The sequence below is a fragment of the Rhizobium sp. 10N427 genome (genome assembly GCF_056394605.1).
The window spans coordinates 1-55,472 of sequence record NZ_JBFTID010000006.1 but is presented as its reverse complement, the minus strand read 5'-3'; the positions used below and the strand labels follow the sequence as shown (position 1 = coordinate 55,472).

Annotated in this window: 54 protein-coding genes and 5 pseudogenes (1 of these 59 running past the window's edge); 34 read left to right on the top strand and 25 right to left on the bottom strand. The window is 59.4% G+C overall.

Going from position 1 to position 55,472, the window contains the following annotated elements; translation table 11 throughout:
* Both arsK and chrA read left to right on the top strand, forming a co-directional pair.
* Window positions 1-745 carry the 3' portion of an arsenite efflux MFS transporter ArsK gene (gene arsK, locus AC1DIJ_RS14435; RefSeq protein ID WP_112389462.1) on the top strand. 497 nt of this gene lie to the left of the window's left edge, so only the last 745 of its 1,242 coding nucleotides appear in the window; its start codon lies beyond the left edge, outside the window; it ends in the stop codon at window positions 743-745.
* Window positions 742-1,959 carry a chromate efflux transporter gene (gene chrA / locus AC1DIJ_RS14430; protein WP_112389463.1) on the top strand — a complete coding sequence of 406 codons (1,218 nt, stop codon included), beginning with the start codon at window positions 742-744 and terminating at the stop codon, window positions 1,957-1,959. Before arsK ends, chrA begins: the two co-directional genes overlap by 4 nt.
* A gap of 58 nt (window positions 1,960-2,017) precedes the next feature.
* Here chrA and scpB read toward each other — a convergent pair.
* Window positions 2,018-2,679: pseudogene (gene scpB, locus AC1DIJ_RS14425) on the bottom strand (SMC-Scp complex subunit ScpB).
* Between the two features lie 1,201 nt (window positions 2,680-3,880).
* Between scpB and AC1DIJ_RS14420 the strand changes: the two are divergent.
* Window positions 3,881-4,234, top strand: coding sequence for a hypothetical protein (locus AC1DIJ_RS14420; RefSeq protein WP_148194294.1), 354 nt, complete (start codon window positions 3,881-3,883; stop codon window positions 4,232-4,234).
* Between the two features lie 199 nt (window positions 4,235-4,433).
* On the opposite strand, the gene AC1DIJ_RS14415 is transcribed toward AC1DIJ_RS14420, so the two are convergent.
* Window positions 4,434-4,763, bottom strand: a complete 330-nt coding sequence (locus AC1DIJ_RS14415; protein ID WP_112389465.1) for a hypothetical protein — start codon at window positions 4,761-4,763, stop codon at window positions 4,434-4,436.
* A gap of 297 nt (window positions 4,764-5,060) precedes the next feature.
* On the opposite strand from AC1DIJ_RS14415, the gene AC1DIJ_RS14410 reads away from it, so the two are divergent.
* The 4 genes from AC1DIJ_RS14410 (at window position 5,061) to AC1DIJ_RS14395 (ending at window position 8,356) form a co-directional block, all read left to right on the top strand.
* Window positions 5,061-5,255 (top strand): ribosome modulation factor, encoded by a 195-nt coding sequence (locus AC1DIJ_RS14410; RefSeq protein WP_477831467.1) that lies wholly within the window; start codon window positions 5,061-5,063, stop codon window positions 5,253-5,255.
* A 118-nt stretch (window positions 5,256-5,373) separates the two neighbouring features.
* On the top strand, window positions 5,374-5,517 hold the full coding sequence (locus AC1DIJ_RS14405; protein WP_162698809.1) for a hypothetical protein: 144 nt from the start codon (window positions 5,374-5,376) through the stop codon (window positions 5,515-5,517).
* Window positions 5,518-6,117: 600 nt separating this feature from the next.
* Window positions 6,118-6,447: a hypothetical protein gene (locus AC1DIJ_RS14400; RefSeq protein ID WP_112389467.1), complete on the top strand. Its 330-nt coding sequence runs from the start codon at window positions 6,118-6,120 to the stop codon at window positions 6,445-6,447.
* 1,117 nt (window positions 6,448-7,564) lie between these two features.
* The gene (locus tag AC1DIJ_RS14395; protein ID WP_162706051.1) at window positions 7,565-8,356 is read left to right on the top strand and encodes a GNAT family N-acetyltransferase; all 792 of its coding nucleotides are present in this window, start codon (window positions 7,565-7,567) and stop codon (window positions 8,354-8,356) included.
* A 238-nt stretch (window positions 8,357-8,594) separates the two neighbouring features.
* On the opposite strand, the pseudogene AC1DIJ_RS14390 reads toward AC1DIJ_RS14395, so the two are convergent.
* Window positions 8,595-8,819, bottom strand: a pseudogene (locus AC1DIJ_RS14390) (HNH endonuclease); the annotation flags it as partial.
* On the opposite strand from AC1DIJ_RS14390, the gene AC1DIJ_RS14385 reads away from it, so the two are divergent.
* Both AC1DIJ_RS14385 and AC1DIJ_RS14380 read left to right on the top strand, forming a co-directional pair.
* A complete protein-coding gene (locus AC1DIJ_RS14385; protein WP_477831440.1) occupies window positions 8,810-9,382 on the top strand; it encodes a hypothetical protein in 573 nt (190 codons plus the stop codon). The pseudogene AC1DIJ_RS14390 and the gene AC1DIJ_RS14385 overlap by 10 nt on opposite strands.
* A 228-nt stretch (window positions 9,383-9,610) precedes the next feature.
* Window positions 9,611-9,940: an HNH endonuclease gene (locus AC1DIJ_RS14380; RefSeq protein WP_112389470.1), complete on the top strand. Its 330-nt coding sequence runs from the start codon at window positions 9,611-9,613 to the stop codon at window positions 9,938-9,940.
* 237 nt (window positions 9,941-10,177) lie between these two features.
* Here the strand turns inward: AC1DIJ_RS14380 and AC1DIJ_RS14375 are convergent, their stop codons facing one another.
* Together AC1DIJ_RS14375 and AC1DIJ_RS14370 are read right to left on the bottom strand one after the other, a co-directional pair.
* Window positions 10,178-11,149, bottom strand: a complete 972-nt coding sequence (locus AC1DIJ_RS14375) for an alpha/beta fold hydrolase (protein WP_162706052.1) — start codon at window positions 11,147-11,149, stop codon at window positions 10,178-10,180.
* Between the two features lie 70 nt (window positions 11,150-11,219).
* A complete protein-coding gene (locus AC1DIJ_RS14370; RefSeq protein WP_112389472.1) occupies window positions 11,220-11,738 on the bottom strand; it encodes a Dps family protein in 519 nt (172 codons plus the stop codon).
* A 373-nt stretch (window positions 11,739-12,111) separates the two neighbouring features.
* Here AC1DIJ_RS14370 and AC1DIJ_RS14365 point away from each other — a divergent pair, with 373 nt between their 5' ends.
* The 5 genes from AC1DIJ_RS14365 to AC1DIJ_RS14345 all read left to right on the top strand — a co-directional run bounded on the left by AC1DIJ_RS14365 (window position 12,112) and on the right by AC1DIJ_RS14345 (window position 16,842).
* Complete coding sequence (locus AC1DIJ_RS14365) at window positions 12,112-13,686, top strand: ATP-binding protein (RefSeq protein ID WP_112389473.1); 1,575 nt, start codon at window positions 12,112-12,114, stop codon at window positions 13,684-13,686.
* Window positions 13,679-14,320 (top strand): response regulator transcription factor, encoded by a 642-nt coding sequence (locus tag AC1DIJ_RS14360; RefSeq protein WP_112389474.1) that lies wholly within the window; start codon window positions 13,679-13,681, stop codon window positions 14,318-14,320. Before AC1DIJ_RS14365 ends, AC1DIJ_RS14360 begins: the two co-directional genes overlap by 8 nt.
* 91 nt (window positions 14,321-14,411) lie before the next feature.
* Window positions 14,412-14,783, top strand: a complete 372-nt coding sequence (locus AC1DIJ_RS14355) for a response regulator transcription factor (protein ID WP_112389475.1) — start codon at window positions 14,412-14,414, stop codon at window positions 14,781-14,783.
* Between the two features lie 26 nt (window positions 14,784-14,809).
* On the top strand, window positions 14,810-15,115 hold the full coding sequence (locus AC1DIJ_RS14350) for a UBP-type zinc finger domain-containing protein (RefSeq protein WP_112389476.1): 306 nt from the start codon (window positions 14,810-14,812) through the stop codon (window positions 15,113-15,115).
* A 53-nt stretch (window positions 15,116-15,168) separates the two neighbouring features.
* Window positions 15,169-16,842, top strand: a complete 1,674-nt coding sequence (locus AC1DIJ_RS14345) for an FAD-dependent oxidoreductase (RefSeq protein WP_112389477.1) — start codon at window positions 15,169-15,171, stop codon at window positions 16,840-16,842.
* A 92-nt stretch (window positions 16,843-16,934) separates the two neighbouring features.
* Here AC1DIJ_RS14345 and AC1DIJ_RS14340 read toward each other — a convergent pair whose 3' ends face one another.
* Both AC1DIJ_RS14340 and AC1DIJ_RS14335 read right to left on the bottom strand, forming a co-directional pair.
* Window positions 16,935-18,050, bottom strand: coding sequence for an FAD binding domain-containing protein (locus AC1DIJ_RS14340; RefSeq protein WP_112389478.1), 1,116 nt, complete (start codon window positions 18,048-18,050; stop codon window positions 16,935-16,937).
* Between the two features lie 10 nt (window positions 18,051-18,060).
* A complete protein-coding gene (locus tag AC1DIJ_RS14335) occupies window positions 18,061-19,284 on the bottom strand; it encodes an MFS transporter (protein WP_112389479.1) in 1,224 nt (407 codons plus the stop codon).
* A 153-nt stretch (window positions 19,285-19,437) separates the two neighbouring features.
* On the opposite strand from AC1DIJ_RS14335, the gene AC1DIJ_RS14330 reads away from it, so the two are divergent.
* Window positions 19,438-21,732, top strand: a complete 2,295-nt coding sequence (locus tag AC1DIJ_RS14330) for an FdhF/YdeP family oxidoreductase (RefSeq protein WP_112389480.1) — start codon at window positions 19,438-19,440, stop codon at window positions 21,730-21,732.
* A 127-nt stretch (window positions 21,733-21,859) separates the two neighbouring features.
* Here the strand turns inward: AC1DIJ_RS14330 and AC1DIJ_RS14325 are convergent, their stop codons facing one another.
* The 3 genes and pseudogenes from AC1DIJ_RS14325 to AC1DIJ_RS14315 all read right to left on the bottom strand — a co-directional run.
* Window positions 21,860-22,153 carry a type II toxin-antitoxin system RelE/ParE family toxin gene (locus AC1DIJ_RS14325; RefSeq protein ID WP_112389481.1) on the bottom strand — a complete coding sequence of 98 codons (294 nt, stop codon included), beginning with the start codon at window positions 22,151-22,153 and terminating at the stop codon, window positions 21,860-21,862.
* Window positions 22,150-22,392, bottom strand: a complete 243-nt coding sequence (locus tag AC1DIJ_RS14320) for a type II toxin-antitoxin system ParD family antitoxin (protein WP_112389482.1) — start codon at window positions 22,390-22,392, stop codon at window positions 22,150-22,152. Before AC1DIJ_RS14320 ends, AC1DIJ_RS14325 begins: the two co-directional genes overlap by 4 nt.
* 420 nt (window positions 22,393-22,812) lie before the next feature.
* A pseudogene (locus tag AC1DIJ_RS14315) lies at window positions 22,813-23,410 on the bottom strand (ribonuclease activity regulator RraA); the annotation flags it as partial.
* A 152-nt stretch (window positions 23,411-23,562) separates the two neighbouring features.
* On the opposite strand from AC1DIJ_RS14315, the gene AC1DIJ_RS14310 reads away from it, so the two are divergent.
* Window positions 23,563-24,213: an HD domain-containing protein gene (locus tag AC1DIJ_RS14310; RefSeq protein ID WP_477831439.1), complete on the top strand. Its 651-nt coding sequence runs from the start codon at window positions 23,563-23,565 to the stop codon at window positions 24,211-24,213.
* A gap of 9 nt (window positions 24,214-24,222) precedes the next feature.
* On the opposite strand, the gene AC1DIJ_RS14305 is transcribed toward AC1DIJ_RS14310, so the two are convergent.
* Both AC1DIJ_RS14305 and AC1DIJ_RS14300 read right to left on the bottom strand, forming a co-directional pair.
* Complete coding sequence (locus AC1DIJ_RS14305; protein ID WP_112389549.1) at window positions 24,223-25,182, bottom strand: DJ-1/PfpI family protein; 960 nt, start codon at window positions 25,180-25,182, stop codon at window positions 24,223-24,225.
* 185 nt (window positions 25,183-25,367) lie between these two features.
* The gene (locus AC1DIJ_RS14300) at window positions 25,368-26,222 is read right to left on the bottom strand and encodes an alpha/beta fold hydrolase (RefSeq protein ID WP_112389484.1); all 855 of its coding nucleotides are present in this window, start codon (window positions 26,220-26,222) and stop codon (window positions 25,368-25,370) included.
* 125 nt (window positions 26,223-26,347) lie between these two features.
* Between AC1DIJ_RS14300 and AC1DIJ_RS14295 the strand changes: the two genes are divergently transcribed.
* Entirely contained in the window at window positions 26,348-27,235 is an 888-nt protein-coding gene (locus tag AC1DIJ_RS14295) for a LysR family transcriptional regulator (protein WP_112389485.1), read from the top strand.
* Between the two features lie 127 nt (window positions 27,236-27,362).
* On the opposite strand, the gene AC1DIJ_RS14290 is transcribed toward AC1DIJ_RS14295, so the two are convergent.
* Both AC1DIJ_RS14290 and AC1DIJ_RS14285 read right to left on the bottom strand, forming a co-directional pair.
* The gene (locus tag AC1DIJ_RS14290; RefSeq protein WP_112389486.1) at window positions 27,363-28,289 is read right to left on the bottom strand and encodes an aldo/keto reductase; all 927 of its coding nucleotides are present in this window, start codon (window positions 28,287-28,289) and stop codon (window positions 27,363-27,365) included.
* The gene (locus AC1DIJ_RS14285; protein WP_477831438.1) at window positions 28,286-28,564 is read right to left on the bottom strand and encodes a type II toxin-antitoxin system TacA family antitoxin; all 279 of its coding nucleotides are present in this window, start codon (window positions 28,562-28,564) and stop codon (window positions 28,286-28,288) included. Before AC1DIJ_RS14285 ends, AC1DIJ_RS14290 begins: the two co-directional genes overlap by 4 nt.
* A 333-nt stretch (window positions 28,565-28,897) precedes the next feature.
* On the opposite strand from AC1DIJ_RS14285, the gene AC1DIJ_RS14280 reads away from it, so the two are divergent.
* Together AC1DIJ_RS14280 and AC1DIJ_RS14275 are read left to right on the top strand one after the other, a co-directional pair.
* Complete coding sequence (locus AC1DIJ_RS14280) at window positions 28,898-29,041, top strand: hypothetical protein (protein ID WP_162706053.1); 144 nt, start codon at window positions 28,898-28,900, stop codon at window positions 29,039-29,041.
* Between the two features lie 16 nt (window positions 29,042-29,057).
* Window positions 29,058-29,660, top strand: coding sequence for a hypothetical protein (locus AC1DIJ_RS14275; protein ID WP_112389488.1), 603 nt, complete (start codon window positions 29,058-29,060; stop codon window positions 29,658-29,660).
* A gap of 653 nt (window positions 29,661-30,313) precedes the next feature.
* Here AC1DIJ_RS14275 and AC1DIJ_RS14270 read toward each other — a convergent pair.
* From AC1DIJ_RS14270 to AC1DIJ_RS14245, 6 genes are all read right to left on the bottom strand, one after another.
* A complete protein-coding gene (locus AC1DIJ_RS14270) occupies window positions 30,314-30,565 on the bottom strand; it encodes a LysR substrate-binding domain-containing protein (protein WP_162706054.1) in 252 nt (83 codons plus the stop codon).
* A gap of 177 nt (window positions 30,566-30,742) precedes the next feature.
* Window positions 30,743-32,122, bottom strand: a complete 1,380-nt coding sequence (locus AC1DIJ_RS14265) for a dipeptidase (protein WP_112389491.1) — start codon at window positions 32,120-32,122, stop codon at window positions 30,743-30,745.
* Entirely contained in the window at window positions 32,119-32,865 is a 747-nt protein-coding gene (locus AC1DIJ_RS14260; RefSeq protein WP_112389492.1) for an SDR family oxidoreductase, read from the bottom strand. The genes AC1DIJ_RS14265 and AC1DIJ_RS14260 overlap by 4 nt, the downstream gene beginning before the upstream one ends.
* Entirely contained in the window at window positions 32,862-33,878 is a 1,017-nt protein-coding gene (locus tag AC1DIJ_RS14255) for a 2-dehydropantoate 2-reductase (RefSeq protein WP_112389493.1), read from the bottom strand. The genes AC1DIJ_RS14260 and AC1DIJ_RS14255 overlap by 4 nt, the downstream gene beginning before the upstream one ends.
* Window positions 33,875-34,576 carry a creatininase family protein gene (locus AC1DIJ_RS14250; RefSeq protein WP_112389494.1) on the bottom strand — a complete coding sequence of 234 codons (702 nt, stop codon included), beginning with the start codon at window positions 34,574-34,576 and terminating at the stop codon, window positions 33,875-33,877. The genes AC1DIJ_RS14255 and AC1DIJ_RS14250 overlap by 4 nt, the downstream gene beginning before the upstream one ends.
* A gap of 14 nt (window positions 34,577-34,590) precedes the next feature.
* The gene (locus AC1DIJ_RS14245) at window positions 34,591-35,601 is read right to left on the bottom strand and encodes a GntR family transcriptional regulator (RefSeq protein WP_112389495.1); all 1,011 of its coding nucleotides are present in this window, start codon (window positions 35,599-35,601) and stop codon (window positions 34,591-34,593) included.
* 172 nt (window positions 35,602-35,773) lie between these two features.
* On the opposite strand from AC1DIJ_RS14245, the gene AC1DIJ_RS14240 reads away from it, so the two are divergent.
* The 6 genes from AC1DIJ_RS14240 to AC1DIJ_RS14215 all read left to right on the top strand — a co-directional run bounded on the left by AC1DIJ_RS14240 (window position 35,774) and on the right by AC1DIJ_RS14215 (window position 42,749).
* Window positions 35,774-37,351, top strand: coding sequence for an ABC transporter substrate-binding protein (locus tag AC1DIJ_RS14240; RefSeq protein ID WP_112389496.1), 1,578 nt, complete (start codon window positions 35,774-35,776; stop codon window positions 37,349-37,351).
* 79 nt (window positions 37,352-37,430) lie between these two features.
* The gene (locus AC1DIJ_RS14235; RefSeq protein ID WP_112389497.1) at window positions 37,431-38,369 is read left to right on the top strand and encodes an ABC transporter permease; all 939 of its coding nucleotides are present in this window, start codon (window positions 37,431-37,433) and stop codon (window positions 38,367-38,369) included.
* Window positions 38,366-39,214: an ABC transporter permease gene (locus AC1DIJ_RS14230; RefSeq protein ID WP_112389498.1), complete on the top strand. Its 849-nt coding sequence runs from the start codon at window positions 38,366-38,368 to the stop codon at window positions 39,212-39,214. The genes AC1DIJ_RS14235 and AC1DIJ_RS14230 overlap by 4 nt, the downstream gene beginning before the upstream one ends.
* Window positions 39,211-40,218 (top strand): ABC transporter ATP-binding protein, encoded by a 1,008-nt coding sequence (locus AC1DIJ_RS14225; protein ID WP_112389499.1) that lies wholly within the window; start codon window positions 39,211-39,213, stop codon window positions 40,216-40,218. Before AC1DIJ_RS14230 ends, AC1DIJ_RS14225 begins: the two co-directional genes overlap by 4 nt.
* Window positions 40,215-41,222: an oligopeptide/dipeptide ABC transporter ATP-binding protein gene (locus AC1DIJ_RS14220; protein ID WP_112389500.1), complete on the top strand. Its 1,008-nt coding sequence runs from the start codon at window positions 40,215-40,217 to the stop codon at window positions 41,220-41,222. Before AC1DIJ_RS14225 ends, AC1DIJ_RS14220 begins: the two co-directional genes overlap by 4 nt.
* 12 nt (window positions 41,223-41,234) lie before the next feature.
* Window positions 41,235-42,749 carry a carboxypeptidase M32 gene (locus AC1DIJ_RS14215; protein ID WP_112389501.1) on the top strand — a complete coding sequence of 505 codons (1,515 nt, stop codon included), beginning with the start codon at window positions 41,235-41,237 and terminating at the stop codon, window positions 42,747-42,749.
* A gap of 3 nt (window positions 42,750-42,752) precedes the next feature.
* Here the strand turns inward: AC1DIJ_RS14215 and AC1DIJ_RS14210 are convergent, their stop codons facing one another.
* Both AC1DIJ_RS14210 and AC1DIJ_RS14205 read right to left on the bottom strand, forming a co-directional pair.
* Window positions 42,753-43,667 (bottom strand): proline iminopeptidase-family hydrolase, encoded by a 915-nt coding sequence (locus tag AC1DIJ_RS14210; protein ID WP_162706056.1) that lies wholly within the window; start codon window positions 43,665-43,667, stop codon window positions 42,753-42,755.
* A gap of 53 nt (window positions 43,668-43,720) precedes the next feature.
* Window positions 43,721-44,503, bottom strand: coding sequence for a LuxR family transcriptional regulator (locus AC1DIJ_RS14205; RefSeq protein ID WP_112389550.1), 783 nt, complete (start codon window positions 44,501-44,503; stop codon window positions 43,721-43,723).
* Window positions 44,504-44,624: 121 nt separating this feature from the next.
* Here AC1DIJ_RS14205 and AC1DIJ_RS14200 point away from each other — a divergent pair, with 121 nt between their 5' ends.
* The 7 genes and pseudogenes from AC1DIJ_RS14200 (at window position 44,625) to AC1DIJ_RS14170 (ending at window position 52,776) form a co-directional block, all read left to right on the top strand.
* Window positions 44,625-45,515 (top strand): proline iminopeptidase-family hydrolase, encoded by an 891-nt coding sequence (locus tag AC1DIJ_RS14200; RefSeq protein ID WP_112389503.1) that lies wholly within the window; start codon window positions 44,625-44,627, stop codon window positions 45,513-45,515.
* Between the two features lie 51 nt (window positions 45,516-45,566).
* Window positions 45,567-46,505, top strand: a complete 939-nt coding sequence (locus AC1DIJ_RS14195; RefSeq protein WP_112389504.1) for an ABC transporter permease — start codon at window positions 45,567-45,569, stop codon at window positions 46,503-46,505.
* Entirely contained in the window at window positions 46,502-47,353 is an 852-nt protein-coding gene (locus AC1DIJ_RS14190; RefSeq protein WP_112389505.1) for an ABC transporter permease, read from the top strand. The genes AC1DIJ_RS14195 and AC1DIJ_RS14190 overlap by 4 nt, the downstream gene beginning before the upstream one ends.
* A complete protein-coding gene (locus tag AC1DIJ_RS14185; protein ID WP_112389506.1) occupies window positions 47,350-49,059 on the top strand; it encodes an ABC transporter ATP-binding protein in 1,710 nt (569 codons plus the stop codon). Before AC1DIJ_RS14190 ends, AC1DIJ_RS14185 begins: the two co-directional genes overlap by 4 nt.
* Before the next feature lie 19 nt (window positions 49,060-49,078).
* A complete protein-coding gene (locus AC1DIJ_RS14180) occupies window positions 49,079-50,593 on the top strand; it encodes an ABC transporter substrate-binding protein (RefSeq protein ID WP_112389507.1) in 1,515 nt (504 codons plus the stop codon).
* A gap of 65 nt (window positions 50,594-50,658) precedes the next feature.
* On the top strand, window positions 50,659-52,005 hold the full coding sequence (locus AC1DIJ_RS14175; RefSeq protein WP_112389508.1) for an amidase: 1,347 nt from the start codon (window positions 50,659-50,661) through the stop codon (window positions 52,003-52,005).
* Window positions 52,006-52,099: 94 nt separating this feature from the next.
* Window positions 52,100-52,776: pseudogene (locus AC1DIJ_RS14170) on the top strand (IS6 family transposase).
* On the opposite strand, the pseudogene AC1DIJ_RS14165 reads toward AC1DIJ_RS14170, so the two are convergent.
* Window positions 52,757-53,013: pseudogene (locus AC1DIJ_RS14165) on the bottom strand (non-homologous end-joining DNA ligase); the annotation flags it as partial. The pseudogenes AC1DIJ_RS14170 and AC1DIJ_RS14165 overlap by 20 nt on opposite strands.
* A gap of 207 nt (window positions 53,014-53,220) precedes the next feature.
* Here AC1DIJ_RS14165 and AC1DIJ_RS14160 point away from each other — a divergent pair.
* Window positions 53,221-53,532, top strand: coding sequence for a metalloregulator ArsR/SmtB family transcription factor (locus tag AC1DIJ_RS14160; RefSeq protein WP_112389509.1), 312 nt, complete (start codon window positions 53,221-53,223; stop codon window positions 53,530-53,532).
* A gap of 616 nt (window positions 53,533-54,148) precedes the next feature.
* On the opposite strand, the gene AC1DIJ_RS14155 is transcribed toward AC1DIJ_RS14160, so the two are convergent.
* Window positions 54,149-54,424, bottom strand: a complete 276-nt coding sequence (locus tag AC1DIJ_RS14155) for a hypothetical protein (protein ID WP_112389510.1) — start codon at window positions 54,422-54,424, stop codon at window positions 54,149-54,151.
* Between the two features lie 338 nt (window positions 54,425-54,762).
* On the opposite strand from AC1DIJ_RS14155, the gene AC1DIJ_RS14150 reads away from it, so the two are divergent.
* A complete protein-coding gene (locus AC1DIJ_RS14150; protein ID WP_112389512.1) occupies window positions 54,763-54,975 on the top strand; it encodes a transposase in 213 nt (70 codons plus the stop codon).
* 258 nt (window positions 54,976-55,233) lie between these two features.
* Here the strand turns inward: AC1DIJ_RS14150 and AC1DIJ_RS14145 are convergent.
* Window positions 55,234-55,472, bottom strand: a 239-nt coding sequence (locus AC1DIJ_RS14145; RefSeq protein ID WP_477831437.1) for an integrase core domain-containing protein, incomplete at its 5' end; no start/stop codon positions are given.

Here is a 55,472-nt window from a genome sequence, read left to right as displayed (position 1 = left end):
TCTCGTGTTCGCCGGACTCAATCTCCTGATCTGCCTGCCTCTCCATGCCTGGCTTTCCCATGGGCTTGCCAAGGGTCGCCGACAGGAACAGAGCGGATCGGTAAGCGTCGTTGACGGGGCTTTGCGTCCGGACGTCAGACGCCTTGGGTTTATTCTGATGGTCGCCGGTTTCTCGTTGCAGTCGCTCGTTAGCGCGGCAGTGTTGGTCCACATGGTGCCGCTATTGTCGGGCCTCGGTCTGGGCGCCACGGCTGCAACAGTCGGCACACTGTTCGGCCCGTCGCAGGTTTTGAGCCGGTTCACGAACATGGTGCTCGGCGGCAATCTGCCGCCACTGGCTTTGGCAACGATCGCCGCGGCGCTCATTCCGGGTGGCGTGCTGATCTTGATCCTCACGACGCCATCTGTGACCGGAGCGATGGCTTTTGCGATCGTCTTCGGTCTGGGCAACGGCCTGTTCAGCATCGTCACCGGCACCCTGCCGCTGACGCTGTTTGGCAGCGAGGGCTATGGCAGATTTCAGGGTAAGGTTATGGCGGCGAGGCTCATAGTCTCTGCGACCGCACCGTTCGCCCTGGCGTTTGCCATGGCCGATATAGGCGCAACCTCGTCGCTCGCGATCACAACGGGGCTCGGCGCACTTGCAATTCTGGCGTTTCTGACGATCGCGAGACTGGCAAATAAAGGCCCGGCGGTTGTCAGGATCCAACTGAGAGAACTCAAGGGCGAGGCAGGAGCAGAATGACAGACAGCACGAGCACGGCCCAGACTCAAACGCCTGCCGGCACGCCCGCAGAAGTCTTTCTCACGTTCCTGAAGCTCGGCCTCACATCATTCGGCGGACCGATTGCTCATCTCGGGTACTTCCGGGAAGAACTCGTGCACCGACGCGCTTGGCTTTCCGATCACGCCTATGCCGATCTGGTCGCCCTTTGCCAATTCTTGCCGGGTCCAGCATCCAGTCAGGCGGGTTTTGCTTTAGGCATGATGCGCGCGGGCTGGCTAGGGGCCCTGGCGGCCTTCACGGCCTTCACCTTGCCATCTGCGCTGATCCTGTTGGTGTTTGCCATGTCTGCTGCAAGCATTTCGGGGCCGGTCGGCACGGGCGCGCTGCATGGCCTGAAGATCGTCGCAGTCGCCATCGTGGCGCAGGCCGTCTGGGGCATGGCGAAGAACCTCTGTCCGGATAAAGAGCGAGCGGCAATTGCGGTCGCGGCCGTGGCGGTGCTCGCATTCATGCCGGGAGCCTTCGGCATGGTGAGTGCGATCCTGATTGGCGCAGGCGCGGGGCTGGCACTTAGCCGCGGCACTGGCACACCAGTGAGTGGCCATGTCACAATGCCGGTGTCCCGACGGGGTGCGGCTGCGGCACTCGTCGCTTTTTTCGGACTACTTGTGATTCTGCCTCTGCTCGCGAAATACGGCCAGGCATTCGCTGTCGCTGATAGCTTCTACCGCGCCGGTTCACTCGTGTTCGGCGGTGGCCATGTAGTCTTGCCTCTTCTCGAGGCCGAAGTCGTGCAACCTGGGTGGGTATCCCCCGATGCATTCCTGGCAGGCTATGGTGCCGCACAGGCGGTCCCTGGGCCGCTGTTCACCTTTGCGGCCTACCTCGGCACTGTACTTGGACCGCAGCCGAATGGCATGGTTGGCGCAGTAATCGCACTGCTCTCCGTCTTCCTGCCAGGATTTCTGATTCTCATCGGCGTACTGCCCTTTTGGGACCGGTTTCGCTCGTTGGCGACAGCGCAGTCGCTTATGCAAGGAGCAAACGCTGCGGTTGTCGGCATCCTCGGCGCTGCCCTCTATTCGCCAGTATTCACAAGCGCCATCGGCAACATGCGTGATTTCAGGCTGGCCCTCTTCTGCTTTGTACTTCTGATGTCGTGGAAGCTTCCGCCGTGGCTTGTTGTCGTTGTGGCTGCGGTTTGCGGCGTAGGACTGGCTCTGATTTCTTGAGAATGCCCAACGGAGGTCTCGTCCGTGAGGACAAAACAGATGGTCCGAATTCTAGGCTTCAATCTCCTTCAGATGGTCGCAGCACCGAGAAATCGACGCTCGCATCTTCTTCACCATCAAAGAATTCCTCGGCCGCGACGGAAATGTCGTCGCCATAGGGGATGGTTCTGCTCAGCAATCCATCGTCTTCGAGTGCCTCGATATCAGGAAGATCGTGCAGGGTATCGAAGCCAAAGGCTGATAGAAAATGCTTCGTCGCTGCAAAAGTGTATGGCGCTCCTGGAGCCGGACTGCGTGGTCCAGAAGAAATAAACCCGGCGCCGCGTAGGGAGCCAATCGTGTCGCGGCTGACTTCCTTGCCAAAGATCTCCGATAGTTTGCTGCGGGTGATCGGTTGGAAATATCCCACCGCCATCAGCACTATCGCACGAACTCCGACAGTGCCGCCGTCCCTTCACTTGTCGGAGCCGGCAGGCGTGGATCGTCTCGGCGAACCGCGGGCGGGTTCGATGCTGCCAACCACCCGCGACCGACACCAGCTCATCGGGCCGGGAACTGAGCTCCTCGCGCAGATCATCGATGAGAAGAGATGCTGCAGTCTTTTCCGACCACCTGCGCCAGCGTCTCGCGGCTAACGGGTTCGGCAGAAACAAAGATCACCGCCTCCACGCCCATTATCCAAATTTGAGGGCAAGCCGATCGCGCCAGTATCCAAGCCATGGAGGGTCGGCGCGATGCCGTAAGAAATGCAATCGAACTCCCTGAGCAACGGTCAAGCCGAAGGTCAGATCAACCGCCTCAAGGTACTGAAGCGAGCAATGTACGGTCGCGCCGGCCCGGAACTGATGAGGGCGAGAATGATGCCGCTGAATCACAGAAATTGAGGAAGGACCCAGTTAAGTGCGAAACGACAGCACGTTCATCGCCCGCACTCTCACTTCCCCACCTTGCCCCCGGCCGCACGCTGGGGCGTTTCTTTTCCCGTCGCGCTCGTGTCACGTGACTAACATCATCAGTTTTGATTAATTCCCGCCGGTGATACGTCTTGGCGGCCACCTTGTTGCATGAAGGGCTCGCCTGCGTATGGCGAGCCCTTCTCAAACGAGACGTGCCCTGGCATCCCTGCTGCGCAAGACTACTCGTTCGCGCCGGGCTCTTGAACACCGCTTTTGGCGTTGAGGGCTTGGGAGGGAATCCTGGAAGATTAATTCCAGTGATCCTAATGGCTTTTTGACGCCGCATTTCTCATTGACGAAACCGCGGCTGCAACACCAGCGATTTCATCAGGCCCAATTCCCTCGGCAGCCTACGACCTGTCCGCGCGAAGACACTAGCGCGGAACCGGTATGCGGCCTTCCGAGTTACGCTACCGATGTCAATTTCCCGGACATCATACTCCACAGCACCCCCTTGCCCCGCTCTGAGCCGGGTTTTTCTTTGGCAACGGCATCAGACCAAAGTCCTAGGCATGGAACCGCGTTCAGTGGCCGGCGTTTTGAGCGCGTTATCACCTGTTTGGAGTAACTCGAATGAAAGCTATTATCATCGCAGGCATGATCGGCCTGGCTTCTATATTCTCATCGGCCACTCCCAGTCTCGCGGATAGCGTAACAGTGACGGTCGGAGACAGTCATCATGGCCGGTCATGGGATCGCCATCATGACCGTCGGGATTGGCGCCACGGCCGAAACTACTATCGTCATGGCCCGCGATGCCGCGTCAAGACCGTTCGGTACCGGCACCATCACCGCTGGGTCTACTCCAAGAAGCGTATCTGCCGCTGGTAATGCTCACGAGCGGCGCCATCCACGCTCGGAGGCGCCGCGAGCCTCTTCATGTCGATACTGGAAAAAATACATTCAAAAATTGCAATCTAATCGCGGTATGAGCTAGGTTCCCCGTCGATACGTTGGAGGCCACCTTGCCTGATCAATCTGATGAAAGCCGCCACTTGATGAAAACACTGATTTTCACATTGGGTGTCATCACTGAAAGCAATGAACGAGAAAAGCAGCAAATAGCCGACGCCTACTCGGAGGCTCGTTCTCTGGCCGCCTCGATCCCCTGGGCTGACGGATCTGCGAGACCAAGAATCACTGCCTGTCTTGAGCGCTTCAACGAGTGCAAGGAAGCGGAAAGCGTCGAAGCCGCCGCATGGCTCTTAACTGCCACGCAGGAGCGTGTTGCCGAGAAGGATCTGCCGGATTGGGAGACGCTTAAAATCGTTGCCGACAAGGCTGCAGGAATGTTGCCTCGACCTCGTAGAATGCATTGATCGCCCACAAGCTATGGCTTGTCCGCCCGCCCTTGTCTTCGTGTCGGACAGCTCTCGTTCAAGCCGCTGCTGGTCCGTCTTCAGATCCATGATGACGTGCCTGGCGCCGCACACGCTGCCCTGCGATTCCTTCATGTCGCTGAGCTGTCGCTGTTGGTCGAGGAACCGCTGATCATATGCCGCGAAGACGCGATCGAGTTCAGCGCGCGGCACCTGGGCGTCTTGAAGGTCTTTGACGGCATTCCACACCGCGCTGCGTCCGCCACTGCATCTCGTCCTTGCTGACCATCTTATCGACCAGTGTTGCAATAGCCGTCGAGGTGCTGGCGGTTTGAACCTTCGCGTCTTCCCGGATCTGCGTAATGTTGTCCTCAATTGGCTGCAGCGCAAGAAACCCAAAGCCGGCAAGGTTGGTGATCGTCACCGAGCTGAAGCCGATGATGATAGACCACTCAGACTTCGAGCCGCCGCCGACCTCGTTGGAGAGGGTGTTGATCGCGGCGTTGAGCTGCTGGAAGCCCGTGTTCATGTTTGAGCGAAGATCGGAGAGATCCTTGCCTGGTTCTCGACGCGCTCCGATAGGCGAGCCCAGGAGGCCATAAATCGAAACCGTTTCCGTTGTTGCTCCATTTGCAGGCTCCCTGCCCTTGCCCTTGCCCTTTCGATGCCATGCTATGCTCGATTGTCATGCCTTAAGAAAAGCCGCCCCCGATGAGCCGCTTGGAGTGTTCGGTTGCCCACAATTTATGAACGGCCGTGGGGTAAGGCATTGAAATTCGACCACCCGGAATTACTTGGAAATACCGTTGGTAATGAGGGTGCCAAAATGTGCTTACTGAGAGAAGTTGAAGAGGCCGAGCAACAGGGGCGTGACCTTGCAAGGTCTGGGGGTCTTGCGTCTTCAAACCCATACGCCGACCGCCTAGATCTGCACTCCGCTTGGCTGAGAGGATACCGTTCGGCGTGGGCAACCGTGATAGTCCCAGCCCTTCCAGATGGCGACAAAACAGAGAAACGATAACGTTGCGGGGGCGCAGAAGGAGACCATCCGGGGCAAAAATTGGCTCCCGCTCGTTAAGCTTCGATCAAGATATATTAGACGACACTCATTCGCGTTGGAGGACGCGCCGGAGGAGCAAATGACCAAGCCACTTCTTGTTGATCATCTTACCGTTTGCGCCAAGCTTGCCCGTTCTGACGGGAACCCACTGATCGAATATTTGATACGCATGGCCCTTCTGGAAGCCAAACCAAAAGGGACGAGAGAGCAGAGCGGGAATTGATACACCCGCAACGCCGCCACTTTCGGCGCGAAGGCCCGGTAGCAGCGTTACCGGGCCTTTTCCGTTAGTGGACGCGGTTCCGACGTGCCCACTTGTGATGCCACGCTGTGCCTCAATCGCAGCAAGAGAACCCTTACGGTTGACAGCCGTCAGGGTTATTCGTTGATGGAAGAGAAAAAGCCGCCTCACGCGAATGAGGCTCAGGAAAGCCTTAGGAACGTGAGGCGGCTCGATACGATGGCAGTGACACTCATCGTATTTGTAAACTTGGCGAGGTCATCAACGCGGCTTTGGAGAGCGGACAATGACCTCTAAACAGATGTCACCAACTGTCTAGATGAAGGGTAGCGGATAAAACTCCAGATGCAAATGGTCTTGGCCGAGCTTTTATCCAAAGCTTGACGGAACGCGCTCCTGCCAAGCGCGTTCCGCATGGCGTTAAAGCCGAAGGAGGGAAGGCTTACGCCACTCAACAACATCGAGATGAGTCGAGAGTTCCGTCAACCTTTAGTGATCCAGTCGGCCGGAACATCAAGGGTCAGCACTTGTTCTCTCCCCGTGTTGCCATCCGGTGACAATTCCTGAAGGAGGAAACATTAAATGAAAATGAAACTCGTAGCCGCATCGCTTCTCGCTCTCGGCATGGCAACTTCGATGTCGTATGCTCAGTCCAACCCGGTTCCAAACAATATGGCGACCGACAAGAACGCCAATGAAGATGCCGGCGGCGGCGCCAATGGCGACATGGACAGCACTGGCACCAAGACGATGAAGCCGATGTCCACCGATGGTACGATGACCAATAGCACGACCAAGACCAACTCAACCGACTGCAAGGACGGCTCCAACTCCAAGGGCGCTCTCCAGACCCAGGCGGGCAAGAGCGACGCTACTCCGCAGGGCGTGGCTTGCGGCGAGAACAACCAGTAAAATCTCGCTTTATCGAGAACGAGGCCGGCACGTCCGGCCTTTTTCTTTGCGCGGAATTTATAACCGTGCGCCGTCCCTACCCATAGGTAAGACCTGTATAATGCGACGGTGGAAAATCACATTCAAGGGCGTCGGTCAAACGGGGGCAGTTTGAGCCGTGAACGTTGACCATCGGCCCAAGCAGTCGCATAGGCCTCGAATTTGAAGCTTTGGCTGGTCACGACCCCACCGTCAAGCACGTAGACTGCCCAACCGTCGCCCAACTTCACCACTTTTACAGAATCTTCCACGTCGCTCCCCGCGCAAGGCAGATGGCGATGATAGGGCAAAAAAGACCGGTTCAACAGGAGGAAAAAGCCCATTTTTTTGCTTCATTGTTTTCAGATGAGGGTGGGAGGCTTTAACGCCTGCTTCGCCGACTATCGGGAACTCCCATGCGCTCTACATTCGGAAAGGGTCCACACACCCACCGCACAGATTCCGGCCGCGGTATCGTCGATCGCTTTCTGATCTTTCAGCGTGGCGCCCTTTGCTCCGGTGAGCGAGGTCCCGACGATAGCCCTAGTCGTGGATGACAGGCTTCTTCGATGCAGTCACCTTTTGCTTGAGACCGGTAACTTCTCCGGGGTCAGGCGGCGCGCAAGAGGGGTGGCTTGGGTTTGAAGATCGAAGGCACGTTCGGTTCTGGCTGTCGAAACCGGTGCCCTCAAGCGATCGCGAAGTTCGCCGTTCAGCGCGACCGTCCGCACTTGCATGAGCACGTGCGCGCCGTGGAGCGACCATCGCATTGCAGTAGAGATGCGAACGGGGACTTCAAGGGCACCGAGGCAACGGGGAAGCGCGCCATCCCTCGACCAGCGATGCCCCTGCTAGTCCGCCGCCGATGATGATCAGATCGCATGCCGTGCTGCCCATTGATCGCTCAGCCAATATGTCGCATCGTAATAGTATCATCTACTCGGCAGGGGTCTAGGTAGTGCTTTCAATCACTTGCTCTCAGCGCGTTGAGCAAGAACATGTCGACGCTTTTGAGCCACGGCCGCCACTACCGACAACGATCCCCGACTTTGGCCGGTCGTTCAAACGATGCTAGCGTCAGAGCAACATGGAGGCGCACATGGCGGGATATTTCGGAACCGACATTCAACAGCGGCTGCAAGCTCAGGCCGAGGAAAGTGCGGAGTTCATCGCCCACACTCCTGGAGCGTGCCAGGCAGGACGTACCATGGGGTGTGACGATCCCAAGCAATTTGGATGGGATAGAATTGGCGAAATCGTCGAGCGCGACGGAGTTTGTGGCTTCAGACTAGTGGACACCGCCGATGTGCCTGAGATCAGTTCCGAACTCTTTGCACGCGGCTGCAGGTTCGACACCTGGGAGGTATTTCTTGCCGAACGCGATGCGGCGTTGCTCGCGTCCTGCAAGATCGCGAGCGAGCCGCTACCGAGCGGTCTTTCCCTGTGGACGATCACGGACGATCCGGAGAACCAGCAAATCAAGGACACGCAGGCCATGATGGCGAGCGCCGGACTTGTCCCCTTTTCCGGATCGATGTTAACGGGAAAGATCGGCCGTTCGGTGACGATCATCATCGGCGACGAGGCCGGAGTTGTGGCTACCGCACACGGTTACATGCCCCACAACGCTTTCAGTCCCTACAGAGGATATGCATGGGGTGGTTTGGTTGCCGTAGCCGAAACTCATCGTGGGAGAGGCCTCGGCAAGTTAGTCAACGCCCTAATGATTGAGCGAGTGCTTGAGGAGCTAGGGGCAAGCCATATTTACGAATTGGTCTCGGCGAGTAACGTGCCTTCGAGACGAATGGTCGAGGCTTGCGGGTTAACGTTGGAGCTGACACTCACATGTGGAATCGCCACGCCACAAGAAAGCGCGCGTTTCACGAAGTAGTGGGCGCCAAGTTACCAAGACTGTCATGACGGCTATTTGCGCACAGGCGACATGGCACTGCGATGGAGGCATGTCCGCTTTCTGGCATTTAGGGGACGGCCGTTACGTCCGAAAGAGAGGCGCAAAACGGTCGTTACGCGCGAGCCACATATGGCTCAAGAAAATACCTTTTCGGCGTCTTCGCCTTGGAGGGATATGAACCCGCGGCATGCTAATATTTGAATGTATTCTCACGATGCTATTGTAGAAATTGAGGATGCGGGCGCTCGTGAATCCCTGCCGGCTAGATCGCCTTTCCAGTCTTGTTGATGAGACCCTGGATACTGTCGCGATCGTTTGCATGGCGTGAGACCAGAATCTCAAGATCGTCTGACAAGCCGATAAGGCCTCGATCAAACATCCAATGTGCAGTTCCGGAGAGCGCAATGCCGTTCGACAAGATGTCTGGTCCATTTGCTTCAAGAGTTCATCCGCCCCTACCCCACAAGCCTGATCATCCATCGCAAACGGCCGCCGATCCTTAACGGACATCTCGACTGGACCGCGATCGGAGAGGCCTGTGGGATCGAAGACGAAATGGCTGAACTGAAGAAGCAGTTACGGCCGGCACTGGATGCGATCATCAGATGGCTGAAGGCACCGCCCGTCGCAGAAGACGATCCCCCGGCGAAGCTGTCTACGCGCGCAAGCAAGGTCGCGCCGGCCAGAAAGACCGCGGCCGCCGCCTCGACCAGAAAAGCCCAACGCGCTGCCGCAGACGGAGTTTTCGCACGACACACAGCGACGTCCCGCGGCCCGGCGCCAAAACCGATCAGCCCTTTTCCGGATCCGCTGTTTGACGCGACCGACGACCCTGCGAATTTCCCGGGTGCGCTGATATACCTTATGGGCCGATTTGGCGACAGCTATTGGCAGCTCTGTCGGGCAGTCGGTTGCGAGCTTCGACATCCTGCGGCGGATCGAGCAGCGCTATCGATTACATCGAGGCGCCCCGGCGATCTCGCCGAGGCGCTTAAACTGATATGAACCGACGACCTGCCAAAGCGCAGACCGCAACTTATGGACAATATTGTACAATTCTATCGCTTGTCTCTAGGACCGACCAATGGAGCTGGTCGTCTTTACTCCCCTCTGTTACTCCGATGCAAACGCAATTGCCTTGCTGAAACCGGCTTAGTGTTGTCGGCATGTCGGGGATGGTCTAACAAAGCCGCGCGGACGCAGTGTGACGGCCGACAGAGAGACACCAAATCGATGGCACGCAAGTACAGAGACGATTTCGCTTCGCAAGATGTCGAGTCAGAGCCGGTCATCTGCCCGCTCTGCGAGCGGATAATACCTGACGACCAGATCGAGGACCACCATCTTGTTCCCAGGAGTAAGGGTGGCAAGATCAAGGTGCCATTGCACGGGATATGCCACAGCCACATACATGCAGCCTTCACGGACGCCCAGTTGGCGAAGAAGTTCTCTACTGTCTCAGCTATTCTCGAGGATCCAGAGATTCAGAAGTTCGTCAATTGGGTAAAAACAAAACCACCTGGCTTCGATGATGAGGCAGAGAAGCGTAGCCGACGTCGTTGAGAATTGGCAAACAGACTGCCCGCGTAAGGCTTGATTTAAGATTTCCAGCACATTGTCCGCCGGATACAACGCTTTTACTCTCTCCTGGTAAAGCAATAATTCGGCATACTTCGCGTTAAACGGATTTGAACCAGTACTTTACGGAAACGGAGTTTTTGCCCAGCCAAGGCCCGTTGAGATCAGTGAGTATGGCGGCCTGAACATCAGCCGCCATACTCGTATTAGAGCTGAAGGCTACTACGCCTTGATGAACGCCAACAGGTCCGGATTGATTACGTCGGCATGGGTTGTCAGCATCCCGTGCGGGAAACCTTTATAGATTTTCCGGGTGCTGTTCTTCAGCAGTTTTGCTTGGAGTTCCACGGCGTCCTTGTAGGGAACGATCTGGTCGTCATCGCCTTGTATGACCAGCATCGGCACGGTGATCGCCTTGAGGTCTTCTGTCTGGTCGGTTTCAGAGAAGGCCTTGATGCCGTCGTAATGCGCCTTGGCGCTGCCCATCATGCCTTGGCGCCACCAATTGTCGATCACGCCTTGCAACACTTTCGAGCCTTCCCGATTGAAGCCGTAAAATGGGCCGGAAGCAACATCGAGGAAGAACTGCGCGCGATTGGCCGCGAGAGCGTTGCGGAAACCGTCGAACACTTCGATCGGTGTGCCATCTGGATTACCTGCGGTCTTGACCATCAGCGGCGGAACGGCGCTGACAAGAATAGCCTTGGCGACACGGCCCTGCGGCTGCCCATATTTAGCAACGTAACGAGCGACTTCGCCACCACCTGTCGAATGGCCGATATGGACGGCGTTGCGCAGGTTGAGGTGCTCGGCGACAGCTGAAGCGTCGGCGGCGTAATGATCCATGTCGTGACCGTCGCTCACCTGTGACGAACGGCCGTGGCCGCGGCGATCATGTGCGACGACGCGGTAGCCCTTGCTGACAAAGAACAGCATCTGGGCATCCCAATCGTCGGACGACAAAGGCCAGCCATGGTGAAACACGATCGGTTGAGCCTCCTGCGGACCCCAGTCCTTGTAGAAGATTTCAATGCCGTCCTTTGTGGTCACGAAACTGTGGGTCATTGATTCAATTCCTTGCTGATGAGGAGAAATTTTCTTTTCAGATGCCGAGGCCGGAATAGCCAAAGCCAAAGAAATGGTGGTGCCAGTTAGCAGAACCTGCCGACGGGAAAGGGAAAATTCGTTGGTCACGAGATGTCTCCAAGATTTCGAGCCGACCAAGTCCGTATCGGCCGGCATCGCCGTTGACGGGCCGATATGTTTACTGAGCGCCGCGGGTGCTTTCGAACAGGAACCAGGCGCGGCGCTCGGCCTCATCGACCCAGTTTTCGATCAGGCTTGCAGTCGCGATATCGCCGTGCTCGTCGCAGAGATTGTGGGTCTCCTTCATCAACGACACCAGCGTGAGGTTGTCCTCGCGGAGTTCGGCCAGCATGTCGGCGGGGGTCACGAAATCAGCATCGTTGTCGAGCAGGCGCTGAACCTTGGAAATATGGCCGATCGAACGAATGGTCGTGCCGCCAATCTTGCGAGCCCGCTCGGCGACATCGTCCGTCATCGCAAAAATCTGTTCGCCCTGCTCATCGAGCATCAGGTGATAATCGCGAAAATGCGGCCCGCTCATGTGCCAGTGGAAATTCTTGGTCTTGAGATAGAGCGCGAAGACATCGGCCAGAAGCGTTGTCAGCGCGCCAGCGATATCGTTGGTCGCGTTCGTGCCAAGCATTGTCGGGGTTGTGAGCGGCGACTTGCGGTGTTTTTCAGCGAGCGTGCGGTCCATGATGATCTCCATTTGGGTTGTGCGAGTTGATGGAATTTTTTTAGACGAGGCAGCCACCCCACGGTATCCAATGCTTGGCTAGTCGAACCCACACCTTGGTATAGTTTCGCATCTCTCTTACTGAAGTTAGGTTTCCGGGGTCTTCGATCCTCCCGAGAAGACGTGCTGGGCTTCATGCCCTGGAAGGTTGGTGCCCCCTCTCCCGAACCTTCGGATTCGCAATCCAACAAGGCCATTCCAGCCGCTCTGGGATGGCCTTTTCTTTAAGGCACCTTTGAGATTGAGTGTGCAGCGGAATAGCCGATTTTGGGTTTGCGTTTTTCTGGACGGGATGGCTTGATGGCGTAATTGGCATCCATCTGGAAAATTGGCATTGCGCTTATTTGGTCTTGTGAACCCGAAACAACGGTTATCACCCTATGAGATAGGGGTTGTCTCTTTCGCTTTTCTGCTTGCCGCCACGCTTTTCTATCTCGACACGTTCACGGACATCCAAAGCGCGCTTGCCACACTCTACGTTATCACGTTGCTTCTGTCGGCGGAAACGTTGACGGAAAGAGGGACGCTGCTGCTGGCGGGCGTCTGCATCAGCCTTTCGGCACTCTCCTATGTCGCCGGTCATGGGCTGCAAGGCGACCTTGCCGCAGCACTTCGCCTGACTGTTGCTATTGCAGCCATGGTTATCACCTGCCTCCTGATCATTCGAAACCAGCGTGCGCGTCTGGCTTTGATAAAATTCAACACCGACTTACAGAGCAGTGAGGAGCGCTACCGAACGATCTTCGAACAGAGCCGCGTCGCCCTGTGGGAGCGCGACTACTCTCAGGTCCGCGCACTGTTAGTGAAGCTCCGTGAAAATGGCGTTTCCGACCTGCAGGCTTACGCCCGGAACAATCCCGACTTCATCGCAGATTGCATCGCTTGCATCCCAACGGTCGCCGCTAATGCCGCTGCACTCCAGCTCCTCGGCCACGTCGATGCGCGGAATGTCAGCTCGATGCGCCGCTATATTGCGCAGGACGACGCATCGTTTCTCGAACTGATGGTGGCTATATTCAATCGAGAAAGCTCCTTCGAAGGAAAAGGCTCTATCATCACCAGCGACGGCACGAGCAGGCTGGTCTTGCTGACGGTTGGGTTTCCGGAAGATGTCGCCAACTTCGACCGGGTCATCGTTGGCATGTTCGATATTACCGAGCGCGAGATGGCGCAAAAGGCACTGTTCGAAGCCCAGGCGGAACTCGCGCTCGCATCGCGAGCCGCAACGGTCGGTGCGCTTTCGGCATCGCTTGCACATGAACTCAACCAGCCGCTCGGCGCGCTTGTTGTCAATGCGCAGACCTTGCAGCGCTGGCTTGATCGCGATCCGCCGGATCTGGCTGCTGTGTCCCGCTCGGCTGAGCGGATCGTCAGAGACAGCCAGCGTGCCAGCGACATCATCCAAAGCACCCGATCGATGCTTAGCGAGCGCACGCCGGTCCTTGAGTCGGTGTCACTTGCCGATCTCGTCAGCGAGACGCAAATGTTGATGGAGAGCGAGCTCGCCAAAAACCGGATCGCATTTGACACCAGTGAAACGCCTGGGATAACGGCGGTCAGCGCCGTCCGCATCGAATTGCAGCAGGTGATGATCAACCTGTTCACCAATGCTGTCCAGGCCATGGCAGCAACGCCAGAGCAACATCGACGGATATCGGTGACGATCGAACCGGCGGAGTGCCAGAGCGTCAGTATCAAGGTTCATGACAGCGGCCCCGGCCTCAGCCCTGAGGTGCTCAAAAATCTGTTCAAGCCGTTTTGCACCACCAAAGCAACCGGTCTCGGCATGGGTCTTGCAATCTGCCGCAGCATGCTGGAAGCGCGGGGCGGTACACTGACCGCCGACAACCACGCCGAAGGCGGCGCACTGTTCCAAATGACTGTACCGATCGAGGCTGTCCATGAATGATGCCAGAAAGTCCGCAAAAGCTCAGGGCAATGACACTCCGGTGGTCTATGTCGTTGACGATGATCCCTCGATCCGCGACGCACTGGTCGATCTGTTCCTTTCGATCCGAACCGAGGCGCACGCCTTCGAGGGCGCCCAGGACCTGCTGGACAAGGCCGATCTCAAGCGACCGGGCTGCATTCTGCTCGACGTGAGGCTGCCCGGCGCCAATGGTCTCGACTTCCAGCTTCATCTGGAAAAACTTGGCAACCAGATGCCGATCATCTTTATGACCGGCCACGGCGATATACCGATGACCGTGCGCGCGATGAAGGCAGGGGCTGTCGATTTTCTGGCCAAACCGTTTCGGGACCAGGATATCCTCGATGCAGTCTCCGTTGCTTTCCAAAAGGACCGTGAAGTCCGTCAGCAATCGGCGGCCAATGGCGCCGTTGCTGACTTGGCAAAGACGCTGACACGCCGCGAACATGAGGTCATGGCAGCCGTCGTGCAGGGCCTGATGAACAAGCAGATTGCCTTCAACCTCGGCATCAGTGAGATCACGGTCAAACTGCATCGCGGCAATGTCATGCGCAAGATGGACGCGCGCTCGGTAGCCGATCTGGTCCGCAAAGCCGAGCTGCTTGGGCTATAGATGGGAGAACCTAGACTCTTGTATGGTACAAGGACCGGTCTCGAAGGGGCATATACCGGGTTGTTGATCCAACACGGCAAGGCCAGAGAAATTGCACAAAACACCAGTCATAGCCATCGTCGACGATGATCGGTCGATCCGCGAAGCGCTTGACGATCTCATTTTGTCCTGCGGCTATCAAAGCCGGCTGTTCACATCCGCGGAAGAGTATCTCGCTGCGCAGGATCGCGCGTCGATCGATTGCATGCTCGTGGATGTCAAAATGCCCGGTCTCAATGGCATCGAGCTGCAGGCTGCGTTGAATGAACAGGATGCGCGCAAGCCGCCAATGATCTTCATGACGTCCTATAGCGACAATAAAACAAGGGCGGCGGCGATGAGTGGCGGCGCTTTTGCCTTTCTCGGCAAGCCCGTAAATTTTAGCCAATTGGTCCAGTGTCTCGAACAAGCGCTGAAGCACTGATCCACATGCCAACGAGGAGTAAATCCATGTCGCACGGCTGCTATCACACATCGACGATCCGGACGGTTCGGCCCAAAACCCTCGGCTGCGAGGAATGCCTGGAAACAGGACAGGCGTGGTTTCACCTGAGACTCTGCCGCGAATGCGGCCATGTCGGCTGCTGCGACCAGTCGCCTGGCCGTCACTCGACCGCGCATTTTCATGCGACAGGGCATCCGGTCATCGAGGGCTACGACCCGCCCGAGGGCTGGGGTTGGTGCTATGTGGACGAGATCATGGTCGATCTGCCGGATCAGACGCCGCAATGTGGTCCGATACCGCGATATTACTGAATGGAAGCGCCCATCGGCATTCGCCAGATGACATTGTAACCACGGGAGAATTCATGGCGGATCTCAGCACCCGACAGCACCAGATGTTTCCGGTGCTTGAACCCCATCAGATCGCCACGGCAAAACGTTTTGCCAGTGGCGACCCACAACATTTCAAAGCCGGGGATTTTGTCTATAGGGTGGGAGATCACGCAGCCCCTGCCTGGCTGGTGCTTGAAGGATCAATGGATGTCTTTCACCATGATGGCCTGTCGCATGAGGCGCCTATCACCACACATGGCGTTGGCCAGCTGTCCGGCGAGGTCAATCAACTTTCGGGCCGCCCGACATTGGCCGGTGCACGGGCCGGTTTGGACGGCTGCACCGCGGTTGCGTTCGATGCACCACATCTTCGCGCCCTGGTGATTGGCTCGGCGGATGTCGGCGAGATTATCATGCGCGCCTTTATCCTGCGTCGTGTCGGTTTGATCGATGCCGGGGCAGGCTCGGTTCTGATTGGTGCTCCCGGCAATGTCGCGTTATCCCGCCTGCAAGGGTTTCTTGCCCGTAGCGCCTTTCCCTATCTCGTGCTCGATTCTTTGTCCAAGGGTGAAGGCCGCTCGTTGATCGAACGCTTGGGCCTCCTCGCCTCAGAGCTGCCTCTTATGGTCTGCCCCAATGGCACCGTGCTGAAAAACCCGACCGATGCGGAAGCCGCAGCGTGCCTGGGCATGACGCCTGAACTCACGCCCGGCAAGCTTTATGACGTTGCCGTTGTCGGCGCCGGGCCCGCTGGCCTGGCCACCGCCGTTTATGCCGCCTCCGAAGGGCTCGAAGTCATCGTCATCGACGAGCGTTCGGTGGGAGGACAAGCAGGCGCTTCCTCACGCATCGAAAACTATCTCGGCTTCCCGACCGGCATATCCGGCCAGGCACTGGCCGGGCGCGCCTATAACCAGGCACTTAAATTCGGCGCGGAAATGGTCTTGCCAGTCGCGGTGAACAGCCTGATTGCGCCCGAGGGCGATACCGGAGTGCTGACGCTGGAGCTCGCAGGTGGAAAAGCCGTGACGTCGCGATCAATCGTCATTGCGTCCGGTGCGCATTACCGGCGTCCGAATATTGCCAACATAGAGAGCTTCGAGGGCAATGGTATCTCTTATTGGGCATCGTCAATCGAGGCGAAATTCTGCGCCGGCGAAGAAATCGCCCTGGTCGGCGGCGGCAATTCGGCTGGCCAGGCCATCGCTTTTCTCGCACCTCAGGTCAGGAAACTGCATCTCGTCATCCGGCGCGCGCTCGAAGAGACGATGTCGCAATATCTGATCGATCGCATCAAGGCTTTCCACAATGTCGAACTGCACATGCACTGCGAAGTGGATGCGATCGAAGGCGCTCCCGCAGGCGGCCTGAAATCCGCTACCCTGCGCAATCGGCTGGATAACAGCGAACGACAGCTGTGCCTCCATCACCTTTTTCTGTTCATCGGAGCCGATCCCAATGCAGGTTGGATCAGTAACCGCGTCCATACCGATGAGAAAGGCTTTATCGTTACAGGCCAATCGTTCGATGCGCTTTGCAGCTTTTCCCGCCAGCCCCTACCGCTGGAGACCAGCCTGCCGAATGTTTTCGCCATCGGCGATGTGAGGGCCGGATCGACAAAACGGGTGGCGGCCGCAGTCGGGGAAGGTGCAGCCGTCGTCTCCCAGATCCACGCTGCGCTCAGCCTGATGAAGACCCCGCACTGAAGTATTCGGATTTCTTGAAATCAAACGACCCGCTGGCGGATGCCAACGGGTTTAAATGTCATTCTCTAACGTGATAGACAATCGGTCGGCGCTCAAATTGCCGATGCACCAAGCTGCCGACCGTAAGCAACGATTTCCCGCCCGACGACGCTGCGATCAGCCTCGAACCGCTGCAGGGCGGCAGCAAGGTCAACCGCGGACGCCAGGCAGTTACTCAACGCCATGACATCGCCGGCTGCTTTCGACACGCCCATTGCGGTGTGCGGCCGCGCGACGAAGGCGGCGTCACCGATCAAGACGATTGAACGACCGATCATACGGGGTGCCTCGTAGTCGAAAATACCTTGGATCGACGGGCTCGGCTCCGCTTCAACCGCCAGCGCAAATTGGGGCGGGAGTATTTGTCTCGCATCGGCACGCAAGGCTTCCAGACGGTCGCCCGACAGACCGCCACGCGGCAGCGAAAACGTATGCATCCGCTTAAAGAGATCGGTGAACGTGCCGGCAAGTTCGCTTGGCTGCACCTTGCGATACCAGACCCAGTTGTAGCGCCTGCTCTCGATATTCATCTCGCCCTTCGAGCCCGGCACCAGATAGCCGAGAATATGAACGCTCGGCCGAACATAAAATGAAAACCGATCGAGAAGCAGAGCGGCGCTCAAGGGCAGACTGGCTTCCGGGATCAGCCCGCGCCATGCGACATAGCCGGAATATCCGTTCTGGAAGTCCTCCGGGTTGGCGCCCTTCCGCACCACCGAGCCGAGACCATCGGCGCCGATGACAAGATCGGCTGTCTCCCGCGACCCATCGCCGAAGACCAATTCGGCGCCACTGTCACCATCCAACACGTCGATGACATCCCTCCCCAACAGGTAACTCCCCGATGCGATACGCGAGGCCACCGTTGCGAAAAGGACGTCCCATGAGATTTGCATCTGGGGCATGTTGACGGTCTGGGCGACGCTGCCATCCTTATTGAGATAGATGCGTTCCTTGGCGAGCACACCGACACGCGCGACATGCTCGCAGCCGATCAGCCGGAGGATATGTAGAAGGTCGGACTGGCCGACCAGGCCCGCTCCCCGGCCGGCAAGACCGTTCTTCGATCGCTCGTAGATGCGAACATCGTGGCCGGCCTGCTGTAACATGATGCCGGCAAAGAGACCGGCGAGCGAGCCGCCGACGATTCTGATGCGAAGCTGTTTCATGGTCCCCACCTCAGTGTCCCATAACCGTTGGCGAATGCCGGCGATGATGAAAGATTTTAACGGAGAAGGCTGCGATGCCGAGTGCCGCGCCAAGCAAGCTGACGGAGAGCCAGCCGCCCTCGCCCCAAGCCAATGTCGCCAGGGCGGAGCCTGCCGCCCCACCGAGAAACATACCGGTCATGAACACCGTATTGAGCCGGCTGCGCGCATCGGCATCGAGCGCATAGATGATGTGCTGGTTGGAAATCAACGCACTTTGTATGCCGAAGTCGAGCACGATAACGCCTGCAACCAAGGAAGCGATCGATGCCCAGACGCCGAAGATCAGCCAGGCGACGATCGTCAGTGCGGCGCCCAGCCAGACAACGAAGTGAGGTCCCCGCTTATCGGCAACCCGGCCTGCGAGCGGCGCTGCGAATATGCCGACCGCACCGACGATACCGAACAGACCCGCAACGTCCGCACCGAGCTGGTACTTCGGTCCCGCGAGATAGAGCGCCAGGACGGTCCAGAAGGCGGTGAACGACGCAAACAGAAATGCCTGAATGATCGTTGCAGCTCGCAATGCCGGATGGCGCTGCCACAGCTGGCCGAGCGACCGGATCGCCTGATGATAGCGTAGGGTCGATGTCGGCCGGTGGTGCGGCAAGACCGCCAACATCAGGCCTGCGGCGACAAGCGCGAACGGCACCGCGATCCAGAACATCTCCCGCCAACCGGCATGTTCGCCGACAAAGCCCGACAGGGTGCGGCTGAATAATATACCCGACAGCACGCCTGCCATGACCGTTCCGATCGTGGCGCCGCGCTTTTCCGGCGCGGCCAGAGACGCGGCGAAGGGTACAATCTGCTGGGCGACAGTGGAACACACGCCGACGATAACCGAGGCTACGACCAGCATCCAGGCAGTCGGCGCAAGTGCCGCGAGCGCCAGCGCCGCCGCCAGAACCACGAACTGACCGATGATCATGCGACGGCGATTGACGAGGTCACCAAGCGGCAGCAGCAGGAACAATCCCAAGGCATAGCCGAGTTGCGTCGCCGTCGGAACCATGCCAGTGATCGGTTGCTGACTGAATTCCGCCTCCATAAGGCCGAGCATCGGCTGATTGTAATAGATGTTCGCGACTGCAATGCCGCCCGCGACGGCCATGGCCAGCAGCGCTACTTGTCCGATCGTATCATTGTGGGTGGCGCTTGCCACACTGCCCTGCATCTGTTCTGTCTTTTCCATCATCCTGCTCCATCGTCAATTGATGTGAGCAAGCTATGTCCAACGGCGTTGCACGCACACCCAATGGACGTCTACTCGGACCTATACATCGGTCTAGGTTCGCATCGATGCGTTCGATGCTAGACCTATCGAATATCATGAAGGGAAATTGCGATGAGCGAGAAGCGGCCGGATGGGATTGAGAGTTACACAGCGCCAGCTGGTGGCTGGGGCGCGCTGAAGGCCGTTGCCAAAACGCTGGCCCGTCAACAGATCATCGCCGAGGGCGCGGCGACACTGTTGAAGGCCAACCAGCCCGAGGGTTTCGACTGTCCCGGCTGCGCCTGGCCCGATCCAAAGCACACAAGTTCGTTCGAATTCTGCGAGAACGGCGCGAAGGCGATCACCTGGGAATCGACAGCCAAGCGCGTCGGCCCCGATTTCTTTGCTTCGCATTCGGTGTCTGATCTCTGGGACTGGAGCGACCACAAGCTTGAAGACCAGGGCCGCCTGACACATCCGCTGATCTACGACCATGGCAGTGACCGCTATGTCGCGATCGAATGGGAGGACGCATTCAATCGCATCGCTGCCGGGCTGAACAGTTTGCCCGACCCTGACATGGCCGAGTTCTATACCTCCGGCCGCGCGTCGAATGAGGCGGCATTCCTGTTCCAGCTGTTTGTTCGCGCCTACGGCACCAACAATTTCCCCGACTGTTCCAACATGTGTCATGAGGCCACCAGCGTCGGCCTGCCGCTGTCGATCGGCGTTGGCAAAGGCACGGTGACGCTGGAGGATTTCGATCATGCTGACGCGATCTTCTCGTTCGGTCACAATCCCGGCACTAACCATCCGCGCATGATGACCACGCTGCACGAGGCTTCGCGCCGAGGCGTGCCGATTGTCGTCTTCAATCCACTCAAGGAGCGGGCACTGGAGCGGTTCGCAGCGCCGCAGAACCCAATCGAGATGACCACCCTCTCCTCCACGCCGATCGCGTCCGCCTATCACCAGGTTCGTACCGGCGGCGATCTCGCCGCCCTCAAAGGCCTGATGAAGCGTATCTTTGAGCGCGACGCGGTTGAGATCGCGGACGGCAGAGCCGGCGTGCTCGATCGCGAGTTCATCGCCACCCATACGACCGGCCTCGATGCGCTGAAAGCCGATGTCGAGCAGACCGAATGGCCTGAGATCATCGAAAAGTCCGGTCTGTCGTTTGAAGCGCTGGACAGCGCCGTCGATGTTTATCTCAAGGCGAAGAACGTTATCCTCTGCTATGGCATGGGCATTACCCAGCATGCCCATGGCACTGCGAACGTACAGCAACTCGCCAATTTCCTGATGCTGCGCGGCAATATAGGCCGGGCGGGCGCAGGTATATGCCCGTTGCGCGGCCACTCCAATGTCCAGGGCGACCGGACGGTTGGCATTACGGAAATTCCAAATGCCGCCCTCCTCGACGGCATGAAAAAAGCCTTTGGCTTTCGACCACCTTCGGAAAAGGGCCACAATGCCGTGGAGGCGATCGAAGCCATTATCGACGGCAGGTCAAAGGCCCTCGTCTGCCTTGGCGGTAATCTCGCCGTCGCCATGTCGGATCCTGAAGCGACGTTCGCCGGGATGCGCAAGCTCGACCTGGCCGTGCATCTTACGACGAAGCTCAATCGCTCACATCTCCTCCTGGCAAAGACGTCGATCATTCTGCCGGTGCTGGGCCGCACGGATCTGGACATTCAGGCGTCGGGGCGTCAGTCCGTCACTGTCGAGGATTCCATGTCGATGGTGCATGCGTCGCGGGGGTTCCTCAAGCCGCCAAGCGACCATCTGCGCTCGGAACCCTGGATCGTTGCCGGCATGGCCAAAGCAACGCTTGGTGACCGGTACGGCATCCATTGGGACGACATGGCCGGCGACTACGGCCTGATCCGCGACAAGATCGAAATCGTCTTTCCAGATTTTCATGATTTCAACACCCGCGTGAAAACGCCCGGTGGCTTTCGCCTAACTGTGGCCGCATCGGAGCGGGTGTGGAATACACCATCCGGCAAGGCCGAATTTCTCGTCGCGCCGGGGCTCGATGAGGATGCGCGCTTGCGCGATCCCGATGCTCTCGTGCTGACCACATTGCGCAGCCACGACCAGTACAACACCACCATCTACGGCCTCGACGACCGGTACCGCGGCGTCTTCGGTCGTCGCGATGTGATCTTCATGAACCGCAAGGACCTTGAAATGCGCGGTCTTGCCGACGGCGACCTTATCGACATCGAAGCGATTTCGGAAACTGGTGGCAGAACCGTAGCCGGGTTTACTGCGGTTGCTTATGATATCCCGCCGGGTTCAGTTGCCGGATATTACCCGGAAATGAATAAGGTCATTGCGTTGGCCGACTACGACAGGAAATCAGGGACACCGGCTTACAAGGGGACTCCAGTCAGGATCCGCGTGACAGACCTCGCCCCCTGATCAGGGCGCAGCCTGCCGCGGAAAAACACGGCGGTCTATTCGGCTGCATCACCTGCTGTTGAAGGTCAGTCGCCTTGAACCAACTCGAACCTAAGGCACACAAAACCCCACAGCTCCATCCGTGGCGCTACATTGAAATACTTGCCCAATCTTCATGCCCGTGGCGAATTCGCACTACGAAAATTTTCTCATCTTCTTCAACCCGATAGACGATGAGATGTGCTTTGAAGGGATGAATTCTGACGGGCGGTTCGATCTCATTCCGTTCGCGTGCGATGCGTGGGTTAGCAGCTATCAGATCAAATAATACGAAAAGTTCATCGTGGTAGCGTTTTGCTTGATCTACTCCGAACATACGGGCACCCTGCTCGGCGATCGCAATGATGTCTTCTTCCGCCTCGACAGAAAGCTTAAAACTCATGACTCGCTGGCACGAGCCATCGCCTCAGCGAAGAGTTCATCCTTTGATCGAATGCCAACGCCACTTTGGAGCCCGGCCTCGACGAAACTTTGCATGGCGGCAATCTTGTCGTTTCGTGTCTGGTCGCGTCTGATCAGGTCGCGTACGTAGTCGCTAGCGTTCGAATATCGCCCAGTTCTGGCCTGCGCCTCCACCCAATCCTTCATCGGGTCTGGAAGAGATACGTTCATTGTCGCCATCGGAAACCTCCATTTGAAGGGATCATATTCGATTTTGGCAAAGTTTGTCAAATATCCCACATCTGTGTGTGTCAGAACCGTCCCCCATTCTTTCTTGAGCTCCCTGCTTCGATACCTCCGAGATCGACGCCCGCGAGCCGCACCAACTTTTCTATGGAATCGCCACTCGCGAGCAAATATGAGACGACAGCAGTCGGATAGACGTTTTCACCACATGCAACATATCGAGTGGCTAGAACCTGCCCTCGACGTGACGCCAGTTTCGGCGTCGGTAGTTCACCAAACTTGCGTCGACACAGCGAAGTAAAAGAAGGGCGGTGACGGCTACACCGATAAGCAGGATTTCCATTCTGCGAGTTTCCTGATGTTTTCAGAAGCGCCAGAGCCGAGCGCGGCCCCAGGCGTCTCTACGACCGTTTATCAGGCGTTGTTCTTCTTCCACTCTTCGTAGCGCGCCTTGTTTTCGGCGTTGGCAGGGTACAGGCCGGACAGCGCTGCGCCATTGTTGACTTCTTGCATGATCCAGCCTCCAGGCGCTCCTGCTCCGTGGCGGCTTCGAGAATATCATCAATCATGGCTTCCGGGATGACAACAGCACCATCGTTGTCGATGATGATGACGTCGTTAGAGAATACGGCAACACCACCGCAGCCCACGGGCTGGTCCCAATCGACGAATGTCAAGCCGGCGACGGACGGAGCGGCCGCGCCAGAGCACCACACCGGCAGGTTTGTCCCCAGCACTCCGTCAAGATCGCGCACCACGCCATCCGTGACTAGCGCGGCGACGTTCCGTTTCGCCATACGCGCGCAGAGAATGTCGCCGAAATGCCGGCATCCTTGATGCCCATCGCGTCGACGACCGCAATGCAACCGTCGGGCATGGCTTCGATGGCCGCGCGCGTGGACTTGGGAGAGGACCAGGATTCCGGTGTCGCCAGGTCTTTGCGTGCAGGAACAAACCGAAGCGTGAAGGCACGACCGACGATGCGGCCCCGGCCAGGCTTGATCGGGGAAGCGCAATGGCAGATTTCCGCCCCTTGTTGGCAGGATCTGGCCCCTGAAGCGAATTGATCGAATACTGCAAACACGAGGAAGATGAGACCTGCGGCGAGTGATCGACCGCATCGGCGCCGGTGTGCCGCTTACCTTTAAATCATGAGGTTTTCCAATGACTAACGAAACGAAGGTCGTCGCTGGCATCAAGGTCCCTGATAGCGCGATGGCGAAAGCGGCAGCAGAGCTGGTCCGTGACACCGAGACGGATCTTCTCTTCCATCACTCCAGCCGCGTCTTCCTGTTTGGCGCCCTGACAGGAGAACGCAAGCAGCTCAACTACGATGCCGAGCTTCTTTACATCGGCGCCATGTTCCATGACATGGGCATCATGGATCGGTATGCCAGCGACACGGAACGTTTCGAAGTTGACGGTGCCAATGCCGCGCGCGACTTTCTTTCGGCCTATGACATCTCGGAACGCGACGTCGACGACGTTTGGGACTCGATCGCCTTGCACACGACCCCTGGGATTCCACAGCATAAGCGCCCGACGGTCGCGCTCGTGACCGCCGGCGTCGAAATGGACGTGCTCGGAATTGCCTATGACAGTTTCACCGATGCACAGCGACAAGAGGTCTGCACATGCCATCCGCGAGGGCTGAAGTTCAAGCACGGTATTCTGTCCTCTTTCTGCCTGGGAACGATCAGAAAGCCGGAGACCACATTCGGCAATGTCAAAGCCGACGTGTTGGCCTACATGGACCCGACCTATAAGCGTGAGAACTTCGTCGATCTCATCCTGAACTCGAAATGGGAAAGCTGACCGGCAAGGTCAGTTGATCAGAAACTGATCCCGATACTGTGTCGCTAGGATTCCGAGACGTTTCACAAACACCTCCCGCATGCGCTTGGGATTGCCGAATCCGCATTCGTGCGCAATCAGCTTCAGAGGCTTGCTGGTTCCCTCCAACATAGCGCGCGCCGCATCGATGCGCGCACTTTCAACGAACTGGGCCGGTGTGGAGCCGGTGCTTGCGCCGAACGCCCTGGCAAAGTTGCGTTCGCTCATCCCACATGCGGCTGCGAGGTCGGCAACAGACAGGTTCCGACCGAGGTGTTCCATCACATAAGTGGCCACCCCGGAAATTGGCGATCCGGCGTCCAAGGAGAATTCGATGTATGGGCTGAACTGCGACTGCCCTCCCAATCTCTGAGCAACAACGACGAGCCGCTTGGCAACGGCCAGAGAGATGGCCGGTCCGTGGTCCTCGCGAACCAAGGCCAACCCCAGATCGATCCCCGCAGTCACCCCTGCCGACGTCACCAAAGGACCGTCCCGCAGATAAATCCGGTCATAGTCAACATCCGCACCTGGATATCGGGTAGCCAGTTGCTTGGCATTCCGCCAGTGCGTCGTGACTTTTCGGCCATCAAGAAGCCCAGCCTCGCCCAGCAAGAACGCACCTGTACACACAGAGCCGTAAACATCGCTGAGCAGTGCGAGGCGCTGAATGCAATCGACAATTTCAGACGGGGCCTCAGAGGTGGGCAAGGATGGGCCACCAGGGACGAGAAACAGATCGAGGGGACTGTCTGCCTGCTCATAGTAGAGATTCGAGGCTAAGATCATACCATTCGACGCCGTAACATGTCGATGCGACGGGCCTATCGTCATGATCTTGTAGCGCTGATCAGGCTCGATAAAAGCATTGGCTTCGGCAAAGGCATCCAGCGGTCCGGAAACATCCAGGGACTGGGCCCCTTCAAAAATCAGCATGCCGATTGTTTTCATCGCAGCGTCCGTTTCAACAAGCCGTCCAGAGTTCAATAGAACCATATGTAACCAGCGCCAAACCTTTGATTTCTTGCCGAACCGTATTTCAGGGAACCTACGAGTCTTCCTCGCTTTGATTCGCATTGCGATTTATTTTCTGGTCCACGGTGAAACGCAGCTCTAGTTCATGATCTCGAAGTGGCCTACGCAACCACTCGCAAGGTGGCCTTTGAGCCACTGCCAGCCAGCGACCGAACGAAGGACAGGATGCGCGGCGTCACCTGTTCGGCCATTTCCGTGTGGGGATAATGTCCGGCACCTTCGACGATCATGGTCTCAGCATTGAGTTTTCTGGCCAGCGTATGGGCTTCGGCGGCGGCATCTTTGAAATCGGGGTCCTTGGTACCCATGACGATCAGGGCCGGCACTTTGGTCTTCTCTAGGATCGCCGCGGTATCTGCCTTGGAAAGATTGATCATCGCGCGGAGGGCGTCCATCCGTGCCGGCTCCCGCAGGTTCCTCGTGATCGCCGCCTTGACCTCAATATGGTCCGCAGGCTTTTTAGTCGGAAACAAGCTGTCCCAATACATGGTCCAGAACCCGACGCGCCAAGGTCCGGCAAAACCAATGCCCAAGGCCAGCTTCTGGACGAAAGACACTTCGAGATCGCGAACGATCGGCCCAAGGAGTACGACGCCGTTTACCTGTTCGGGTGCATCCTGTGCCGCCCATAAGGCAGAGCCTGCGGCAAAGGAATTGCCTAAGATGGTGGCTGAACCGGCGCCAAGCTTCTTCAGCACTGCCACGGCGTCACGACCGACGGCACGCGCTGAGTAATCGCTCCACTTCGCCGTGGTCTCCCCGTAGCCGCGGGCATCCATGGTGATGACGCGGTAGCCGGCTTGCTGCATCATTGGGTTCAGGTAGCGATATTCCGAGCGCAGATCGCCCATGCCGGGGATCGCCAGAATAATCGAACCGTTGCCCCCAGTATCTTCAAATGCGACGCGGCCGCCTTCTGTCTCGATGAACTGTGTCTGTGTGAAAAGAGTGCTCATGGTGGTTGGCCTTGTTCCTGGGTTGGCCGGCCTGTCGGCAGCGGCGATCTCTTGTTGACGCTTTCAAGCTAGCCGTATTATTTTTGGTCCGAAATTGCCCATTTTGGCATAGGATCGATCCAAAAATGAATAGCCTTGACTGGACCCTGGTTCGCTCCTTCCTTGCCGTCGTCGAATGCGGCTCCCTTTCGAAGGCGGCAAAAAGTATCGCGGCAACCCAGCCTACCCTGAGCCGACATGTTCGTGAACTGGAGGCCGAACTCGGCATAAGCCTGTTCACCCGCTCCGTGCAGGGCCTCGATCCGACAGCGGCGGCTCTTGGCCTCATCGAAGATGCACGCGCCATGGGAGCGGCGGCCGAGGCGTTAAACCTCAAGGCTCAAGGGCGTTCACAGCAATTGTCCGGCACGGTGCGGGTGACGGCATCGGTGATCGTCGGAAATCTAATACTGCCCGCGCTGCTCGCGACTCTGCGGCAAGCGGAACCCAATATCCAGATCGAGATCGTTACGTCGGACGCGAACCAGAACCTGCTTCGCCGTGACGCCGACATCGCGATCCGCATGGCCGAGCCGACACAGAACGCGTTGATTGCTCGCAAACTCGGCGACACACCCATGGGCCTTTTTGGCGCAAAGGGCTATTTCGATCGCCGTGGCCGCGTAACTTCGGTGGCCGACCTCCACAGCCACGACCTCATCGGCCTTGATCGCAGCGATGTGTTGATCCGGGGTTTGGCGGCATATGAGGTGAAGTTGGCACGCGATGACTTCGTGCTTCGGTCCGATGATCAGATGGTGGGCTGGCACTTACTACTCGCAGGTGGCGGAATTGGTATCGCGCAGGTTTTGCTGGCAAGCCGGTACAGTGAGCTCGAGCAAGTAGATGTAGGCCTGCAATTCCGGCCGCTGCCTGTGTGGCTGGTGATGAGCGAAGAGGTGCGCAGCAGTGCGCGCGTGCGGCGTGTCGCCGATTTCCTGTCGGATGCGTTGATCGATGTGCTGCGGGGTTGAAACTGCGGCATTCGTGCCACGAGGTTTCAAGATACAGTCATCCTCACGCAAAACGCCTATGAATCCAGTCGATAAGCTCCCCTCAGGGAACTTCAATCGGACGAGTCCCTGAGGCGATCCACGTGGCTCAAACTGCTTGCCAACTCCGGACCTGATACCCTCCAAAAAGGCTCTTGCTCGGCAGATTGAAGATAAAATACGGATTAAGGAGCGGAAGCGCGGTTGCCTGTTCGAGCCGCAGCAAGTGAGCATCGTCCAGGATTACGTCGAGGGACGCAACGTTCTGAGAGAGTTGGTCGACCCGGCTCGCACCGATTAGTACAGAAGAGACACCAGGGCGTTTCTCCACCCAGGCCAAGGCTACCTCCGCCGGTGAACGGCCGATTTCCGACGCTACTGCCTTGAGGACATCGACGACATCGAAATTGTGCTCGGTGAACAGCATGCCGCCGAAAGGATTGTCCCCATTGAGGCGCCCATCGCTTTCGCCTTCGGTCACAGATCCAGCCTTGTCGGGCAGACCTGTCGCACGGCCCGCATCACTGATCTTGTCGCGACCGTATTTTCCCGTCAGCAGACCAGCCGCTAGCGGGCTCCATGGCACCATCCCCAAACCAAATTCTGCTCCAGCCGGAATGAGATCCAACTCGATGCCACGGTCTATCAGCGAATAAGCATATTGCAGGCCGATCGGCCTGGGCAGGCCATGCGCTTCGGCGAGTGTCGCGACCTTTGCTACGTACCAGGCGGGCGTATTCGAAAAGCCGTAATGCAGGATTTTTCCGGCCCTGACGGCATCGGTCAGGGTTTGCAGAACCTCTTCCGCAGGCGTTGTGCGGTCCCAGACATGCATCCAGCATATGTCGATGTAATCTGTGTTCAGCCGCTTCAAGGAACCCTCTATGCCCATGCGAATGTTCTTGGCACCGTTACCACCCCATAACGGTGTGCCCTGCCCGCGCGGAAAGCCAGATTTTGTCGCGTCGCCGCAATCGAACGCCCCCCGACGGTGAGACTTGGCAATCGGTTCCTCATGCCATGAAGGTAAAGTCATAGGCTGTCAGGCAAACCGGCGATTGCCGCGCGCAGCTTGGCGTCGGGTTTGGGCGGATTTTCCAGAAGCTCAAGAATGCGAAGATGATCGCGCTTTGACACTCTGATCGTTTCCGCTTCCTCGATAATAGCTTCTGCTTCTCGCAGTGCGGATTGGGTTACGAAATTCGTCAGATCGGTATTACGAAATGCTGCGGCGCGCAGGAGCTTAGCCTTGGCCGTGGCAGGCACCCTCAAACTCATACGCTCACTATTCTCGTTCGCTATGCTCGGCATGTCGGCCTCCATCTATCAATGCAATATAGGCAAAATTCCTCTCGGCGTCACTTACGTATGTCTTCAAGGCGCACAGGTCAGATGCCCGGGCTTCCATATTTTCACCGCTTGCCTTAGGGCTTGGCGGCAATTCAAGCCGCCCTGAAACTCTTCGAGCCAAACAACACGCTCGTGCCGCAATAGTAGAACGAATCGCCCAGGTATTGTAACAATTTGCCAACTACACATGGCCGCACATGCTGCTGCTCGGGGCTGGCGCGTCGATCTCGTCGCGCATATCGTCTGCCTCGTCGTGCATCTGCCAGTGCAAGCGCTCGATCGACCCATCCGGGGATGGAGCAGAATTTTGGCGAGCTCTCGCTCGGCATGGTGCAACGACTCATTCAAGACTGGCTCGATACGCAGCTCGGCTTTCCATGCTCCGGCGATGAGGGCGAGTATGGCTATGTTGCGCGCTGGCAGGGGATGGACGCTTGAAGCGAAGGCGAGACCGATGAAACGACCACACAAAAACTTCGTCGTCGAATACAAGGGAAGCCGCCGGCAACCCGATAAACCGAAATCCATCTGGGGAAACCTGGACCTCAAGTCGATTTCGCGCGACGTGGAGAGCGAAGAGCGTCGCCGCACTCAACAAACATCAGTCAATGCATCGCTCGGCGCCAACGACAAAATTGAGGCGGCAGACAGGAAATTAACAGCTGCTGACGGCCAGCCGACAACAGCCTTGCCAGTGAAGAAGGAGCATATGGAGCAAGATAGTGAGCAAAGTGCGAAGCCAAACGTTCAGCAGGCAGCTATCCCCTCCTCAGCCTCAGAGGTAAAGAAGCGACGCGGGCCGCGCGCAAAGAAGGGAACCGTCAACCTTTCCTCCATCGGGGTGGTTGCGAAACCAGAAGCGCCGGCCATTAGTGACGGCGCAAAGCCTTTGGAAGGCACGCGAGTTAAGCGGGCCTATTCCCGAACGCCGAAGCCGGCAGCTGAGGACGATTGGGCCATGCTCCTGCAACTCGAGGAGGAGAATAAAAACCTCCGAAAGCTTCTCGCTGAAAAGCTGCGCGCCGAAAACGCGGATCTTCGTCGACGTCTAGGCTAATTGCCGGCACACAAGGCTGATGCACAATGAGCGACATTTCGGTCATTAACGAAGCGCTGAAGATCCTCAGCAGAGAGTTCGGGGTGGAGGGCGGTTCGGCCCTGCGAGAAGGATGCACGACAACTCGGGCATGAAGCGATTGCTACCTCACGGTAATCGGAGCACGGTCCTCGCGCCCATGCTGGGCCTTATCCTTAGCCTCGTTCTGGCTGTCCTTGGCAGTGATCGCTAGGCCCATACGGCGGCTCTCGGCGATGGCCTCCCGGCCGATCTGCTTCAAGGCCTGCTTGTTCTCGCGGTTTTCTGCAAAAGCATCAGCGATCTTTTTTCTATTCTTCTATAACATAATGCGACAGGCTGTCGGCTGCAAACATCGCTTGTGCCAGGTGCCACCGACAACAGCACCAAATGCAGCGGGTCGAAGGAGGCAGCCTCAGTGCACCAAAGTACGAGCGATACGTCCATATGACCTTATTTGCTCTTGAACCAAGTCGAATCAGCGACCCATCCTTTCCGGAGTCTCTCGGAGGCTAAATTACTCGCCAGGCCCAGTAGTTGGCTTGCTCACAACGGCCAAGAGAAAACGCAACCTTTAGCTGTATGCGAGACATGACTTACCGGTAACAAGGTCTGGTCAAACTCGCTCGGAACGGTCAAAGCGGCCGCGCAATAAGCCCAGAGCCCGGAAGCTTCCCGATCCGGATGCACACATCGAAATTTTCGGCCACGAGGTCGATAACCCGGTCATCCAGCACCAGTTCGATCGTGACGTCCGGGTAGATCGACGGGAATTCTGGTAGCTTGGGCGCCAGCACGGCGGCGACGATCTCTATAGGGGCTGTGATCCGCAGTGTTCCTCTGGGGTCCTGAGCGGTCTCGGCGACGATCGCGTCGGCAGCATCCACCTGGGCCGCAAATATTTAACAGGAAAGTTCAGGCCGATCTCGATGCCTGACAGTAGAGCCGAGAGCCCCTGGTCGCCCAAGCGGCCGTACGTGCAGAGGCCATCATAGCGAGACAATCAGTGCTGGAAGCACGAAGACAAGTCCCGTCAGCGGAGACTGGGAGCGCCGGGCGGCACGTCAATTGTTTTTGGCCGGGGCCAGTCGCCGCAGCAGCATGGTCCAGGCCCGCATGCCGAGCTTGAAATTCGAGAGCCGGAAGAATTCGTTCGGCGCGTGATAGTCCTCGTCGCCCGTCGAGAAGGAGAAGAAGATCGCGCCACAGCCGAGATGCTGGCGGAAGGCGCTGCCGATCGGGATCGTAGCGCCCATCGCAACCCGCAGTGGCTTCTGGCCGAGCAACTCGCCCAGAACCTCTTCCGAAATCTTCAGCGCCGGCAGGTCAGGATCGACGAAATCGGCTTCGCTGCCCGGGCCGTGTCGATGCACCTCGAGCTGGAAACCCTTCGGCAAGTGCTTCTGCAGATGACGGGTGATCGCCGCGATCACCACATCCGGCTTCTGCCCTGCAACGAGGCGGCAGGTGATCTTGGCACCGGCCGTGTTTGGAATGACGGTCTTGGTACCCTTGCCCTGATAGCCGCCCCAGATGCCGTTGAACTCCAGCGTCGGCTCCAGCCACTGGCGGATCAGCAATTCGCGGCCGGTATCGATCGGATCGCCACTGGCAACGCCGATCTCCTGGTAATAGGCGGCGCTGTCGAAATTCGACGCATCGATTGCCGTCAGGATGCGCGGATCGGGCGGTGTGACGCCGTCGAGAAAACCTTCGACGCTGACCCGGCCATCCGGCCCATGCATCGAGGCCAGCAGCGCTGACAAGGCAGCAATCGGGTTTGGCGCGCTTCCGCCGTGACGGCCGGAATGCAGATCCTTGACGGCACCGGTCACCGTCACATCCAGCGCCGCGAGGCCGCGGCTGGCGACTGTGATCGACGGCTTGTCCGGCCGCCACATGGCGCCATCGGCCGAGAGCACGAGATCGCAACGGAGTCTGTCGCGGTATTTGGCAAGCGTCGGCGCAAAATGCGGGCTGCCGGATTCCTCCTCGCCCTCGATCAGCACCTTCAGATTGACCGGCAACCGACCCTCGACGCGCATGAAAGCCTCGGCAACGAGGATCGGGATTAAGAGCGGCCCCTTGTCGTCGGAAACACCACGGGCATAGAGCCTGCCATCGCGCTCGTCGGGCTCGAAAGGTGGCGTCAGCCATTTGTCCAGCGGGTCCGGCGGCTGGACGTCATAATGGCCATAGACGAGATAGGTCGGCAGGTTCGGATCGGCGATGATCTCGCCATAGACGGCCGGATGGCCGCTGGTTCCCAGCATCTCAACGGAGGCAAAGCCCGCCTTCTTCAACCGCTCCGAGACAAAGGCGGCCGCGTGACGGATGCCTTCGATGAAAGCCGGATCGGTGCTGACGCTCGGAATGCGGCAGAAGGCCTTAAGGTCTTCGACGGCGGCCGGATAATGCTCTTCCAGATAGGCCTCGACGCTCATTTGCCGCCGTCCACGCTGATCACCTGGCCGGAAACCCAGCCGGCATAATCCGAGGCGAAGAACATCACCATTGCGGCAATGTCTTCTGGCACGCCGAGGCGCTTCAGGGCGATGTTCTGCAACAGCCGTGCCTGCCCCTCCTCGCCCATCGCGTCCCATTGGCGTTCCGTCGTCGGATTGGAGCGGACGAAGCCGGGGGCGACGTTGTTGACGGTGATGCCCCACGGGCCGAGTTCATGCGCCAGCTGGCGCGTCAGTCCGATCTGCCCCGCCTTGGCGCTGGCATAGGCCTGGATGCCGGTCAGCGAAATGCCGAGGCCGGCGCCGCTGGAGATATTGATGATCCGTCCGGACCTGCGCTTTTTCATGACAGGCGCGACTGCCTGCGACATGAAGAAGGCGCCTGACAGATTGACGTCGAAGATCGTCTGCCAGTCGCTTTCCGAGATTTCCTCGATCGGCCTTCCGACCTGACCGCGCACGCCGCCGGCATTGTTGACGAGGATATCGACATCGCCGAACTTCGACACCAGCGCCTGGACATCGCTGCGATTGCCGACATCGAGCACATGAGCGGTCGTCCTGTCGCCGCAGAGCTTCATCGTTTCGGCAAGGCCCGCCCCGTTGACGTCGCAGACATGGACACGCGCGCTGCGGCTCGCGAACCCTTGCGCGATCGAGCGGCCGAAGCCGTGCGCCGCACCGGTGACGACAACTGTTTTTCCATCGAAGGAGATGTTCATGCCACCCTCGCAAGCTCTTCGATATTGTCCATCGAAAGCGGCCGCTTGCCGTCCTCGATCTCGTGAATCATCTCGATGACGCGGGCCGCAAGCGGTGTCGGAACGCGCGATTCTTCGCCGATCTCGACGACCGGCAGCACCTGCGCATCGACCTCGGTCTTGCGCTTGCGCACCGCCAGATCGCGCCAGATGCCGGAATGGGACTTGGCCGATTTCCGATTATGAACAGACATATCGTCGAAGGATTTGTCCGTCTGCTCGGGCGTTGCCAGTGGCCCGAACGCGGCCGGATCAAAACCGTCAAAGGCTTCCGGGCGGATATTGTTGATGGCGGCGACCGTCGCCACTTCGAGCGCCAGTTTGCGCAAGACCGGGCGGGCAATCGGATCATCCAGCACGTCGGCGATGCTGTCATTGGTCAGCGCGGTGCCGAACAGCAGCGCACCGTAGATCAGCTTGCCCCAGAGGAAGCCCCAGATGTTGTTTGTGATCAGCGCCCTCGGCTCGAACTGTTTCATCAGATCGTAGATGTCCTCGGCGCGATCCGTAAATCGCCCGTCGAGTTCGCCGATCACCACGGCGCCGTGGCCGCTATATTGCACGACGCCAGGCTCCAGATAGTCGGCGCCGAAATTGACGAAGCAGCCGATCACCCGGTTTTCGCCGGTGATGCGCGAGATCACCCTTTCGTTGAGGCCGTTCTGCGCCGACACGACGTAGCCGTCGGAGGCCAGATGCTGGACCAGCATCTTCGCCGCCGCTTCCGTGTGATGCGCCTTCACGCACAGGAATGTCCTGCCGTAGGTGCCGGTGAGTTCCTCGGGCAGATAGGCCTTGGCCTGCACGACATCCTCGAAGATCGGACCGACGATCTTCAGCCCCTTGGTATTGATGGCATCGACATGGTCCTTGACGTTGTCGACGAACATTACCTCGTGGCCGGCCCGGAGAAAGGCGGCGCCGAGCGTGCCGCCGATGGCGCCAGCGCCCCAGATCAGGATTGGATCACTCACGCCCAGCCTCCCTCGAGAAGCGCGCGCGTCTCTTCGACCGCCACATTCCATATCACCTGCATTTCCTCATCCGGCCGCTCGTAATAGCCGCCGAAGTTGCCATCGCCGAGATAGGCCTTCACCGCATCCGGCGGCATCACCCGCATGCGGGCCAAATCGATCATCGGCTTCTGCTGCGTCGGTTGCTTGACGCCTTCGAGACGCGTCCAGGGGAAATTCTCCATCCAGGAGGCATGCGAGGCGACCATATCGATCTCCTGCACCTTGGCGAAGGTCTTCGGCGAGTTCCACCAGTTGTGGAATTTCACCGCAGTATCCGGATTATCGGCCATCCACTCGATCGCCATGCTGCCCGCCGGCTGGTTGCCGCCATGGCCGTTGACGATCAGGATACGGCGAAAACCCTGCAGCCTCAGGCCATCGAGAATGTCGCGCACCAGCCGGATATAGGTTTCCTGGCGGATACTGATCGTGCCGGGATAGGAGAGAAAGTATGGCGTAATGCCATAGGCAACGACCGGGAAGACGGGAATGCCGAGCGGCGCTGCCGCATCGGCCGCGACCTTCTCGGACAGGATGGAATCGACCGAAAGCGACAGGCCGGCATGCTGCTCGGTACTGCCGAGCGGCAGGATCGCTCGGTCATCGGTCTTCAGATAGGCTTCGATCTGCTGCCAGTTGGACTCCGATACTCTCATCGCATCTGCCTTTCCTAGACCTTCGCGTCGGCTTCGTTCCGTGTCGGGCTTTCCTCGCCCTGCGCCTGCACGCCGGCCGCGCGGATGACCGGCACGATCACCCGTTCGATATCGGCAGTATCGGGGGCATGGCGGTATTCGATGGCCTGCACGCCCTCGGGCAGCAGGCCGGTGACGCTTTCGGCGCCGGATGCATAGATGACGACGGAGACCTTCGAGAGCAGATCTTCCAGTCCCGCCGCCTCCAGCGTCGTCGCGGTGATTTCGCTGACATGCGGGGCGAAGCGCTGCACGCCAGTCTTCATGATCGGCAGGAAATCCGGGAAGCGCGAAATGACAGCGATCGAGGCCAGTGAATCCAGCGAAGCGAGCGCCCGGCGCGTCTCTTCCGACGGCGTAAAGCTGATCGTCACCACCTTGGTATTGGCGACCAGTGTCGCCACTTCGCGGTGGCGGTTGGCGAAAGTAACCGCAAGATCGGCAGAATTCGCACGTGCCTTGGCCGCCGGGTCGCGCTCGATCGCCGAGACCGTCAGCGGTTCAACCGTCACATCACGGCCGAGGCGCGCGGCGATGAACCGCGCATAGCTTGCCGTCGCGTCCTGAAAAATGCCGATCATGACGATCCGCAGCCGCGGACCGATGCTGTCGCGGTAAAACGCCCTTGCGTTGACGAGTGACACCAGATCGGCGGTGCGGATGCCAAGCCGCTGGCTCTCGTCGATCAGCTGGTCGATATGCAGATGCAAGTCGCTGGTATCGGCGCGGGCTGCCAGCCGTGCCTGGTGACTGTCGCTGACGAAAGTACCGGAACCGGGGCGCGTATCGATCAGGCCCGCAGCCTTGAGATCAGCATAGACCTGGCTGACCGTCATCGGCGCCACACCGACCTTCTCCGCCAGCTCTCTCACCGAAGGCAGGGCCTCGCCGGGCGCCAGTTCGCCGCAGGCGATACCGTATTCGATAAGCCCCTGAAGCTGCGTGCGCAGAGGCACTGGCAAATCCCGGTCGATGAAGAAATCCATGAAACCCGTTCGGCTAGCTGTTATATTTATATATAACGGTTAGCTCGAAATCCGCTTGCAGGCAAGTGAATCGTCTTAGGGTTGCCGCATAAAAACTGGTGACAGTCATTTTGCTGCGTGAAATCGTTATAGACAATAATAACAGTCATACCAAATACAAAAGGGGAATGCCATGAGAATGATCACTCGGGCGGCCATTGCCGCTGCAGTTCTACTGAGCACCGGTGTATCTGCGTTTGCCCTGGAGCGGGGCGGCACGCTGGCCTATGGCCGTTATGCAGACAGCCTGTTTCTCGATCCGGTGCTGAACGACGCCAATGTCGATATCTGGATCCTCTCCAACCTCTACGACACGCTGCTTCTGCCGACGGATGACGGCAAGGGCGTTCAGCCGGGTCTGGCCAGCGCCTATAAGCTTGCTGACGACGGCATGAGCGTGACGCTGACGCTGCGCGACGGCATCAAGTTCTCCGACGGCACGCCGATCACGCCGGAAGACGTCGCTTGGTCGCTGAAGAGAGCCTCTAAGAAGGACAACGGCATCTGGGGCTTCATGATCGAGTCCATCGATGATGTGACGACGGAAGGCGACAAGACCGTCACTGTCAAGCTCAAGCATCCCGATCCCGCCATCCTGGCAGCGCTGACCGTGTTCAACACCGCTATCCTGCCGAAGAAGGCCTTCGAGGCCTCGGCCGGCGCGACCGAGGAAGAAAAGGCCAAGGCCTTTGCCGAGCATCCCGTCGGCTCCGGCCCGTTCATGCTGAAATCCTGGGATCGTGGCTCCAGCATGAAGCTGGTGCGCAACGAATACTACTGGGGCAAGGGCGAGGACGGCAAACCGCTACCGTATCTCGACGGTATCGATTTCGAGCTGATCCCCGATGACGCCACCCGCATCCTGAAGCTGACATCGGGCGAGATCGACGGCGCCGAATTCATTCCCTACTCCCGCGTAGAAGAGCTGAAATCGGCTGGCAACCTCGACATGGAGCTCTTCCCCTCGACCCGCGTCGAATACATTACGCTCAACGTGCGCCCGCAACTCGCCGGCAAGGACAATCCGCTGTCCAACGTCAAGGTTCGCCAGGCGATGAACTATGCCGTCAACAAGGATGCGATCATCCAGATCGTCACCCATGGCGTCGGCACGCCTCAGACTTCCTACATGTCGACGGCCACTCCGCTGCATGTCGGCGACAAGCCGCTCTATCCTTATGATCTCGAAAAGGCGAAGAGCCTGATGAAGGAAGCCGGCTTCGAAAACGGTTTCTCGACCAGCATCCTCGTGCTCGCCGGCAACCAGGACGAAGTCGGGATCTCCACGGCGCTGCAGCAGATGTGGGCGCAGATCGGCATCAAGCTCGAGCTGCAGCAGGTCGACAACCCGACCCGCACCCAGCAATATCGCGACGGCACCTTCGTGATGCGCAACGCCGCCTGGACCGACGATATCGCCGATCCGAACGAGATCACCTCCTACTTCGTCTATTCCAAGACGATCGACGCGCTGCATACCGGCTGGAAGAACGACGAAGCCGACCAGCTTTTCGAAGCCTCCCAGAAGGAAATGGATCCCAAGAAGCGCGCCGAGCAATATGCGAAGATGCAGGAGATCTACAACGATCGAGGTCCGATCGTTTCGCTCTATGAGACGCCCTATCCGGTTGCTCTGAGCAAGAAGGTTCACGGCTTCCTGCAAATCCCGCTCGGCAACAACATCTTCGCCAAAACCTGGAAGGACAAGTAAAGCCTGACCCAGCCTGCTGCGCGGGCCTCAGTACGAGGCCCGCGGCCTTTTTCGACTACAGGAAGACCAGGAGCGGCTATTGCCCCTTTTCAGTTTTATTGTTCGCCGCATACTGCAGATGATTCCGACGGTGATCTTCATTCTCATCGTCACTTTTGTTCTTGTGCGCCTGTTGCCCGGCGATCCGGCCAGCGCCATGATTGGCGACCGCGCCCTTGATGCCGATGTCGAGCGCATCAATCGGCAGCTCGGCCTCGATCAGCCGCTGCCGATCCAGTTTCTATATTACGTCGAGCGCATTTTCACCGGTGATCTCGGCAACTCGATCGGCCTCAAGGTCTCCGTCATGTCGCTGATCCTGCAGCGCCTGCCCGTCACCCTGATGCTCACCCTGATGTCGGCAGTGATCGCCCTCGTCCTTGCTGTGCCGCTTGCCTTCGTCGCGGCGCTGAAGCGCGAGCAGCTTCCCGACAGCATCATCCGCGGCACTTTCCAAGTCGGCCTATCGATGCCGGTCTTCTATGTCGGCATCATATTGCTGACCGTATTTGCCGCTCAGCTGAAGCTCTTTCCGGTCGGCGGCTATGGCGACACGTTCGGCGACCGCCTCTATCACCTCTTCCTGCCGGCGCTGACGCTGGCACTGAGCTTTGCCGCCGTGCTGATGCGCAATCTGCGCGCCTCGATCATCGGCGTCATGAATGCGGAATATGTCGATTTCGCCACCGCCAAGGGCCTGCGCTCGCGCGTGATCCTGACGCGTCATATCCTGCGCAACGCGCTGATCTCCACGGTGACGCTGTTCGGCCTGCAGATCGGCTCGCTGTTCGGCGGCGCCGTCATAACCGAGACCGTCTTTGCCGTCCCCGGTGCCGGCCGCCTCTTGATCGACAGTATCTACGGCCGCGACTATCCGGTGCTGCAGGGCCTGACGATCGCGCTTGCCATCCTGGTGTCGCTGACCTTCCTGGTCACCGACATCGTCCAGGCCTGGCTCGACCCGAGGATAGCCCGATGAGTGCCGAAGCGGCCAAAGCCGCCCGCCCCACGCTCCGCTGGCGCAAACTCCCCCGCTCGCTAATCTCCGGCGGCATCATTCTCGGTCTCAGCCTGATCGTCGCGATCTGGCCGTCGCTTTTCGCGCCCTACGATCCCGTCGCCTTCGATTATAACGCGCTGCTGAAGCCGCCGAGCTGGGCGCATCCCTTCGGCACCGACAGCTTCGGCCGGGATGTGCTGTCGCGCGTCATCCATGCCTATACGCTCGATATGCAGATTGCCGTCTTCGCCACCATCGGGCCGTTCATCTTCGGCACCATCATCGGCGCCTTCATCGGCTATGTCGGCGGCATCTGGGAGGCGATCTTCGGCCGGATCGTCGATGCGACAATCACCTTCCCGTTCCTCGTGCTTGTCATCGCCATAGTTTCGGTGCTCGGCCCCGGTCTCGGCAACATGTATGTCGCCGTCGGCGTCGTCGGCTGGGTCTTCTATGCGCGTCTCGTCGCCTCCGAAATCAAGGTGCAGAAGCGGCTCGATTACGCCGACGCCGGCAGGGTCATGGGCTACGCGCCGCTGCGCATCGTCTTCCGTCATCTGCTGCCGAACGCCATCACCCCGGCAATCGTCTACTGGATGACCGACATGGCGCTCGCCATCCTGCTCGGTTCCAGCCTTGGGTACCTAGGCCTCGGCGCCCAGCCGCCGGCGGCCGAATGGGGCGTGCAGATCGCCGACGGCAAGAACTTCATGAACACCGCCTGGTGGATTTCGGTCTTCCCCGGCGTCGCGATCGTGCTCACCGGCCTCGGTTTCAGTTTGGCCGGGGACGGTGTCGCCGAACTGTTGAGGGTCAGACGATGATGGGCGCAGCCAGCGAAAACAGCGGGCTGATCGTCCGCGGCCTTACGACCACTTTCGATACGCCGCGCGGCCAGGCGATTGCTGCCGCCGATGTCGATTTCGACGTGGCGCCCGGCGAAGTCGTCGGCCTTGTCGGCGAATCCGGCTCCGGCAAGAGCGTGACCCTTCGCTCGATCATGCGGCTGATCCGCGAGCCCGGCCATGTCAGCGGCCGTGTCGAGTGGCACGGACGCGATCTCGTCGCGATGCCGGCCGCGGAACTGCGCAAGGTGCGTGGCGGCGAGATCGCCATGATCTTTCAGGAGCCGATGACAGCGCTCAACCCCGTATTGCCTGTTGGCGTGCAGATCGAGGAGAACCTTGTCGCCCATACGACGCTGAATGCCCGCGATCGCAAGGCGCGCGCCCTCGAACTGATGAACATTGTCGGCATCCCCGCCGCCGAGCGGCGCCTGCAGGAATATCCGCATCAGTTCTCCGGCGGCATGCGCCAGCGCGCCATGATCGCCATCGCGCTTGCCTGCTCCCCCAAGCTGCTGCTCGCCGACGAGCCGACGACGGCGCTCGACGTCACCATCCAGGACCAGATCCTTAAACTGCTGCTTGATCTGCGCGACCGTCTGTCGATGAGCGTCGTGCTCGTCACCCACGATCTCGGCGTCGTCGCCGCCACCTGCGACCGGATGGCGGTGATGTATGCCGGGCGGATCGTCGAGACCGGTACGGTGACCGATGTCTTCAACACGCCGCACCATCCCTATACGCGCGGACTTCTGGGTTCCGTGCCGCGCTCCGGTGCATCGCGCACCGTGCTGCAATCGATCGAGGGCACGCCGCCGAGCCTCACCAACCTGCCCGATGGATGCGCCTTCCATCCGCGCTGCACCTTCGCGACCGACCTCTGTCGCAAGGAACGGCCACCGCTGGAAACGGTTGGCGCGCCCGGGCGCGCCGTCGCCTGCTTTCATCACAGGCAGGTGGCGGCAGCGGAGGCGATCCTGTGAACGCGACCCTCCCCATCCTGTCAATCGACGGCATCTCCAAGCGCTTTGCCGGTCCCTACTCGCTAACGCGGCGACTACAGGGCAAGCCGCCGCTTGCTGTCCAGGCACTGCGCGACGTGACGCTCGAAATCCATCGCGGCGAGACGCTCGGCATCGTAGGTGAGTCCGGCTGCGGCAAATCCACCCTCGCCCGCTGCCTCGTGCGGCTGCACGAGCCGGATGGCGGCGCAATCCGCTTCGAGGGGGAGGATATCGCCCGCCTGCGCGGCGGTGACCGGCGCGCCTTCAACCGCCGTGTGCAGATGATCTTTCAGGATCCCTACGGCTCGCTCAACCCACGCATGACCGTATCGCAGATTTTGGGTGAAGCGCTTTCGGTCCATAAGATGCGTCCGAAGGCGGAAATCCCACACCGAATCGCCGAACTGCTGGAACTGGTCCGGCTGCCGCAGGATGCGGCCGCCCGCTACCCGCACGAATTCTCCGGTGGCCAGCGCCAACGCATCGGCATCGCCCGGGCTCTTGCTGTCGAGCCTGAGGTAATCGTGGCGGACGAGCTGGTCTCGGCACTCGATGTCTCGGTGCAGGCGCAGGTCGTCAATCTGCTGCTGCAATTGCAGGAACAGCTGCACCTGACCGTCGTCTTCGTCGCCCATGATCTGAGACTGGTGCGCCATATCTCGCATCGTGTGGCGGTGATGTATCTCGGGCAGGTCGTTGAGGTCAGCACTTCGGAAGCGCTCTTCACCGCCCCGCGTCATCCCTATTCCAAGGCGCTTCTCGATGCCGCACCAGAGCTCGATCCATCGCGCCGCACTCGCACGGTTGCCGCGCGCGGCGAACTGCCGAGCCCGCTCGACGTGCCGCCCGGCTGCGCCTTCGCCAGCCGCTGTCCGCACGCCTTCGACCGCTGCCGGGTCGAGCGCCCGCTTTTGACACCACGCGGGCTTGGCCAGCTGGCCGCCTGCCACCTCGAGGATTTCGGCGCAGCTCCGGCGCAATAAGGATTTGAGACGATGACCTATGCCAGCTTCGAAAGCGAAATCGCCAGGATCAACGACGTGCTCTGCGCCGTGAACCTCTTGACCTGGGATGCCCGCACCATGATGCCGCCGGGCGGCGTCGATGCCCGCGGCAAGCAGATCGCCACGCTGGTCGGGCTTGCCCGCGATCTCGCGACCGGCGACCAGCTCCAGCGCGCCATCGAGGATGCCCGCTCAGAGCTCAAGGCGGCAGCATACGGCGATCACCGCAAGCTGGCGGTCGAGCAGGCGGCCGAGGCGATCGGCACTCTCGCGCGCATCCCGGCAAAACTGGTCAGCGACGCGGCCGAGCTGAAGACCGTTGCCCAGGCTGCCTGGAGCAGGGCCCGCGCCGCCAATGACTTCGCGGCCTTCGCGCCAATGCTGGAACGGACCATGGAGATGCAGCGCGAGATCGCTGCGTCCATTGGCTATGCCGAGCATCCCTATGATGCGCTTGTCGGCACCTATGAGCCCGGCATGACCTGGTCGCGGCTGCGCACACTCTATGGCGAACTGGGTGATGGCCTGCGGTCGCTGCTCGAACGCGCCAGGGAAGCCAAGGTCCGCTCCGAAATTCTCGAGCGTGCCTACCCGGTGGACAAGCAGCGCGCCTTCTCCAGCCTGATCTCCAGCCGCTTCGGCTATGACTTCAACCGCGGCCGCCTCGACGACACGGTCCACCCCTTCGAGATTTCCTTCACCCGCTCGGACGTGCGCATCACCGGTCGCTTCCGCGAGACCTGGCTGCCCGGCGGCCTCTTCGCCGTCTGGCACGAGGCCGGGCACGGCATCTATGAGCAGGGCATCTCCGAAGAGTTCAGCCGCTCCGTCTTCACGACCGATTTCGTCAATCTCTACGCCGTCGGCGGCACCAGTTTCGGCACGCATGAATCGCAGTCGCGCCTCTGGGAAAACCGCGTCGGCCGCTCGCGCCGCTTCTGGGAACTGAACTTCGCCGATCTGCAGAAAACCTTCCCCGATCAACTCGCCGACGTGACTGCGGAGGACTTCTGGCGGGCCGTCAACGCCGCCCGCCCCGGCTTCATCCGCGTCGAGGCTGATGAGCTGACCTATGACATGCACATCATGCTGCGCTCAGAGATCGAGGCCGGACTGATGGCTGGCGAAATCCGTGTCGGCGATCTTCCCGCGATCTGGCGGGAGAAGATCAAGTCCTATCTCGGCCTTGAGGTGCCCTCCGATACGCTCGGCGTCCTGCAGGACGTCCACTGGTCCTCAGGCATGGTCGGCTCCTTCCCGACCTATACGATCGGCAACATCATGTCGTCGCAGTTCTTCGCCGCCGCGAGCAAGGAGAAAGCGATTGCCGATGGGCTGGAGACTGGCGACTACCTGCCTCTGAAGACCTGGCTGAACGACAATATCCATCAGTTCGGCCGCTCGAAGACCGCCAGCCAGCTGCTGAGGGATGCCACGGGATCGGACCTCTCTACCAGGGCCTATGTCGCCGACCTCGCCCGCAAGGTCGACGATCTCACAGCCTGACGGTCAGTCGTATTTCGACAGGAAGCCGGAGACGATGGCGAGGCAAAGCTCCTTTTCCTCGACATGCGGCATATGGCTGGAATGCTCGAAGAGCACCCATTCGCACCCCTTGACGCGGTCGACATAGGGCTTGACGACCAGCGGCGTAGCCTCGTCGTATTTGCCTGATATCAACAGTGTCGGCGCCTCGATCAGCGGCAAGCGATCCTCGATCGTCCAGTCCTTCATCGTGCCGATGACGTGGAATTCGGTCGGGCCGTTCATGTTGCGATAAACGGTATTGTCCTCGTCCATGGCCGCGAAGGTGCGGGCCACATCATCTGGCCAGGGCGTGACGCGGCAGACATGCCGGTCGTAGAAGACACGCGAGGCGGCAATATATTCGGGGTCAGTGATCGTTCCTGCTTCTTCGTGCTTCAGCAGCGTATCCTGCACATCCTGCGGCAGCTCTTCGCGCAACCGGTTAGCCTCGGCGACCCAGGTATGCATGTTGGCCGGCGAATTGGCGACGACCAGCGCCTTGAGGCCCTTTGGCTGACGAACCGCATGCTCAGCGCCGAGCATGCCACCCCAGGACTGGCCAAGGAAGGCGTAGCGATCCTGGATGCCAAGATGTTTTAAGAGCGCATCGAGTTCTTCGAGGAAGAGCGCCGGGGTCCAGAAATCCGGCCCCTTGTCCGGCAAGCGCGTCGAATGGCCGTTGCCGAGCTGATCATAATGGATCACCGCGCGGCCATCGAGGGCGGCGATGCCCTTGAAGGAATCGACATAGTCGTGTGTGCAGCCCGGGCCACCGTGGGCAACGACGAGCGGCAGCTTTCCGCTCTCGAGCGAACCGGTGATGCGGTACCAGGTGCGGTATTCGCGGAAGGGCAGATAGGCTTCTGTCGTCTGAACGGCGGCCACTGGCGTCTCCATCTGGGGGCAATGATGGAAAAAGCATAGCGTCGCCGCAAAGCCGAAGGCAGCTATCAGAAGTTATAGGATGGACGCTCGTCGAGAAGCCGGTAATGCGTGGCGCGCACGACCGCCTGTGTACGGTTGCGGGCGCCGAGTTTCTTGGCCGCGGCGTTCAGATGCATGACCACCGTCGGCACAGAGCGGTCGATGATCCGTGAGATCTCCTTGGCCGATAGTCCCTCCGCCGAATAGCGCAAACATTCCCGCTCGCGCTCCGTCAGCCGGACCTTGCCGACGCTGCGCGCCTCGGCATCGAACAGCGAGAAGGCCGCCTCGTGGAAGACATGGGCCAGCAGGTTGAAATCGGCGATATAGCGCAGGGCATGCCGCTCGAAATCGCCGTTGGCGCCGTAGCGGATCCCGGTCACCGTCGCATAATCTCCGCCCGGCATGTGGACGGGTACAGTGACGCCCGTCGACATGTCCCGTTCGCTCAGATAGCGCGTCACAGGCGCTGTGTCGTCGCTCATAAAGCGGCTGATCGGCGTGTCGGCGTCCGCGTTATAGTTCCAATAGAATGGGGCGGAGGTGCGCAACGCCACCTGCTGTACCGGATCGATGCGGAAATAGCCGCGGTCGAACCAGTATTCCCGCATATCCTCGGAAATGTTGCGCAGCTTCAGCAACGAGGGGATCATCACCGCGCCGTCAAGATCATAGGGAACCGGCGTGTAATCGTAGATCAGCGCCTCGAAGCCGAGCTGCTTCATGGCCTCGAAAACCTGGTCGATCCGCCCGTCCAAGGTCTGGTGGGCTGAGAATTGCCGTCTGATCGTGCCGATCTCGTCAAGCATGGCAGGCTCCATCGGTGGCTCACACCTATCACTTCTTATAGCTGGCAAAGACTGCGGTTTAAGATAAAAATTTAGCCATGCCCAATTATTGAGCAAGCGAAATCTTCTGCCGGAGCGGTCAATGTGGCGTGAAATCGAGCCTGAGGCGCGACATGAAATTGAGGTCGACGGCCATAAGGTCGTCGCCTACAGCTTCGGCAGCGGAAGCGAAACGGTTTTCTGCCTGAATGGCGGCCCCGGCCTGCCCTGCGATTATCTCCGCGAAGCCCATTCCTGCCTCATCGACAAGGGCTATCGCGTCGTCGCCTTCGACCAGCTGGGCACCGGCTCGTCCGATCGCCCAGCAGATCCGTCACTCTGGACAATCGGCCGCTATGTCGAGGAGACCGAAATCGTACGCAAGGCGCTCGGCCTCGGCAAGGTTCACATGCTCGGCCACTCCTGGGGCGGCTGGCTGGCAATCGACTATGCGCTGACTTATCCCGAAAATCTCCAGACGCTGATCCTCGAAGATACTGTCGCCGACATGCCGCATCTGATCCTGGAGCTGGAGCGGCTGCGCGCCGCGCTCGGCCCGGAAACGGTGTCGATGATGCAGAAGCACGAGGCGCAAGGTACCTACAATCACCCCGAATATCTGGCTGCCATCACGATCCTCAACTATCGCCACGTCTGCCGTCTTCCGGAATGGCCCGCGCCGGTCCGCCGCTCGCTCGACGACTGGAACATGGGTCCCTACGAGACGATGCAGGGCCCGAACGAGTTTCTCTATATCGGCAACCTGAAGGACTGGAACCGTATTCCCGATCTGTCGCGGGTGACCGTGCCCGTTCTGATCACCACCGGCGAGCATGACGAACTGACGCCGGCCTGCGCGCTGCGGATGAAGCTCGCGCTGCCGAATGCCGAGCTCAAGGTCTTCGCCAATGCCAGCCACATGCCCTTTTACGAGAACCCGCGGGATTATTATCCGGCGCTCACCGATTTCCTGTCGCGGCATGGGGCAAGCTGATGCAGTGTAGGGAGATCGAAGCCCGGCCAAGACAGGGGGGCCAGCGCCGCCATGCATCGTTATAAATTCATATTGACCCGTCCATTTCAGTTTCTGCCTGTTATTTTCGGCATTAGCATTATCACTTTTATTCTCGTGCGCCTGATCCCCGGAGACCCGGCCCGCAATATTCTCGGCACCCGCGCCACACCGACCGCCATTGCCAATATCCGCGCCCAATACGGCCTCGATCAGCCGATGTGGCTGCAATATTTCTACTTCCTGAAGAACCTCGCCAATGGCGAGATGGGCAAGTCTATCCTCTACAAGATCGACGTCCTGTCGCTGATCGCCACGCGCATCGAGCCGACGATAGCGCTGGTGCTGACCAGCGTCGTCTTGTCGATCCTGATCGCTGTGCCGATGTCCGCGATCGCCGCCCGCAATGCCGGCGGTGCGCCCGATCATGCAGTGCGCGTCATCTCCACCTTCGGGATCGGCTTTCCGCCCTTCTGGCTCGGACTGATGCTGATCATTCTCTTCAGCGTCGAACTCGGCGTCCTGCCGGTTTCGGGCTACGGCACCACGCTCGGCGACAAGCTTTCGCATTTGATTCTACCGGCATTGACTGTGGCCTTGTCGCTGTCGACGGTGCTGACCCGCAGCCTGCGCTCGGCGATGATCGAATCCCTGAAGTCCGACGTCGCGACCGCGGCGCGTGCCCGCGGCATGCCTGAAAGCATCGTCTTCTGGCGCCATGTGCTGCCCAATTCGCTGGTGCCGACCATCAATCTCCTCGCCGTCAATATCGGCTGGCTGATCGGCGGTACCGTGGTGGTGGAAAGCGTCTTTGCGCTGCCCGGCATGGGCCAGCTCCTGGTCCGCGCCATATTCTCGCGCGACTACATGGTCGTCCAGGGCGTGGCCATGACCTTTGCCTGTGCCACCGTCCTCGTCAATTTCCTGGCCGACATCGTCACCGTCGCCGTTGATCCGCGGGTGAAGCTATGAGCATCGGCACGCTCTCTCCGCAACCGATCGCCTGGCGCCGCTTCTTCGGCCGCCGCCTGACGCTTGTGATCGGCGCCGGCGTTCTGCTGTTCTTTCTGCTGCTGGCAATCGGTGCACCCATCATCGCGCCCTATGACCCGATCCTGCAGAATGCCGATGCGCGGCTGCAGTCGCCGTCACTGGCGCATCTGTTCGGCACGGACAATTTCGGCCGCGACATCCTCTCGCGCGTCATCTGGGGGACCCGCATCGACCTGCAGATCGCCGTCATCGGCGTGCTTTTTCCGTTCCTGATCGGGACGACGGTCGGGACAATCGCCGGCTTCTTCGGCGGTATCGTCGATGCCATCTTCATGCGCATCGTCGATATCATCCTCGCCTTCCCGTTCCTGGTGCTGATGCTGTCGATCATCGCCATTCTCGGGCCGGGGCTCAGCAGCTTCTACATCGCCATGGCGCTGGTGGGCTGGGTTTCCTATGCCCGCCTGATCCGGGCGCAGATGCTGGTGCTGAAGAGCTCCGACTATGCGGTTGCCGCCGTCAGCCTCGGCTTCAGCCGTTTCAGGATCATGTTCCGTCACCTGCTGCCGAACGCCATCACTGGTTCGATCGTCTTCTCGATGTCGGATGCCACGCTGGTACTGCTCAGCGGTGCGGCGGTCAGCTATCTCGGCCTCGGCGTACAGCCACCCCTCGCCGAATGGGGCGTTATGGTCGCCGAAGGACAGAGCTTCATCACCACGGCGTGGTGGATCACGCTCTTCCCCGGACTTTCGATCGTCTGCCTCGCCTTTGGTTTCAGCATGCTGGGTGATGCGCTCGGCGAACTTCTTGGAGTTCACGAATGAGCGCCTCGGTCCTTTCCGTCCGCGACCTGACGGTCAAGGTCCATCTCGACGGCGGTACCCGCACCCTGATTGACGGTGTCCCCCTCGACCTTGCCAAGGGTGAAATCCTCGGCCTCGTCGGCGAAAGCGGCTCCGGCAAGAGCCTGCTTTGCCGCTCGCTGGTGCGGCTGATGCCGTCGTCGCTGATCAAGATCGAGCAGGGTACGGTCCTTCTGGAGGGCCGCGATCTGACGGCGGTCAGCGATGCCGAGATGCTTCAGGTGCGCGGCGGCGAGATTGGTATGATCTTCCAGAACCCGACGAGCCACCTGGACCCGGTGATGCGCATCGGCGACCAGATTGCCGAGGGCATCCGCTATCACCAGCGGCTTGGCGCCAGGGAAGCGCGAACCGCTGCCGTCGAGATCCTGACCCAGGTCGGCTTTCCCGATCCGATCAGGCAATATGACAGCTATCCGCACGAATTTTCGGGCGGCATGCGCCAGCGCGCCATGATCGGCGTGGCGCTCTCCTGCAACCCGAAGATCCTGATCGCCGATGAGCCGACGACCGCCCTTGATGTGACAATACAGGCACAAATCCTGAAGCTGCTGCTAGAGATACGCGAAAAGCGCGGCCTGTCGATCATCCTCATCACCCACGACCTCGGCATCGTCGCCCAGACCTGCGACCGCATTGCCGTGATGCGCAACGGCAAGCTTCTCGAACAAGGCCCGAAGCGGACGATCCTGTCGCGGCCGCAGGATCCCTACACGATCAACCTGATCCACAGTCATCCCTCGATGCCCGACGAGGCGGCTTCGCCGGCAACCGCAGCCGCGCCCGCGCAAGCAACCGTCCGGCCGCTGCTCGAAATCGATGATCTGCATGTGCGCTTCAGGATCGGCGGCAGCCTGTTCAAGGCAGGGAACAAAACAGTCAGCGCCGTAGCCGGCGTCTCGCTTCGCGTGATGCCTGGCGAAACAATCGGTATCGTCGGGGAGTCCGGCAGCGGCAAGAGCACGCTGGCCCGCGCGGTCCTTGGTCTCACCCCGATCTCTTCTGGCCATGTTTCCTTCGACGGCATCAACCTGGCGCAGCAGCGCACGGCCGGTCTCGCCAAGCTGCGCCGCGAGGCGGCCATGGTCTTCCAGGACCCCTATAACGCGCTGAACCCGCGTCTCACCGTCGGCCAGATGCTGGGCGAAGTGCTGAAGGTTCAGGGCAAGGTGCCGGCGGCCAACATCCCGGCACGGATCGGCGACTTGCTCGATCTCGTCGGGCTCGATCGTGAATTTGCAAACCGCAAGCCGCGCAGCATGAGCGGCGGTCAGTGCCAGCGTGCCGGTATCGCCCGGGCGCTGGCGGTCGATCCGAAACTCGTCATCGCCGATGAATGCGTCGCTGCACTCGACGTGACGATCCAGGCGCAGATCATCGCGCTGTTTCGCGAACTGACGGCGAAGATGAACCTGACGCTGATGTTCATTGCCCACGACCTTGCGATCGTCCGCAATCTCTGCGAACGCGTCGTCGTCATGTATCACGGCGAGATCGTCGAGGAGGGCCTCTCTGAAGAGGTCTTCGCCCGGCCGAAACATCCCTATACCGCGGCGCTCATTGCTGCCATTCCCGACATCGATCCCGACAGGCCGCTTCTTGGCGGCTCCAGCGCCGGGGAAGACATGCCATCGATGCCGGTTCAGCCTGCCAAACGCATACCATAACAAAGAAGGGAACAAGCACATGATCAACAGGTGGAAATCAATCGGGCTTGCCGCATTCATCGCCGGCCTGTCGCTGACGGCAAGCTATGCCGAAGCAGCCGGCGTTCTGACCATCGGCCGCCGCGAAGACTCGACGACCTTCGATCCGATCAAAACGGCCCAGAACATTGACAACTGGGTGTTCTCCAACGTCTATGACGTCCTGATCCGCGTCGACAAGACCGGCACCAAGCTGGAGCCCGGCCTTGCAGAAAGCTGGACCGCCTCGGAAGACGGCCTGACCTATGTCTTCAAGATCCGCGACGCCAAGTTCTCCGACGGCTCACCGCTGACGGCCGAGGACGCTGCCTTCAGCCTGCTGCGCATCCGCGACGATCCGGCATCGCTTTGGAGCGACAGCTACAAGGTGATCGATACCGCAGTCGCCACCGATCCGCACACGCTGACGATCAAGCTGAAGAACCCCTCGGCGCCGTTTCTGTCGACGCTGGCACTACCGAACGCCTCAGTGATCTCCAAGGCAGGCATGGAATCGCTGGGGCCTGACGCCTATGCCGAAAAGCCGATTGGATCCGGTGCCTTCACCGTCGATGAATGGCGCCGCGGCGACCGCATCATCCTGAAGAAGAACCCGAACTTCTGGCAGGCCGACCGCGTCAAGCTCGATGGCGTCGAGTGGATTTCGGTCCCTGACGACAACACCCGCATGCTGAACGTCCAGGCCGGTCAGCTCGATGCGGCGATCTTTGTGCCCTTCTCGCGCGTCGAGGAGATGAAAAAGGATGCCAACCTCAACGTCCTGATCGATCCGTCCACCCGCGAAGATCACTTGCTGATCAACCATGCGCATGGCGATCTCGGCAAGAAGGAAGTGCGCCAGGCGCTCGATCTCGCCATCGACAAGAAGGCGATCGTCGATGCCGTCACCTTCGGCCAGGGCACTGTCGCCAATTCCTACATCCCGAAGGGCGCGCTCTACTACTACGCCGACAACCTGCAGCGCCCGTACGACCCTGAAAAGGCGAAGAAGATGCTGGCCGATGCCGGCGTCTCCAACCTGACGCTGAACTACCTGATCCGCGCCGGCGACGAAGTGGATGAGCAGACGGCGGTTTTGGTGCAGCAGCAGCTCGCCAGGGCCGGTATCACCGCCAATCTGCAAAAGGTCGATCCGAGCCAGGAATGGGATATGACGGTTGCCGGTGACTACGACATTTCGGTCAACTACTGGACCAACGACATTCTTGACCCGGACCAGAAGACAACGTTCGTGCTCGGCCACGACTCCAACAATAACTACTCGACCAACTACAAGAACGAGGCCGTGAAGGAGCTGGTCGCCAAGGCCCGCCTGGAGCTCGATCCGAAGAAGCGCGAGCAGATGTATGTCGACCTGCAGAAGACGGCGAAGGACGACGTCAACTGGATCGACCTCTACTACAGCCCCTACATCAACGTGGCGCGCAAGAATGTCGAGAATTTCTACCAGAACCCGCTCGGCCGCTTCTTCCTGGAAGATACGGTCAAGAACTGAGCCTTTGATCTGACGACTGTTCCGCCGCCTTCGGGCGGCGGAATCTTCCCCGAAGGAGAACGGCAATGGCCCCGGATGAAATCGCCTTCATGAGCGTTACCGAACTTGGGCGTGCGTATCGCGCCGGAGCGCTGTCGCCGGTCGATGTCATCAGCGCCAGTCTTCAGCGGCTCGACGTGCGGGAGCCAAGCCTCAATGCCGTTGCCCAACGGCTGGACGCATCGGCGATCGCCGAGGCCGAAAAAGCCGCGACAGAGCTTCGCGCCGGCAAGGATCGCGGGCCGCTGCACGGCATTCCCGTCGCCATAAAGGATCTGATCGAGGTCGATGGGGCGCTGACCGGCTACGGCAGCAAGGTCCGGCTACCGGCCCTGGCAAGCGCCGACGCCCTTCTGGTAAAGCGGCTGCGCGAGGCCGGTGCGATCATCTTCTGCAAGGCCAACCTCTTGGAATATGCCTATGGCATCGCCCATCCCGAGATCGGCCAGACCAACAATCCACACGACACCGGACGCACCTCTGGCGGCTCCAGCGGCGGATCGGCGGCGCTGGTTGCAGCCGGCATCGTACCGCTGGCGACCGGCACCGATACCGGCGGGTCGATCCGCATCCCGGCCTCCTACTGCGGCATTTCCGGGCTGAAGCCGAGCTTCGATCTGGTGCCGCTCGACGGCGTCTTCCCGCTGTCCGGGACCCTCGACCATGCCGGACCGCTCGCCCGCGACGTTACCGATACCGCGCTGCTGCTCGAAGCGCTGAGCGGCAGACCCATGCCGCTGACGCCGCCATCACTGTCAGGTGTGAGGATCGGCGCCGTCCGCTTCCACTGCGCAAGCCCGGAGCTGACCCCGGCAGTCGCCGCAAATCTGGTCTGGGCGCTTGAGCGCCTTGCTGCGGCCGGCGCCATCGTCAAGCCGATCGATATTCCTGAACTGTCCCGCGCCAATTCCGAGCTCCGCCGCATCATCCTGCCGGAAGCCTCCGTCATCCACTCGCCGCTCTATTCCGAGAACCCGGCTGGTTACGCACCGCGCACGAAAGCGCAGGTCGAAGCCGGTTTTGAAGCCAAAGCTATCGACTATCTCCGGGCGCAGAACTTTCGCGTCGAGTTGCGCAATGCGGTCGAGGCCGCCTTCGGCGAAGTGGACGTGCTGATCGGACCAAGCGTCCCCTTCCCTTCCCCGGTCAAAGACCCTGAATTCACCGAGGATGGCGAGGAAGGCGAGATGCTCTCAAGCGGCTTCGCCAACATGACCGGCCAACCGTCGCTCAGTGTACCCTCCGGCATGGACGGCCACTTGCCGCTCGGCCTGCAGCTGACCGGGCCGCTCGGTGCGGATCACCGGCTGTTACAGCTCGCGCTCGGCGTCGAGGCGGCGCTCGCAGCGTGGCGGAAGCCGTCTCTCGCCTAAACGTAGAACTGCACCGCCGGCTCCGGCGGGCCAGTACTGTCAATGGTGGCGTCGCCTTAACCGCCTGTTTGCATTGGGTTGATACCTGGCTTGCTTGACTGAAGCCCCGCTCACCCACTTCAAACGCCACCGCTTTCCCGCTGAGATCATCGCCCGTGCGGTATGGCTCTACTAACGATTTTCGCTCAGCTTACGCGACGTCGAAGATCTGTTGGCGGAGAGAGGCATCATCCTCTCGTCCCAGACTGTGTCGGAATGGGCGGCGAAATTCGGCTTGAAATTTGCTGATCAGCTCCGAAGCCGCTCACGAGGCCATTTTTCCGACAAATGGCACCTCAATGAGATGGTGGTGACGATCAAGGGGAAGAAATACTGGCCGTGACGCGCTGTCGATGCCAAGTCCTAGATGCCCTGCTGCAAAGCCGAAGAAGCAAGGCGGCCGCCATGCGTCCCATGCGCAAGCTTCTCAAGTGCCGAGGTATCGCGCCGCGCGTGATGGTGACCGACAAGCTGCGTTTCTATTCGGCTGCAAAGTCGGAGGTGATACCGGTCGTCGAGCACCGCTCGCAGAAGGGATTGAACAATCGAGCCGAGAATTCTCATCTTGCTGTGCGAAGACGCGAACGGCGAATGATGCGCTTCAAGTCAGCGCGACAATGTCAGCGGTTTGTCTCAACTGATGGCCAGATCGCCAATCTTTTCCTCCTCCACCGTAAACATCTCACCGCAACTGACCATCGCCAGCTTCGGAATCTTGCCCTCCACGGGTGAGAGTACGGACCTTGCCATGGTCGAGATGGACTGCGAGACGGTAGCCGTCCCACTTACCTCAAAGGCCCACTGATGGCCTTTGCGCGGCTTGGCCTTAAGAAGCGCCAGGCACGGCTCGATACGTGCCACCATTGGGTCGCGAGGGAGATTTGGCTGCTGAGGATCGCGCTTGCGCGGCCGGGATCGAACAGGCTTTTCCGTTTGCAGCAGGGGCTTTGATTTTGGCGGCGTCGTCATGCCGACAGTCCATCAGCAAATGCTTAAGATGCAGTAGAAGAAAACGGCGCCGAACTTAAAGGGGCGCCCTGGCGGGGCGGATCTCATTTGGGGCCTTCAGCATCTTGGACTGGCTGGGTCTGTTGAGGGAGATGCCGAAGGCCACGCTTGAAACGGACGGCTGGATGTTTAGTTCCAGCGCAGACGCAATGAACTTCGGGGACCGCCATGCTAGAGGAATCATCGCTTGCTGAAAAAGTGACGCTGCTTGAAGCGCTCGCCTCCCGGACTCGTTTCCGAGTCTTGAAGAGCTTGTGTGCCGCCGAGGAGATGAACGTCCGCGAACTGCGTAATGAGCTAGGACTGCCCCAATCGACCACGTCCAGGGAGCTTTCATTCCTCCGGATGCGCGGCTTCATAAATTTCCGGCGAGAAGCGCAGAACCACGATTACTCGTGTCATCACGACGGCGTCAGAAAGCTACTGCAGACTCTCGACAAGGGTGCTCCCGCTACGAACAATCCTGAGATGACGCGATGAGCGATCTTGACCGGCCAATGCAGTCGTCGAGTTAGCAGTTCGAACATCTCTGTACGCATCCGGACTGCAAACAGTGGGGCGGCTTTGGCTTTTCGTCCTCACAATCGATCGAGACGCGATGGTGGTGCTGGGAGCACTATCCGCACAAGGAACCGATCCGGCACATGCCGCGTTAATGGGAAGCTGGCACGTTCCTCGCTAGCACTCTGACTTCCCCACCTCGCCCCGGCCGCACGCTGGGGCTTTTTCTTTTGTCGTCACGTTCGTGTCACGTGACTCACGTCATCAGTTGTGATTATTTCCCGCCCGATGATGCGCCTTGGCGGACCTCTTGGCGCATTGAGGGCTCGCCTGTGTATTGGGTGGCGAGCCCTTTTTTATGACCCGCCTGCCTTGCTCTTCATGTCCGACAGTTCGCGCCCAGAAGCCATCGGATCGAAGCTATTCCCGTTGCTGCTCATTTCCAAGCTCCCTGCCATTCCCCTGCCCTTGCCCTTTCAATGCGATGCCATGCTTATTTGTCATGCCATAAGAAAAGCCGCCCTTTATGAAAGGCTTGAGTGTTCGGTTACCCACATTCGATGGCACGGCGCTTTGCGCAGCTTGTTCCAGCCATTCAGTGGATGGTGCGGCTGCCACCGCTACCATGCTCGAACTTGGCTAGGAGATGGATTGCCTCCAGAACTAGATGCTCTGCGTTCTCCGTTTCGTCCCCGGCGATCGTCTCGGCGTTTATTTGAAGGCGATTACCGAGTTCGGACATGTCCTCCCAGATGGGATCGTCTTCATGTTTCGCGATCGATGCCGACATCAAGAGGCTTTCACCTAAGGTCTCAAGAAACTCGATGCGTTCCTCGGTGGTCATCTCGTCGAGTTTTTTAAGGTCCGCCACGATAGCTAGCTCTTCGGGATCATTGTGCCGAGGAATTTTGAAAAGACTTCCCGTCTGTAATTAGGCGGTCTAGACCGATATCAAGCCGCGACCTCCGCACGAGCGACGACAGACCTTTCACCGCAATCCTCTCCCGTATCGAGGCCAACGAGTTATAATCCTCCCACATCATCCCAGGGAGGAGAAAATGGAACGGGTTAGCACGATTGGTCTGGACCTCGCCAAACAGGCCTTCCAGGTCCACGGAATGAACAAAGACGGAGACAAGTTTTCAGCCACAAGCTGGCGAGTGCGGAATTGCCAGGTTTCTTAAGAAGGATCGTGGATGCGTTGTCGCAATGGAAGCCATCGGCGGCGCTCATTATTGGGCGAGAGAGATTAAAAGGTCGGGGCACACGCCGTTGCTCATTCCCGCGCAGTACGTCAAACCATTCGTCAAACGGGATAAATGCGATGCTCTTGACGCCGAAGCAATTGCCAACGCCGCGACGCAGCCAGGAATGCGCTTCGTGGCCATCAAAAGTCCGAACAGCAGGCAATCACCACTCTGATGAAAACGCGAACGCTGTTCATTCGCCAGCGAACCTCCGCCATCAATGCGCTGCGCGGCCTTTTGGCTGAATTCGGATTTGTCGTCCCGTCTAGGACCATTGACGTTGTCAAACTCAAGCAGATCTTGAGCTCTGACAAGAGCCACCTACCCGAGCACGCGCGCACCGTGCTGAGAAGTGTCTACCAGCACATCGACGCTATCAACGAGCACATCAGCGGGATTGGTGGAGTGCCCCCCGTTTCGCCGGACAGCTCAGCTATTGAGACAATGCTTTGATGAACTCCCTTGGGGAGGCCATTTTGAGCGCTGAGTGTGGATGGATTTCATTATAGTCTTCAATCCATCMGTCGATCTTCCGGAGAGCTGTGTCGGCGTCCGGAATGGATGAGATGCGTATGTAGTCTCGCTTCAAGGTTTTGACGAAGGCTTCAGACATGCCGTTCGATTGTGGGCTGGCCACGGGCGTGAAGCATGGGATCAGGTTGAGGGCTTGGG

Bases quoted from the DNA above. Each gene is read 5' to 3' on its own strand.
- AC1DIJ_RS14340 (WP_112389478.1), bottom strand. From the start codon at position 18,050: ATGAAACAGCTTCGCATCAGAATCGTCGGCGGCTCGCTCGCCGGTCTC.
- AC1DIJ_RS14205 (WP_112389550.1), bottom strand. From the start codon at position 44,503: ATGCTTGACGAGATCGGCACGATCAGACGGCAATTCTCAGCCCACCAG.
- AC1DIJ_RS14410 (WP_477831467.1), top strand. From the start codon at position 5,061: ATGTGCTTACTGAGAGAAGTTGAAGAGGCCGAGCAACAGGGGCGTGAC.
- AC1DIJ_RS14265 (WP_112389491.1), bottom strand. From the start codon at position 32,122: ATGAGCGTCGAGGCCTATCTGGAAGAGCATTATCCGGCCGCCGTCGAA.
- chrA (WP_112389463.1), top strand. From the start codon at position 742: ATGACAGACAGCACGAGCACGGCCCAGACTCAAACGCCTGCCGGCACG.
- AC1DIJ_RS14370 (WP_112389472.1), bottom strand. From the start codon at position 11,738: ATGGACCGCACGCTCGCTGAAAAACACCGCAAGTCGCCGCTCACAACC.
- AC1DIJ_RS14245 (WP_112389495.1), bottom strand. From the start codon at position 35,601: ATGGATTTCTTCATCGACCGGGATTTGCCAGTGCCTCTGCGCACGCAG.
- AC1DIJ_RS14185 (WP_112389506.1), top strand. From the start codon at position 47,350: ATGAGCGCCTCGGTCCTTTCCGTCCGCGACCTGACGGTCAAGGTCCAT.
- AC1DIJ_RS14300 (WP_112389484.1), bottom strand. From the start codon at position 26,222: ATGAGCACTCTTTTCACACAGACACAGTTCATCGAGACAGAAGGCGGC.
- AC1DIJ_RS14260 (WP_112389492.1), bottom strand. From the start codon at position 32,865: ATGAACATCTCCTTCGATGGAAAAACAGTTGTCGTCACCGGTGCGGCG.
- AC1DIJ_RS14180 (WP_112389507.1), top strand. From the start codon at position 49,079: ATGATCAACAGGTGGAAATCAATCGGGCTTGCCGCATTCATCGCCGGC.
- AC1DIJ_RS14380 (WP_112389470.1), top strand. From the start codon at position 9,611: ATGGCACGCAAGTACAGAGACGATTTCGCTTCGCAAGATGTCGAGTCA.
- AC1DIJ_RS14325 (WP_112389481.1), bottom strand. From the start codon at position 22,153: ATGAGTTTTAAGCTTTCTGTCGAGGCGGAAGAAGACATCATTGCGATC.
- AC1DIJ_RS14200 (WP_112389503.1), top strand. From the start codon at position 44,625: ATGTGGCGTGAAATCGAGCCTGAGGCGCGACATGAAATTGAGGTCGAC.
- AC1DIJ_RS14230 (WP_112389498.1), top strand. From the start codon at position 38,366: ATGAGTGCCGAAGCGGCCAAAGCCGCCCGCCCCACGCTCCGCTGGCGC.
- AC1DIJ_RS14280 (WP_162706053.1), top strand. From the start codon at position 28,898: ATGGAGCAGAATTTTGGCGAGCTCTCGCTCGGCATGGTGCAACGACTC.
- AC1DIJ_RS14225 (WP_112389499.1), top strand. From the start codon at position 39,211: ATGATGGGCGCAGCCAGCGAAAACAGCGGGCTGATCGTCCGCGGCCTT.
- AC1DIJ_RS14195 (WP_112389504.1), top strand. From the start codon at position 45,567: ATGCATCGTTATAAATTCATATTGACCCGTCCATTTCAGTTTCTGCCT.
- AC1DIJ_RS14215 (WP_112389501.1), top strand. From the start codon at position 41,235: ATGACCTATGCCAGCTTCGAAAGCGAAATCGCCAGGATCAACGACGTG.
- AC1DIJ_RS14415 (WP_112389465.1), bottom strand. From the start codon at position 4,763: ATGAACACGGGCTTCCAGCAGCTCAACGCCGCGATCAACACCCTCTCC.
- AC1DIJ_RS14295 (WP_112389485.1), top strand. From the start codon at position 26,348: ATGAATAGCCTTGACTGGACCCTGGTTCGCTCCTTCCTTGCCGTCGTC.
- AC1DIJ_RS14405 (WP_162698809.1), top strand. From the start codon at position 5,374: ATGACCAAGCCACTTCTTGTTGATCATCTTACCGTTTGCGCCAAGCTT.
- AC1DIJ_RS14395 (WP_162706051.1), top strand. From the start codon at position 7,565: ATGGCGGGATATTTCGGAACCGACATTCAACAGCGGCTGCAAGCTCAG.
- AC1DIJ_RS14210 (WP_162706056.1), bottom strand. From the start codon at position 43,667: ATGGAGACGCCAGTGGCCGCCGTTCAGACGACAGAAGCCTATCTGCCC.
- AC1DIJ_RS14345 (WP_112389477.1), top strand. From the start codon at position 15,169: ATGGCGGATCTCAGCACCCGACAGCACCAGATGTTTCCGGTGCTTGAA.
- AC1DIJ_RS14275 (WP_112389488.1), top strand. From the start codon at position 29,058: ATGAAACGACCACACAAAAACTTCGTCGTCGAATACAAGGGAAGCCGC.
- AC1DIJ_RS14190 (WP_112389505.1), top strand. From the start codon at position 46,502: ATGAGCATCGGCACGCTCTCTCCGCAACCGATCGCCTGGCGCCGCTTC.
- AC1DIJ_RS14360 (WP_112389474.1), top strand. From the start codon at position 13,679: ATGAATGATGCCAGAAAGTCCGCAAAAGCTCAGGGCAATGACACTCCG.
- AC1DIJ_RS14290 (WP_112389486.1), bottom strand. From the start codon at position 28,289: ATGACTTTACCTTCATGGCATGAGGAACCGATTGCCAAGTCTCACCGT.
- AC1DIJ_RS14175 (WP_112389508.1), top strand. From the start codon at position 50,659: ATGGCCCCGGATGAAATCGCCTTCATGAGCGTTACCGAACTTGGGCGT.
- AC1DIJ_RS14240 (WP_112389496.1), top strand. From the start codon at position 35,774: ATGAGAATGATCACTCGGGCGGCCATTGCCGCTGCAGTTCTACTGAGC.
- AC1DIJ_RS14150 (WP_112389512.1), top strand. From the start codon at position 54,763: ATGGAAGCCATCGGCGGCGCTCATTATTGGGCGAGAGAGATTAAAAGG.
- AC1DIJ_RS14285 (WP_477831438.1), bottom strand. From the start codon at position 28,564: ATGCCGAGCATAGCGAACGAGAATAGTGAGCGTATGAGTTTGAGGGTG.
- AC1DIJ_RS14335 (WP_112389479.1), bottom strand. From the start codon at position 19,284: ATGGAAAAGACAGAACAGATGCAGGGCAGTGTGGCAAGCGCCACCCAC.
- AC1DIJ_RS14250 (WP_112389494.1), bottom strand. From the start codon at position 34,576: ATGAGAGTATCGGAGTCCAACTGGCAGCAGATCGAAGCCTATCTGAAG.
- AC1DIJ_RS14330 (WP_112389480.1), top strand. From the start codon at position 19,438: ATGAGCGAGAAGCGGCCGGATGGGATTGAGAGTTACACAGCGCCAGCT.
- AC1DIJ_RS14160 (WP_112389509.1), top strand. From the start codon at position 53,221: ATGCTAGAGGAATCATCGCTTGCTGAAAAAGTGACGCTGCTTGAAGCG.
- AC1DIJ_RS14305 (WP_112389549.1), bottom strand. From the start codon at position 25,182: ATGAAAACAATCGGCATGCTGATTTTTGAAGGGGCCCAGTCCCTGGAT.
- AC1DIJ_RS14320 (WP_112389482.1), bottom strand. From the start codon at position 22,392: ATGGCGACAATGAACGTATCTCTTCCAGACCCGATGAAGGATTGGGTG.
- AC1DIJ_RS14400 (WP_112389467.1), top strand. From the start codon at position 6,118: ATGAAAATGAAACTCGTAGCCGCATCGCTTCTCGCTCTCGGCATGGCA.
- AC1DIJ_RS14310 (WP_477831439.1), top strand. From the start codon at position 23,563: ATGACTAACGAAACGAAGGTCGTCGCTGGCATCAAGGTCCCTGATAGC.
- AC1DIJ_RS14350 (WP_112389476.1), top strand. From the start codon at position 14,810: ATGTCGCACGGCTGCTATCACACATCGACGATCCGGACGGTTCGGCCC.